The organism is Vibrio sp. OY15, assembly GCF_000742455.1.
Taxonomy (GTDB): Bacteria; Pseudomonadota; Gammaproteobacteria; order Enterobacterales; family Vibrionaceae; genus Vibrio; species Vibrio alginolyticus.
In genome coordinates this window covers 1-57484 of sequence record NZ_JPIL01000010.1, presented here as the reverse complement: position 1 = coordinate 57484, position 57484 = coordinate 1, and the positions used below count along the sequence as shown (strand labels likewise).

Here is a 57484-nt window from a genome sequence, read left to right as displayed (position 1 = left end):
GACGACCAGTAAAGTTCGCATTCGCGATAACACGGTTCAGTGCACCTTCTAGCTCACGAACGTTCGAACGCAGACGCTTGGCAATGAAGAATGCCACTTCATCAGCAAGGTGGATTTGGTGATCTTCGGCTTTTTTCATCAAGATCGCCACACGCGTTTCAAGCTCAGGTGGCTCGATCGCAACAGTAAGCCCCCAACCAAAGCGAGATTTAAGACGATCTTCAACGCCATTAATTTCTTTAGGATAACGGTCAGACGTTAGAATGATCTGCTGATTACCTTCTAATAGTGCGTTGAAGGTATGGAAGAATTCTTCTTGTGAACGTTCTTTATTAGCAAAGAATTGGATGTCATCGATAAGGAGCGCATCCACGCTGCGGTAGTAGCGTTTGAATTCTTCAATCGCATTGTTTTGCAACGCTTTTACCATGTCTTGCACAAAACGTTCTGAGTGCATGTAGACCACTTTTGCGTTCGGGTTGTTATCCACAATCGCGTTGCCCACCGCATGCAACAAGTGCGTTTTACCCAAGCCCGTGCCGCCGTATAGGAACAGCGGGTTGTAAGCAGCTCCAGGATTATCCGATACCTGACGCGCCGCAGCCAAACCCAGTTGGTTCGACTTACCTTCAACAAAGTTATCGAACTTGTGTTTTGGGTTCATGTTTGAGCGGTGATTGATAGCCGCAATCGCTTGAGCGTCGTCATCCCAGGTTTTGTGTACTGGCTTACGCGCTTGTAATTGTGCAGGTGCAGATGACTCGGCAGCCACATCTGCAGGCGTACGTGTCGGCGCTGGTTTTGGAGCAGAGACAGGTCGGCTCCCCACTTCAAAGCGTAAGTTAGGAATATCGCCACCGCAGTATTCCTGCAGTAAGCGAGTAATATTGTTCAGATACTTATCACGCACCCAGTCCAACACAAAGCGGTTTGGCGCGAATAGAGTGAGAGTATTGTCATTGAGCTCCGCTTGTAGCGGACGAACCCACATGCTGAATTCTGTAGCTGGTAGCTCTTCTTGAAGCTGCTGCAAACATTGCAGCCAAAGCGAAGATGACACGGTGCCCCCACTGAGTAATTGAATTATCGGAAAAGACTGGCAATTTTACCTGTTGATAACCAAGATCGCCAGCGATTGATCGACGATCCAGTGAATAAGATCCAAGTTATTCACAATTATTTCTGCAAACTTGATGAGATCAACACACCTTGCCCCAAATTTGCCCACACAACGATCCACAATTGGGCAAAATTAACAAGATCGAGCGATTGGTGATAAGTCTGTGTATTATTTTATTCCCAATGCTGATTTTGTCGATCATTTCGCTAGGTTCAGTTCGCATTTTCGTCACATTTAACATTCTTCTTCTATTATCTAATAACTCACAGGTCTAGGTTATTGCTCTTGGTTATTTATTTAATTGAGCTAACTAACAGTAGTATTTCCAACCATAAAATTATGGAGATGTATTATGAAAAACTGGATTAAGGTTGCCGTTGCAGCCATTGCACTGTCGGCAGCAACCGTACAAGCCGCTACTGAAGTCAAAGTTGGTATGTCAGGTCGCTACTTCCCGTTTACTTTTGTAAAGCAAGACAAGCTACAAGGCTTTGAAGTCGACATGTGGGATGAAATCGGTAAACGTAACGATTACAAAATCGAATACGTAACAGCCAACTTCTCTGGTTTATTTGGTCTTTTAGAAACTGGTCGTATCGATACGATCTCCAACCAAATCACCATGACTGACGAGCGTAAAGCTAAATACCTATTTGCTGACCCTTACGTTGTAGATGGCGCACAAATTACCGTGCGTAAAGGCAACGACAGCATCAAAGGTGTTGACGATCTTGCGGGCAAAACCGTTGCGGTGAACCTAGGCTCTAACTTTGAGCAACTGCTGCGTCAATACGACAAAGACGGCAAGATCAACATTAAAACGTACGACACAGGTATCGAACATGACGTGGCGCTCGGTCGTGCAGACGCGTTTATAATGGATCGTCTTTCTGCGTTAGAGCTGATTAAGAAAACTGGCCTTCCTCTGGAATTGGCAGGCGAACCGTTTGAGACCATTCAAAACGCATGGCCTTTCGTTGACAACAAGAAAGGTCGTAAGCTGCAAGAAGAAGTAAACAAAGCGCTAGCTGAGATGCGCGCAGATGGTACAGTAGAGAAAATTTCCGTGAAGTGGTTTGGCGCTGACATCACGAAATAAGAACTCTTTGTACTTTAGGCCGCAAAGTGGTATCACTCTCGGACTAAAATAAACTTACGTAAAGGTGGAACTTGTTTTCCACCTTTTCTTTTCTCTAGCCTTTAGGTAAGCCGTATGGGATTTGACTTTAATTACATGTTGGAACTGTTGCCGATATTGCTGAAATATCTTGGCACAACCATGGAAATGGCGACATGGGGATTGGTGTTTTCGCTGATTTTATCCGTCATTTTAGCCAATATTCGCGTATTTAAACTGCCAGTTCTGGATCAATTAAGCCAACTGTACATCAGCTTCTTCCGTGGCACCCCACTGTTGGTTCAGCTTTTCCTGCTTTATTACGGCTTACCGCAAATTTTTCCATTGATGGTCGGTATCGACGCCTTTTCAGCAGCGGTTATCGGTTTAACGCTGCACTTTGCCGCTTATATGGCGGAAAGTATTCGTGCCGCCATTATTGGCATTGATCGCAGCCAAATGGAAGCGAGCTTATCGGTCGGTATGACGACATCCCAAGCAATGCGCCGAGTGATTTTACCTCAAGCAACGCGTGTCGCACTGCCTTCATTGATGAACTACTTCATCGATATGATCAAGTCAACGTCTCTCGCTTTCACGCTTGGTGTGGCCGAAATCATGGCGAAAGCACAGATGGAAGCCTCATCAAGTTTCCGTTTCTTTGAAGCTTTCCTTGCGGTTGCTCTTATTTACTGGGGCGTGGTGGTGATTCTGACTCGCGTACAAATCTGGGCAGAAGCAAAACTGAATAAGGCGTACGTACGATGATTAAGTTAGAAAATATTCACAAACGTTTTGGTGAGACTGAAGTGCTGAAAGGCATCGACCTCGATATTAAGCAAGGTGAGATCATCGTGATTATCGGCTCAAGTGGTACGGGTAAATCAACCTTGCTGCGTACGGTGAACTTTCTAGAACAAGCAGATGAAGGTCGTATCACGATAGATGACATCTCCGTTGATACTCAAAAACACACTAAAGCCGAAGTATTAGCGCTGCGTCGTCGAACTGGCTTTGTGTTCCAAAACTATGCCTTGTTTGCCCACATGAATGCGCGCCAGAACATTGCCGAAGGTCTAGTGACCGTTCGAGGTTGGAAAAAAGCCGATGCTCTCAAACGAGCGCAACAAATTCTGGATGACATCGGCCTTGGGGATAAAGGCGATAGTTATCCAGCGGCATTATCTGGCGGCCAACAACAACGTGTGGGTATCGGCCGAGCGATGGCGCTGCAACCAGAACTGCTGTTGTTTGACGAACCAACTTCTGCGCTGGATCCTGAATGGGTCGGTGAAGTTCTCTCATTAATGAAGAAGTTAGCTAATCAGCATCAAACCATGCTGGTGGTGACGCACGAGATGCAATTCGCGAAAGAAGTAGCTGATAGAGTGATCTTCATGGCGGAAGGCAATATCGTTGAGCAAGGTTCTCCACAGGATATCTTCGATAATCCACAAGATCCTCGTTTGAAAAAATTCCTTAACCAAGTAGGAATAGAGTAACGATCAAGCATCAGGATCGATTGATCCTTGAGATTTTACTCACACTACGTATAATCGCCCGGCCGGAATTTCGTACTCATTGAGTCATTGACACATTATGTGAGTGTGATTACAATTCCGCCTCTTTGTTGAGAGGCGTCGGTTGTCCTTCTCTATATAAAGAGCTTCTTTATATAAGAAAGCAAATACCCACGCCGGGTTTAACAAGAACCTAAAACTACTGATCAGTAAAGGTAATTATCATGAAACGCACTTTTCAACCTACAGTTCTAAAGCGCAAGCGTACTCACGGCTTCCGTGCTCGCATGGCAACTAAGAACGGTCGTAAAGTTATCAACGCACGTCGTGCAAAAGGCCGTGCGCGCCTATCAAAATAATCGCTAGTTTATTTTGAACACGTACGCGTTTAATCGGGAGTTACGTTTGTTAACTCCCGAGCATTATCAAAACGTCTTCCAGCAAGCTCATCGAGCTGGCTCGCCTCATTTCACCATCATTGCTCGCAATAACAAACTTTCTCACCCACGATTAGGTTTAGCGGTTCCCAAAAAGCAAATCAAAACGGCTGTCGGTCGTAACCGATTTAAGCGTTTGGCTCGTGAAAGCTTTCGTAACAATCAACATCAGCTTCCAAACAAAGATTTTGTTGTGATTGCGAAGAAAAGCGCGCAAGATTTAAGCAATGAGGAAATTTTTAAGTTGTTTGATAAGCTATGGCAACGCCTGTCTCGCCCTTCACGTGGATAGCCATTGGGCTCGTTTATCTGTATCGCTGGTTTATCAGCCCTTTGATTGGTCCTCGTTGCCGGTTCACACCAACCTGTTCCACTTACGCGCTAGAAGCTTTGAGAGCTCACGGTTTTGTAAAAGGATGTTGGTTATCAGGCAAACGTCTATTAAAATGCCACCCTTTGAATGAAGGGGGGTATGACCCCGTTCCACCAGTCCAAAAACAAGACAGAGATAACTAACGATGGATTCTCAACGTAATATCCTGCTCATCGGTTTGGCCCTGGTTTCTTTTTTGCTGTTTCAACAATGGCAAGTTGCAAAGAATCCAGAACCTCAAGCAGTTGAACAGGCTCAATCAAGCAGCACTCTACCTGCACCATCTTTTGCTGATGAACTTGACCCAGTTCCTGGTCAACAGCAAGCTTCTGCAAAAACTATCACAGTAACGACTGATGTTTTAACTCTGTCGATCGACACCGTTGGTGGCGATGTGGTACATGCCAACCTTAACGAATACTCTGCTGAGTTAGATTCATCAGATTCCTTTGTTCTGCTTAAAGACGCTCAAGGTCACCAATTTATCGCTCAAAGCGGTCTAGTGGGTCCTCAAGGTATCGACTTGAGCAGCACAAATCGCCCTCACTACAACGTAAGTGCAGACAGCTTCACAATGGCTGACGGTCAAGATGAACTTCGCGTTCCGATGACATTCACTGCAAACGGCATCGAATACACCAAAACTTACATCTTTAAACGCGGCAGCTACGCGCTTAATGTTGAATACGATGTAGTGAACAACTCAGGCAACAACGCAACATTTGGTATGTACGCTCACCTACGTCAAAACCTAATGGACGATGGTGGTAGCATCACAATGCCTACTTACCGTGGTGGCGCATACTCAACAGAAGATACGCGTTACAAGAAGTACAGCTTTGATGATATGCAGGATCGCAACCTGTCTCTTAACCTAGCCGATGGCCAAGGTTGGGCAGCAATGATTCAGCACTACTTTGCCGCAGCTTGGATCCCACGTAACGAACCAGGTACTAACCTATACACTCGTGTAATTGGCAACCTAGGCGACATCGGCGTTCGTATGCCGAACAAAACTATCGCAACAGGCGATCAGGCTAAGTTTGAAGCAACACTTTGGGTTGGTCCAAAACTGCAAGATGAAATGGCAGAAGTGGCACCTAACCTAGACCTAGTAGTGGACTACGGCTGGTTATGGTTCATTGCGAAGCCTCTTCATATGTTGCTTTCATTCATCCAGAGCTTTGTTGGTAACTGGGGTGTGGCAATCATCTGTCTGACCTTCATCGTTCGTGGTGCAATGTACCCACTAACAAAAGCGCAATACACGTCTATGGCGAAAATGCGCATGCTACAGCCTAAGCTGCAAGCAATGCGTGAGCGTATCGGTGATGACCGTCAGCGCATGAGCCAAGAAATGATGGAACTGTACAAGAAAGAGAAAGTGAACCCACTAGGTGGCTGTTTACCTCTTATCCTACAGATGCCTATTTTCATCGCGCTTTACTGGGCACTAATGGAATCGGTAGAGCTACGTCACTCTCCATTCTTCGGTTGGATTCATGACCTTTCAGCACAGGACCCTTACTACATCCTGCCGCTATTGATGGGTGCGTCTATGTTCCTAATCCAGAAGATGAGCCCGACAACGGTAACGGATCCAATGCAGCAGAAGATCATGACCTTTATGCCGGTTATGTTTACCTTCTTCTTCTTGTTCTTCCCATCAGGTCTCGTTCTGTACTGGTTGGTGTCGAACATCGTAACGCTTATCCAGCAAACTCTGATCTACAAAGGATTAGAGAAAAAAGGCTTACACAGCAAGTAACCTTTTAGGAAATGATTGAGAAAGGCGGCCAAAAGGTCGCCTTTTTGTTTTTGGCTGATTACAATTCAGCTAATTAATTGTGATGGCTCCCTAGGTATCTTCCCTATAGCCCAGCTCAAAAGGCAAAATTATGACTACAGATACGATTGTCGCTCAAGCGACCGCGCCTGGTCGTGGCGGTGTCGGTATTATTCGAGTTTCTGGCCCTAAAGCCAACCAAGTGGCGTTAGAAGTCACTGGCAAAACACTAAAGCCCCGCTACGCAGAGTACCTGCCGTTTAAGTCAGAAGATGGCACTGTGCTTGATCAGGGCATCGCACTGTACTTCCCTAACCCACACTCATTTACAGGTGAAGACGTACTTGAGCTGCAAGGCCATGGCGGCCCTGTCGTGATGGATATGCTGATAAAACGCATTCTAGGTATAGATGGTATTCGAGCTGCTCGCCCTGGTGAGTTCTCTGAACGCGCATTTCTGAACGATAAACTCGACTTAGCTCAAGCCGAAGCGATTGCAGACCTCATTGATGCCAGTTCTGAAGAAGCAGCAAAATCGGCGCTGCAATCCTTACAGGGCGCATTTTCAGGCCGCATTAATACCTTAGTTGAGTCGCTGATTCATTTGCGTATCTATGTTGAAGCAGCCATCGACTTCCCTGAAGAAGAGATCGACTTTTTGGCCGACGGTAAAGTGGCTGGTGACCTACAAGCCATCATCGACAACCTAGATGCGGTGCGCAAAGAAGCTAACCAAGGCGCTATTATGCGTGAAGGGATGAAAGTCGTGATTGCGGGTCGTCCAAATGCGGGCAAATCAAGCCTGCTGAACGCGCTATCGGGTAAAGAGTCTGCAATCGTAACCGACATCGCAGGAACTACGCGTGATGTACTGCGTGAGCATATCCATATTGATGGCATGCCTCTGCACATCATCGATACTGCAGGTTTGCGTGATGCTTCCGATGAAGTAGAGAAAATCGGTATCGAACGCGCGTGGGATGAAATAGCCCAAGCAGACCGCGTGTTGTTCATGGTGGATGGCACGACAACCGATGCCACCGATCCGAAAGATATCTGGCCAGATTTTGTGGATCGCCTACCAGACAACATTGGCATAACTGTGATCCGTAATAAAGCGGATCAAACGGGTGAAGATATGGGGATCTGCCACGTCAATAACCCTACTCTTATCCGTTTGTCAGCGAAGACTGGTGCAGGGGTTGAAGCTCTGCGCGATCATCTCAAGGAGTGTATGGGCTTCTCTGGCAACAGTGAAGGTGGGTTTATGGCTCGTCGTCGTCATCTCGATGCATTAGAACGTGCCGCACAGCACCTTCAAATAGGCCAGGAGCAGCTTGAAGGCTATATGGCAGGTGAAATATTGGCTGAAGAGCTACGCATCACCCAACAACATCTCAATGAGATTACCGGTGAGTTCAGTTCTGACGACTTACTGGGACGAATCTTCTCTTCATTCTGTATCGGGAAGTAAATAATCGAACGCGCGGTGCTGAGCTTAACTCACACCGCGTTTCTTTTTGTACGGCAAGCCATCCATGAGCTTTAGCCGTCGCATTCAATAAGGAAGAAGTATGATCCACATTATTACAGGCAGCACGTTAGGTGGCGCAGAATACGTAGGGGATCACCTGAGTGATCTACTCAACGAGAATGGATTTGAAACAACGATCCACAACCAGCCTTCCCTCAGTGATATCGAAAATCAAGGTACGTGGTTGGTGATCACCTCTACACATGGAGCTGGTGAGTATCCTGATAATATCCAACCTTTTATCGCAGCATTACAAAATACACCGCCAAAAATGACTGATGTAAAATTTGCGGTGATTGCGATTGGTGACTCTAGCTACGATACGTTCTGTGCCGCTGGTCAACACGCTTATGATTTATTAGAGGATATTGGTGCAACCCCTCTCGCAGATTGCTTTAAAATCGATGTACTGAGCCATGATGTACCAGAAGACGCCGCAGAGATGTGGTTAAAAGAGAATATCGAACGTTTTTAAACTCACGACTTTCCCTTCAACAGAGTCGAAATTCGGCTCTGTTTTCTCCCATTTGAATAACTCCCACCAAATTATTTTGTTTAACCGCTCAAAAACCAACCAAACAGACTGTGGATAACTACAATAAGATCCAGTGATTTTCCTTTAGTTATCCCAATAACAACTTTGATCAATTTTACCCCCTGTGTATAACCACCACTTTTGATCCCAGGTAATCCTCGATCTGATCCAATCATGATCACAAGATATGATCCAAAGAAGATCCATGATCTTGTTGATCATTTTTAGGTTATCCACAGAAACGGTCGATCCTAATAGTAGATCTAATAAAAGATCATATATATAGATCTTATATATATTTATCTTGAAGCTTAAAACGGATAAAACGAGAAAACGTTTTTCTCTCTGGCATAAAGCAGGTAAAATACGGCTCCTTTATCTGTCCATTAAATCCCTTTGAATACCTGAGGTCAGTTCATGCTTTATCACGAAAACTTTGACGTCATTGTTGTCGGTGGCGGACACGCAGGAACGGAAGCCGCGCTCGCATCTGCACGCACAGGACAAAAAACGCTTCTCCTTACCCATAACATCGATACATTAGGCCAGATGTCTTGTAATCCGGCGATCGGTGGTATTGGTAAAGGTCACTTAGTAAAAGAAGTAGATGCTATGGGCGGTTTGATGGCTGAAGCCATCGACCATGCAGGTATTCAGTTTCGTACACTAAATGCCTCCAAAGGTCCTGCAGTACGAGCAACTCGAGCTCAAGCCGATCGCGCTCTGTACAAAGCGTACGTTCGTAATGCATTAGAAAATGCGCCTAACTTAACGTTGTTCCAGCAATCAGTTGATGATCTGATTGTTGAACAAGATCGCGCAGTTGGTGTGGTAACTCAAATGGGACTTCGCTTCCATGCGAAAGCCGTTGTGCTAACCGTGGGTACCTTCCTTGGTGGTAAGATCCACATAGGTATGGAAAGCTCGTCTGGTGGTCGTGCCGGGGATCCACCATCGATCGCATTAGCGGATCGACTGCGTGAACTGCCGTTCCGTGTGGATCGTTTAAAAACAGGTACTCCACCGCGCATTGATGCTCGTACTGTTGATTTTTCAGTGCTAGAAGCTCAGCACGGTGATAACCCAACGCCTGTATTCTCGTTCATGGGCAAACGTGAACAGCATCCGCGTCAGATTCCATGTTTCATCACCCACACCAATGAACAAACTCACGATGTGATCCGTAGTAACTTGGATCGCAGTCCAATGTACGCAGGTGTGATTGAAGGTATTGGTCCGCGTTACTGTCCGTCTATTGAAGACAAAGTGATGCGTTTCGCTGACAAAAACAGCCACCAAATCTTCATTGAGCCAGAAGGCCTAACCACGCACGAGTTATACCCTAATGGTATCTCGACCAGCTTGCCATTTGATGTGCAAGTACAAATCGTGCGCTCAATGAAAGGGTTTGAAAATGCACACATCGTTCGCCCAGGTTATGCGATTGAATATGATTTCTTCGATCCACGTGATTTGAAGCAAACGTACGAGACGAAGTTCATCCATGGTTTGTTCTTTGCTGGCCAGATTAATGGCACGACTGGCTACGAAGAAGCCGCAGCGCAAGGCTTGATGGCCGGTCTAAATGCAAGCTTGTTTAGCCAAGACAAAGAAGGCTGGAGCCCACGTCGTGACCAAGCTTACATGGGCGTGTTGATTGATGACTTATCGACCATGGGTACCAAAGAGCCGTACCGCATGTTCACTTCTCGTGCGGAATACCGCCTGCTACTTCGTGAAGATAACGCCGATTTACGTTTAACGGAAAAAGCGCGCGAGCTAGGCTTGATTGATGATGTTCGTTGGGCTCGCTTTAACGAGAAAATCAACAATATGGAAACGGAGCGTCAGCGTTTGAAAGCAACGTGGATGAATCCGAAGTCAGAGGGTGTTGATGAGCTGAACAAGCTGCTGAAAACCCCAATGGCCCGTGAAGCGAGTGGTGAGGATCTTCTGCGTCGTCCAGAGATCACTTATTCGCAACTGACGCAACTTGAAGCGTTTGCTCCTGCACTTGAAGATCAGCAAGCGGCTGAGCAAGTTGAAATTCAAGTGAAATACGATGGTTACATCAAGCGTCAGCAGGAAGAGATCGAAAAATCACTGCGTCACGAAAATACCAAGTTACCTGCTGATTTGGATTACCGCGATGTAAAAGGTTTATCAAACGAAGTCGTTGCTAAACTGAGCGAGGCCAAACCAGAGAGCATCGGTATTGCATCACGCATTTCTGGTATTACGCCTGCTGCAATTTCTATTCTACTTGTTCACTTGAAAAAGCATGGTTTGCTGAAGAAAGGTGAGGAAGAATAATGAGCGCATTGCGAACAAAGCTGGATTCACTGATCGCGAAAACCGATTTGGAAGTGTCAGAACAGCAACGAGAGCAGTTAGTTGGTTATGTCGAACTGCTCGACAAATGGAACAAAGCGTACAATTTAACATCGGTACGTGATCCGCTTGATATGTTAGTGAAACATATTCTTGATAGTATCGTTGTAAGCGCACACCTGCCCGGTGAGCGCTTCATTGATGTTGGTACTGGTCCGGGGTTACCGGGCATCCCTTTGGCAATAATGAACCCTGAGAAAACCTTCTTTTTGCTCGACAGTCTTGGCAAACGCATTCGTTTTATCAAGCAAGTCGTGCACACATTAGGGCTGAAAAACGTGACACCAATTCAAAGTCGCGTCGAAGAATTCCAACCTGAAGAAAAATTTGATGGCGTTTTGAGTCGAGCTTTTGCTTCAATGACAGACATGGTGGAATGGTGCCACCATTTGCCGAAACAAGAGCACGGGGTGTTTCTAGCGCTGAAAGGACAGCACCCTAAAGATGAAATGGATCAGCTTCCTGAATGGTGCAGTGTGACAGAGATCATATCTTTGGCTGTTCCTGAGTTGGAAGGTGATCGTCATCTAGTAATCTTATCGCGCAAGGAAAATTAGCGAGGTAATCGTGGGTAAAATTGTAGCAATCGCCAACCAGAAAGGTGGGGTCGGCAAAACAACAACGTGCATTAACTTAGCGGCTTCGATGGCGGCAACAAAGCGCAAGGTTTTGGTGATCGATCTCGACCCGCAAGGCAATGCTACGATGGCCAGTGGCGTGGATAAGTATATGGTCGATGCCACCGCATACGATCTTTTGGTCGAAGATACACCGTTCGATCAAGTCGTTTGTACCCAAACAACAGGGAAGTATGATTTGATCGCGGCGAACGGAGACGTAACCGCGGCAGAAATCAAATTGATGGAAGTTTTCGCTCGTGAAGTGCGTCTAAAAAATGCATTGTCGTCAGTTCGCGATAACTATGATTTCATCTTTATTGATTGTCCTCCTTCTCTAAACCTTCTTACAATCAATGCGATGGCGGCAGCTGACTCTGTGCTGGTGCCGATGCAATGTGAATACTTTGCGTTAGAAGGTTTAACTGCTCTTATGGATACAATCAGCAAGTTAGCGGCTGTTGTGAATGAAAACCTAAAAATCGAAGGTTTATTGCGTACCATGTACGACCCACGCAACCGCTTATCGAATGAAGTATCCGATCAACTTAAAAAACACTTTGGGAATAAAGTTTACCGTACTGTCATTCCGCGTAATGTTCGTTTGGCTGAAGCGCCAAGTCACGGTAAGCCAGCAATGTACTACGATAAGTACTCCGCAGGTGCCAAAGCGTATCTTGCTCTAGCGGGCGAAATGCTCCGCCGCGAAGAAATCCCAGTTTAACTCTAACCTAAGGAATTCAATCCCATGTCTAAGCGTGGTCTCGGAAAAGGACTGGATGCGTTATTGTCGACCAGTTCGTTTGCTCGTGAAAAACAGCATATTGCATCGCATAGCCAAGAATTATCGGCAGACGGTGAGTTAACCGATTTAGCGATTGGTCAATTGCAGCCGGGCGTATACCAACCGCGTAAAGATATGGCGCCTGAAGCGCTAGAAGAACTAGCGGCTTCGATTCAATCACAAGGCATTATTCAACCAATCGTGGTTCGCCAGGTCGAAAATGGTCAGTTTGAGATCATCGCAGGTGAGCGCCGCTGGCGTGCTGCAAGGCAGGCGGGTTTAAAACGCGTGCCGTGTTTGGTGAAAAAAGTTGAAGATCGTGCCGCCATCGCCATGGCGTTGATTGAAAACATTCAACGTGAAGACTTGAATGTGATTGAGGAAGCCCAAGCGCTTGAACGTCTACAAGATGAATTCACGCTGACACATCAGCAAGTGGCCGATGTGATTGGTAAATCAAGAACGACGGTCAGTAACCTATTACGTCTGAATCAGTTGGAAGTTGATGTAAAAGGTCTGGTTGCAGATAAAAAATTGGAAATGGGTCATGCTCGAGCTCTGTTAGCGTTAGAAGGCGAACAGCAAGTCGAAGTAGCTCAACAAGTGGCTAAGAAGCAAATGACTGTTCGCCAAACCGAACAGTTAGTAAAAAAGTGCTTAGCCCCACAAAATGAGCAAAAAGGGCAACAAGAGGATACCGAAGCCGAGCAAATGTCGCATAAATTGAGTCAGCTGCTTGATGCAAAAGTTTCTCTTACCCGTTCTGCAAACGGAAAAGCGAAATTGACGATAAGTCTTGATGAGCCTCACAAATTGGACCAACTAATTGCCAAGCTTGAGGCCTAGATGAGATAATTGATTTAGGTCAATTAATCTAATTAATCGAATTTTGTGCGAAAGTTGTCGTTTTGTAAACAAAACTGTAAGTTTTTGATGCAATCGAATTGCTTTACGTTGAACTGAACGTATAATTTTCGCCAATTTCCCAGCACAGAGAGTTAAGTGCGAAGTGGATATTACTAGAGGTACGAATACATGGTAGCTGCGTTAGCTAGACCAGGACGAGAGCTCGCAAGGCAATTGTTAATGATCCAGTCTGGCGCGGTTATTTTTGTGGCAGCAGGAATGGCGGTAGCCATAAATCCTGACTGGGGATTTTCAGCGCTGATTGGCGGAGGCATTTTTGTTGTTGCCAATGCAGTATTCGCGCTGTGTGCTTTCATGTTTAGTGGAGCTCGCGCTGCCAAGCGCATCGCTGCTTCCTTCTATACGGGTGAAGTACTGAAAATTCTCATCACGGTTGCACTGTTCTATGTTGCCTACATGTATATGCAGGTGGAACTTGTTCCCCTCAAACTAACCTATTTGCTGGTACTAGGTATTAATATCTGTGCACCAGTGCTATTCATTAACAACAAAAAATAGGATGAGTTATGGCTGCGCCAGGTGAAGCGCTAACATCGTCCGGTTACATTGCCCACCACCTTTCTAACCTATCGCTATACAAGTTGGGTTTAGTAGGGTCGGAGACAAGTTTCTGGAACGTACATATCGATAGCCTGTTTTTTTCTTGGTTTACTGGTTTAATTTTCCTCGGAATTTTTTACAAAGTAGCAAAGAGAACAACAGCGGGTGTACCGGGTAAGCTTCAGTGTGCTGTAGAAATGATCGTTGAATTTGTCGCCGATAACGTCAAAGACACGTTCCATGGACGCAACCCACTGATCGCGCCTTTAGCACTGACTATCTTTTGTTGGGTATTTTTGATGAACGTGATGGACTTAGTTCCTATCGACTTCTTACCATACCCAGCAGAGCATTGGCTAGGTATTCCTTACCTTAAGGTTGTACCGTCTGCTGATGTGAATATCACCATGGCTATGGCTCTAGGCGTTTTTGCATTGATGATTTACTACAGCATCAAAGTAAAAGGTCTAGGTGGATTCGCAAAAGAACTTGCACTACATCCATTCAATCACCCACTGATGATTCCGTTTAACCTACTAATTGAAGTGGTATCGCTATTAGCGAAACCTCTATCACTTGGTATGCGTCTATTCGGTAACATGTTCGCGGGTGAGGTTGTATTCATTCTTTGTGCGGCAATGCTACCATGGTACTTACAATGGATGGGTTCACTACCGTGGGCAATCTTCCATATCTTGGTTATTACGATTCAAGCCTTCGTATTCATGATGTTGACAATTGTTTACCTGTCAATGGCACACGAAGATCCTGATCATTAATTTTTTTAAAGCTTTTTATTTGGGCACTAAGCCAACAACTATAAATTGGAGATAGTAATGGAAACTTTACTGAGCTTTTCTGCAATCGCCGTAGGTATTATCGTCGGTCTTGCTTCTCTTGGTACAGCGATTGGTTTCGCACTGCTAGGTGGTAAATTCCTAGAAGGTGCTGCACGTCAACCAGAAATGGCTCCTATGCTACAAGTTAAGATGTTCATCATCGCGGGTCTACTTGATGCGGTTCCAATGATCGGTATCGTAATCGCGCTACTATTCACTTTCGCAAACCCATTCGTTGGTCAACTAGGTTAATCACCTTTAACTCGGGACGGGCGATTATCGCTTGTCACTGATTAACACTAAGTCCAAATAGAGGGGTAGCTGTTGTGAACATAAACGCAACTCTGCTAGGTCAAGCAATCTCGTTCGCACTATTTGTGTGGTTCTGCATGAAGTATGTATGGCCACCATTGATGCAAGCGATCGAAGAGCGTCAGAAGAAAATTGCTGATGGTCTTCAAGCAGCAGAACGTGCTGCGAAAGACTTGGATCTAGCACAAGCCAACGCTTCTGATCAATTGAAAGAAGCGAAGCGCACAGCAACTGAGATCATCGAACAAGCGAACAAACGTAAGTCTCAAATTCTTGATGAAGCTCGCGAGGAAGCTCAGGCAGAACGCCAGAAAATCCTAGCGCAAGCAGAAGCAGAACTTGAAGCTGAACGCAATCGTGCACGCGATGAGCTGCGCAAACAAGTTGCTACTCTGGCTGTAGCTGGTGCTGAGAAAATCCTTGAGCGTTCTATCGATAAAGATGCGCAAAAAGATATTCTCGACAACATTACTGCAAAACTTTAAGTCTGGGGGCGCATATGTCTGATTTGACTACTATCGCACGCCCCTATGCTAAAGCAGCCTTCGACTTTGCTTTAGAGAAAGACCAGTTGGACCAATGGGGCCAAATGTTATCTTTTGCTGCTGAAGTGGCCAAAAACGAACAAATGAACGAACTACTAACGGGTTCGGTTTCTGCTGACAAAATGGCAGAAATTTTTGTTGCAGTTTGCGGCGAACAAGTTGATGCGCACGGTCAAAACCTTTTGAAGGTAATGGCTGAGAATGGTCGTTTAGCGGCCCTTCCTGATGTTTGCACGGAGTTTTTTACTCTGAAAAAAGAACATGAGAAAGAAATTGATGTTGAAGTAATTTCAGCAACAGAGCTTTCTGATGAACAACTTGCAAACATTGGCAGCAAACTTGAAAAGCGTCTTGAACGCAAAGTGAAGCTGAATTGCAGTGTAGATGAGACCCTACTTGGTGGGGTTATTATTCGAGCCGGAGACCTAGTCATCGATGACTCAGCGCGTGGTCGTTTGAACCGCCTGAGCGATGCATTGCAGTCTTAATGGGGATTGGAGCATGCAACTTAATTCCACGGAAATTAGCGATCTGATCAAACAACGTATCGAATCTTTCGAAGTTGTTAGTGAAGCTCGCAACGAGGGTACTATCGTATCGGTAAGCGATGGTATCATCCGCATCCACGGCCTAGCGGACGTGATGCAAGGTGAAATGATTGAATTACCGGGTGGCCGTTATGCACTGGCACTTAACCTTGAGCGTGACTCGGTTGGTGCGGTTGTAATGGGCCCATATGCTGACCTTAAGGAAGGCATGAAAGTTACAGGTACTGGCCGCATTCTTGAAGTGCCAGTTGGTCCAGAACTACTAGGCCGCGTAGTAAATACGCTGGGTGAGCCTATCGATGGTAAAGGTCCAATCGAAGCGAAAATGACTTCGCCTGTAGAAGTGATCGCACCAGGTGTAATCGACCGTAAATCGGTAGACCAACCTGTGCAAACTGGTTATAAGTCAGTTGACTCAATGATCCCAATCGGTCGTGGTCAGCGTGAGCTTATCATCGGTGACCGTCAGATTGGTAAAACAGCACTGGCGATCGACGCGATCATCAACCAGAAAGACTCTGGTATTTTCTCTATCTACGTAGCAATCGGTCAGAAAGCATCGACTATCGCTAACGTTGTTCGCAAACTAGAAGAGCACGGCGCACTACAAAATACTATCGTTGTAGTTGCATCAGCTTCTGAATCTGCAGCGCTTCAATACCTAGCGCCTTACGCAGGTTGTGCGATGGGTGAATACTTCCGCGATCGCGGTGAAGACGCACTGATTGTTTACGATGATCTATCTAAGCAAGCGGTAGCTTACCGTCAGATCTCTCTACTACTTAAACGTCCACCAGGCCGTGAGGCATTCCCAGGTGACGTATTCTACTTACACTCGCGTCTACTAGAGCGTGCAGCTCGTGTAAACGAAGAGTACGTAGAGCGTTTCACTAACGGTGAAGTGAAAGGTAAGACTGGTTCTTTGACTGCTCTTCCTATCATCGAAACTCAAGCAGGTGACGTTTCAGCATTCGTACCGACTAACGTAATCTCGATTACCGATGGTCAGATCTTCCTACAAACTGAGCTATTCAACGCTGGTGTTCGTCCTGCTGTTGACCCTGGTATCTCAGTATCTCGTGTAGGTGGTTCAGCTCAGACGAAAATCATCAAGAAACTATCAGGTGGTATCCGTACAGCACTAGCTGCATACCGTGAACTAGCGGCATTTGCTCAGTTCTCTTCTGACCTTGATGACGCAACGAAGAAACAGCTAGACCATGGTCAAAAAGTTACAGAACTAATGAAGCAGAAGCAGTACGCTCCAATGTCTGTATTTGACCAAGCCCTAACTATCTTCGCGGCAGAGCGCGGTTACCTTGATGATGTAGAACTTAACAAAGTTCTAGATTTCGAGGCGGCTCTACTATCGTACGCTCGCGGTCAATACGCTGAACTAGCAGCTGAGATCGACAAGTCTGGCGCTTACAACGATGAAATCGAAGCTCAGTTGAAGAAACTGACTGACGACTTCAAAGCAACCCAAACTTGGTAATTAGGTCGGTGGCAGTTTCTGCCACCAACTAACGGAGAGTAACGATGGCCGGCGCAAAAGAGATACGTAATAAAATCGGTAGTGTTAAAAGCACTCAGAAAATTACGAAAGCGATGGAAATGGTAGCAGCTTCAAAAATGCGTCGTTCTCAAGATGCAATGGAAGCTTCTCGTCCATACGCTGAAACAATGCGTAAAGTGATCGGTCATGTGGCTAACGCAAACCTAGAGTACCGTCATCCGTACCTAGAAGAGCGTGAAGCTAAACGTGTTGGTTACATCATCGTTTCGACAGACCGTGGTCTGTGTGGTGGTTTGAACATTAACGTGTTCAAAAAAGCCGTTACAGACATGCAAGCATGGAGAGAGAAAGGTGCTGAGATTGAGCTAGCCGTTGTTGGCTCAAAAGCAACAGCTTTCTTTAAACATGGTGGCGCAAAAGTTGCGGCACAGGTTTCTGGTCTTGGAGATAATCCAAGCCTACAAGACCTAATCGGCTCTGTTGGCGTAATGCTGAAGAAATACGATGAAGGTGAACTGGACCGTCTATATGTAGTATTCAACAAGTTTGTAAATACTATGGTTCAGCAACCAACGATCGATCAATTGCTACCTTTGCCTAAATCGGACAGCGAAGAGATGCAGCGTGAGCATTCATGGGACTACATCTATGAGCCTGAACCAAAACCTCTACTGGATACGCTATTAGTGCGTTACGTAGAGTCTCAGGTATACCAAGGTGTGGTTGAGAACCTTGCTTGTGAGCAAGCGGCTCGAATGATTGCGATGAAGGCTGCAACGGATAACGCAACCAGTTTGATTGACGATTTGGAACTTGTGTACAACAAAGCCCGTCAGGCTGCGATTACACAAGAACTATCAGAAATCGTTGGTGGTGCAGCTGCGGTTTAAGCTTAGGTAAAACGAAATAGTTTAGAGGATTAACGATGGCTACAGGTAAGATCGTACAGATCATCGGTGCGGTAGTCGACGTAGAGTTCCCACAGAGCAATGTACCTAGTGTATATGACGCTCTAAACGTAACGGACTCAAAAGAGCGTCTAGTTCTTGAAGTTCAACAACAGCTAGGCGGTGGCGTAGTTCGTTGTATCGTAATGGGTAGCTCTGATGGTTTACGTCGTGGAGTAGAAGTGGTTAACACTGGCGCTCCAATTTCAGTACCAGTAGGTACTAAAACTCTAGGTCGTATCATGAACGTCCTAGGTGACGCGATTGACGAGCGTGGTGAAGTGGGTGCGGAAGAGGTTTACTCTATCCACCGTAGTGCACCAAGCTACGAAGAGCAATCAAACGAAATTGCACTTCTAGAAACGGGCGTTAAAGTAATCGACCTAATTTGTCCATTCGCTAAGGGTGGTAAAATCGGTCTATTCGGTGGTGCTGGTGTAGGTAAGACCGTTAACATGATGGAACTTATCAACAACATCGCACTACAGCACTCAGGTCTATCAGTATTTGCTGGTGTTGGTGAGCGTACTCGTGAAGGTAACGATTTCTACTACGAGATGCAGGAAGCGGGCGTTGTAAACGTTGAGAAGCCTGAAGAATCAAAAGTAGCGATGGTTTACGGTCAGATGAACGAGCCACCAGGTAACCGTCTACGTGTTGCACTGACTGGTCTAACAATGGCAGAGCGTTTCCGTGACGAAGGTCGTGACGTACTACTGTTCATTGATAACATCTACCGTTACACACTTGCAGGTACAGAGGTATCAGCACTACTAGGTCGTATGCCTTCTGCGGTAGGTTACCAGCCAACTCTTGCAGAAGAGATGGGTGTACTTCAGGAGCGTATCACGTCAACGAAATCAGGTTCTATCACGTCTGTACAGGCGGTATACGTACCAGCGGATGACTTGACTGACCCGTCTCCAGCAACAACGTTCGCGCACTTGGATGCAACGGTTGTACTTAACCGTAACATCGCTGCAATGGGTCTATACCCTGCGATCGACCCGCTAGATTCAACATCTCGTATGCTTGATCCACTAGTCGTTGGTCAAGATCACTACGAAGTTGCTCGTGGTGTTCAGCAGACTCTTCAGCGCTACAAAGAGCTGAAAGATATCATTGCTATCCTAGGTATGGACGAGCTATCTGAAGAAGATAAGCAAGTTGTATCTCGTGCACGTAAGATTGAGCGTTTCCTAACTCAGCCTTACCACGTAGCAGAAGTATTTACAGGTGACCCTGGTATTTACGTACCTCTAAAAGAGACTCTACGTGGCTTTAAAGGTCTACTAGCTGGTGAATACGACGACATTCCTGAGCAGGCATTTATGTACTGCGGTAGCATCGACGATGCTATTGAGAATGCGAAGAAGCTATAAGGCTAACTAGGAGGCGATATGGCAGCAATAACCTTTCACCTAGACGTAGTAAGCGCTGAGAAGAAAATCTTCTCTGGTCGTGTTGAAACGTTTCAGGTGACCGGTAGCGAAGGTGAACTTGGTATTTTCCATGGTCACACACCGCTGCTGACCGCTATCAAGCCTGGTATGGTGCGTATTGTGAAACAGCACGGCCACGAAGAAATTATTTATGTTTCTGGTGGTATGGTAGAGATTCAGCCTGGTACAGCGACTGTACTAGCTGATACAGCTATCCGTGGTGAAGAGCTAGACGCAGCGAAGGCAGAAGAAGCCAAACGCCGCGCTGAGGAGCAAATCCAGAATCAGCATGGTGACATGGACTTCGCACAAGCGGCCAGTGAACTGGCTAAAGCCATTGCTCAGCTACGAGTTATCGAGCTGACAAAAAAGCGTCGCTAAGCTCAATTAGCAACGTTGCATGAAAAAAGGCGGCCAATTGGTCGCCTTTTTGATTAATTTTAGTTGGAAATTTACCTTACTCCATTAACTATTTTAAAAGAGCTGTTTAAAATAACGGCCAATTAACATAAAACGTCAATAGGTTATCAATGAAATTCAGTGCTGTGATTCTTGCAGCGGGTAAAGGTACCCGTATGCATTCGAACATGCCTAAGGTGCTACACACTTTGGCAGGTAAGCCAATGGCAAAACATGTGATTGATACATGTACAGGTCTAGGTGCACAAAATATCCACTTGGTCTTTGGCCACGGTGGTGATCAAATGCAAACCACTCTTGCAGAAGAGCCTGTAAATTGGGTGCTTCAAGCGGAGCAGTTAGGGACAGGTCATGCGGTTGATCAAGCGTCTCCGAAGTTTGAAGACGATGAAAAAGTACTGGTGCTTTACGGTGATGTTCCACTGATTTCAGCTGAAACGATTGAAAACCTATTAGATGCACAGCCAACAGGCGGTATTGCACTACTAACAGTGATTCTAGATAACCCGACAGGCTACGGTCGTATTATCCGTAAGAATGGTCCTGTTGTGGCGATCGTTGAGCAAAAAGATGCAACAGAAGAACAAAAACAAATTAAAGAGATCAACACTGGCGTGATGGTTGCGACTGGTGGGGATCTTAAGCGTTGGTTGTCTGGCTTAAACAACAACAACGCACAAGGCGAATACTACCTAACTGACGTTATTGCAGCTGCACACGATGAAGGTCGTGCCGTTGAGGCAGTACACCCAGTCAATGCCATTGAGGTGGAAGGGGTCAATGACCGCGCACAGCTTGCTCGTCTAGAGCGTGCTTTCCAGTCAATGCAAGCTCAGAAGCTACTAGAGCAAGGTGTCATGCTACGCGATCCAGCACGCTTTGATTTGCGTGGTGAGTTACAGTGCGGTATGGACTGTGAAATCGACGTGAATGTTATCGTCGAAGGTAAAGTTTCACTGGGTGATAACGTGGTTATCGGTGCGGGTTGTGTACTGAAAGATTGTGAAATCGACGACAACACCATCGTTCGCCCTTACAGTGTGATTGAAGGTGCAACGGTTGGTGAAGAATGTACGGTTGGTCCATTTACTCGCCTTCGTCCTGGTGCTGAAATGCGTAACGATTCCCATGTGGGTAACTTCGTTGAAGTGAAAAATGCGCGCATCGGAGAAGGTTCAAAAGCGAACCACCTAACTTACTTAGGTGATGCAGAGATCGGTCAACGTACTAACATCGGTGCAGGTACTATCACTTGTAACTACGATGGTGCGAACAAGTTTAAAACCATCATCGGTAATGATGTTTTTGTTGGTTCTGATAGCCAGCTAGTGGCGCCTGTCACTATCGCTGATGGCGCAACCATCGGTGCAGGCACGACACTAACAAAAGATGTTGAAGAAGGTGAGTTAGTAATTACTCGCGTCAAAGAGAGCAAAATTACTGGCTGGCAGCGTCCTGTAAAACAAAAATAAGCATTACCTACACTCTGTCTCTATATTGTCAAAGCCGCTCAACAAGAGCGGCTTTGTTGTTTCTAGCTAAGGCTTCATCGCTAGTAGCTAGGAATGGCAATACGTTTTTCGAGCCAACGAACGGCTTGAGATACAAATAGGATGAGCAACAAGTACTCCAAAACGAGGAAGGTATAAATTTCTAGGGGTAAGTACTCATTCACCACCAGCTCATTAGCACGGCGAGTGAGATCGCTTAAACCAATCACACTGACTAAAGAACTCATCTTGAGGATGTAGACGAATTGATTGCCCAGTGGTGGGAGGATTTGTCGAAATGCTTGGGGAAGAATTACCAAGCGCATCTTTTGCCAATAGCTTAAGCCCAAAGATTCAGCCGCTTCATGTTGGCCACGGCTGATAGCTTGTATCCCACCGCGAAACACTTCCGCCATAAACGCACTCTCAGCGATAGTCAGTGCAATAACACCCGCCCAAAAGTGATTGAGTGAGACATCCAATAGTGTAGGCATGCCGTAATACACCCAAAGTAGTAAGACTAAAACTGGCACTGAACGGATCACCTCGACATAAATACGGTTTATCCACTTCAGAGAGGCTGAGTCCGACAGAGCGGGTAACGCAACGATCAGACCCAAGCTCATCGCAAATAACATACTGAGGAGTGATACCTGAATGGTGTCGTTAAACCCAGCGATTAAAAACTTTAGATTGGTGAGCCCTTGATCCGTCGAAGGGTCAAGTACATACCAGCCCCATTGATAATCTGAACAACCAGTGAGTAATAGCAGTGAAAACAGCCATAGAGTTCGAAACGTCACATTTACTCCCTGAATTAACTAAAAAACTTCCTTTGTTGCTGCTATGTTATCAGTAGAGCTCTAATAAAGGTTAATTATTAAACCGTATAAGGTCATTATTTTTAAGGGAATAAAAATGAGAAAGATTTTACTAGTGCTAGGAATGTGTTTGCTTGCTGCGACTCAAGTCGCTCACGCTGAAAGCCGTCTTCAATCCATTTTAGACAATGGCGTACTCCGAGTTGGAACGACGGGAGATTGGAATCCGATGACGATGAAAGACCCTGCGACAAACAGTTATCGTGGCTTCGATATTGATGTAACAACAGAGCTTGCTAAAGATCTTGGTGTAAAAGTGGAGTATGTGCCCACGGATTGGAAGACGCTAGTTAATGGCATTACCGCCAACAAATACGATATTACTGGCAGCGCATCTCTGAACATGTCGCGCGCGAAAGTAGCTGGATACAGCCAGCCGTATTTCTACCTTGCCTTTGTACCTGTGGTGCAAAAGAAAGATCTCGCCAAATTCTCTGATTGGGCGGATTTTAATAAACCAGAAGTAAAAGTCGCGGCGACGTTAGGTACGGTACAAGAAAAAATGGTGAAAGAATTCTTCCCGTCTGCTCAACATATTGTTATTGAAGCGCCAGCGCGCGACTTCCAAGAACTACTAGCTCGCAGGGCCGATGTATCGGTGACGTCCAATGTGGAAGCAGCGACGTTAGTGGACAAGTTTAAACAGTTGGCGATAGTGCCAGTGACCGCACCGCGTAAACCAACCCCAATTGCTATGTTGTTGCCGCAAGACGATCAAGTATGGATTAATTACATCAATCACTGGGTAGAGTTGAAAAAGACTCAAGGCTTTTTTAAGCAGACTGCCAAGAAGTGGGGGTTGAAAAGCTTATAAACAGAAAGAGCCGCATTGCGCGGCTCTTTTTATTATCTGAACGATTAAAGTTCGTCTTCACTCACGACTCGGGCGTTGTCAGGAGTCGTAAAGTGCTTGGATAATTCGCGATTCGACAGAATGTATCCCATCCACAGCCCACCCATACAGATGATGATTGCGATGCCAGTAACCATCTGAGCTTGGCTTGCCATTGCGGCTACCAATGCACTTGAGAAGCTACTTACACAGATTTGCAGGCTGTTTTGCAGACCTGCTGCTGTTGCAGGGCTCTGTTGTGCGCTGGCCAGAGCACGGTTTACCACGATTGGGTACAGCGCGCCGTTAGCAACGGCAATCAAACAGAATGGCGCAAGAATAGGCCAAATCGATGACAGCTCCCACTGTGAAGCAATGAAAATCATTAATGCCGCGACACTAAATAGGCCAATCAGTTGGCGCAGAACCTTTTCATCACCAAATTTTCGAACGCCGACTTTACCTAAGTAGCCACCAGCCATAAACGCGATAGTTTGTGGGATAAAGCTCAAACCAATATCTTTTGCTTCGTAGCCCAGTTGCGCCATGATTTCTGGCATCCCAGTTAGGTAAGCAAAGAACGCAGCTGAAGCCGTCGCAAACATAAACACGTTGCCAAGGTATTTTTTAGAACTCAGTAGCGCTTTGATGTCGGAAGACATACTGGTTTGTTTGATTTCTGCTTTCTCGTCTTTTTGTGCCATGGTCGCAAAGACCAAAAAGACACCAACCAGTGTTAGCGTAATAAAGATACTGTGCCAGCCGAAGTTATCTGCCAACACAACCCCTAATTGAGGTGCTAGTGCTGGTGATAGCGCGACGAGTGGCATGATTGTCGCAAAAATTTGTTGGCTACTGCTTGAGTAGCGTTTAATGACCATAGCCTGCCAGATCACGGCTGGTGCACACACACCGATAGCTTGGATAAAGCGCAGTGTGAGTAGTTGCCATACTTGATCACAGAAAGCCAAACCGAATGACGCGATAGTAAATAGCACCAACCCGGCTGCGAGTGTATTACGATGGCCAAATTTATCGGATGCCAATCCCCACATTAGCTGGCCAATCGCCATACCAACGAGGAATACCGTTAAAGAGAGCGCAATTTGCTCAGGGCCTGTTGCAAAGTCGATTTCCATCGCTTTGAATGCTGGCAGATACATATCGGTAGCAACGAAGCCAAGCATCGATAATGCTGCCAGATAAATGAGCTGTAGTTTTGAGATTTTCATGATTCAACCAGTCAAATTATTTAATCATTTTTTAATCAACATCAGTTGGCGCCAACCCTGATTTATTTACCTTATTATTCTATTTTTCGATTTTGAGAAAATAAAACGCTAAAATTGTTGGTTATCAATCAAATTTTTTGAAAGGTTAAATCATGTTCTCTAAAGCGTCTTTGGAAATGCTGGATACGGTTGCCCGTTTAGGCAGTTTCACCGCTGCGGCTGAGGTATTGCATAAAGTCCCCTCAGCCATCAGCTATGGAGTAAGGCAGGTCGAGCAAGATTTAGATGTGGTGCTGTTTCGACGTTTACCAAGGAAAGTCGAGCTAACTCCAGCGGGTGAACTTTTTATGGCCGAGGCGCGCTCTTTGCTGCGTCAAATGGAAGAGGTGAAAGCACAAACGCGGCGAGCGGCTCAAGGATGGAAAAGCACGTTAAAGCTGACCTTAGATAACGTGGTGAAGTTAGAAAAACTCAAACCTTTGGTGGAAGATTTTTATCGCGAGTTTGAATTTGCTGAATTGCAGATAAATATGGAGGTCTTCAATGGTTCTTGGGAAGCCATAGCACAAGGTCGAGCCGACATTGTCGTTGGCGCGACATCTGCGGTTCCCGTTGGGGGAGATTTTGAAGTCAAAGATATGGGCGTATTAGATTGGGCATTTGTAATGTCACCCGCTCATCCTTGCGTTCGACAACAAGTGCTGACTGAAGAGTTTGTGAGTCAATTTCCGGCGATCTGTCTTGATGATACTTCGAACGTGCTGCCAAAACGCCATACTGGCCATTATCCGCAGCAGCGCCGATTATTATTGCCCAATTGGTATAGTGCGATTGAATGTTTAAAAAATGGGGTGGGCGTGGGTTACATGCCACGTCATATTGCAACACCCTTAATCAATGATGGTGTGCTGGTGGAGAAGGTCATGCCGGATGATAAACCGCGCAGTCACTGCTGCTTAGTATGGCGCAAAGATGATAATCATAAATTGATCCAGTGGATGGTGGACTATCTTGGGTCGCCTAATCAGCTACATAAAGATTGGTTACAGTCATAAAAAACACCTCGCATTAGCGAGGTGTTTTCATTGATATGTTTAAAATGTGGCGTTTTATGACAAGAAAAACTTATACGATGGGTTGTCTGTCTCGTCTTTGCATTGATAGCCAAGTTCACGTAAATGTGCAGAAAACTGAGCTAAATCGCTTTCATCTAACTCGAAACCACATAAAACACGTCCGTAGTCAGCGCCGTGGTTACGGTAGTTGAACAAACTGATATTCCAGTGTGTGCCGAGTGTGCTTAAGAACTTAAGTAGCGCCCCAGGGTACTCTGGGAATTCAAAGCTGTAGAGGCGCTCTTTAAGCGGCTTAGACGGCTTACCACCAATCATGTAGCGCACGTGCAGCTTCGCCATTTCATCATCAGACAGGTCAACCACTGGGTAGCCACCATCACGTAAGTCGTGAATGATATGTTCTAGCTCTTCCTGACCGCCTTGCAAACGCACACCGACAAAGATATTTGCTAATGCGTCATCGTTGTAGCGGTAGTTAAACTCTGTCACGGCACGGCCGCCAATGAGGTTACAGAACTCAAAGAAAGCACCTTGACGCTCAGGGATGGTGACGGCAAGCAGACCTTCACGTTTTTCACCAAGCTCGCAGCGTTCAGAAACATAACGCAGACCGTGGAAGTTGGTGTTTGCGCCAGACAATACCGTACCTAGGCTTTTGTCTTTCAGCTTGTTCTGTTCAGCAAACTTCTTCAGCCCCGCCAGAGCAAGCGCCCCCGAAGGCTCAGCAATGGCGCGAGTGTCTTCAAAGATGTCTTTTACTGCTGCGCAGATTTCATCGCTAGAGACTGCAATATGGCCATCAATGTACTTTTGGCATAGACGAAACGTCTCTTCACCAATGCGTTTTACTGCAACGCCATCGGCAAACATGCTGACCTGGTCTAATACTACTGGTTCACCTGCATCCAATGCCGCTTTGAGGCATGAAGAATCTTCTGGCTCGACCGCAATCACTTTGATTTCTGGCATGAGCTGCTTCACGAGTACCGCAACACCGGCAGCCAAACCGCCACCACCGACAGGGACGAAGATGTAATCAAGGTGACCATTTTGCTGCAGCATTTCCATGCCGATGGTGCCTTGACCTGCAATCACCAGTGGGTGATCGAAAGGAGGGACAAATGTGTACCCATGCAGATCAGAAAGGCGTTCCGCTTCCGCTTTTGCCTCATCAAAGTTGCTGCCGTGCAGCACTACATTGCCACCGAAGCCACGTACCGCATCGACTTTGATGTCTGGTGTGGTTTTAGGCATCACGATGGTGGTTTTGATGCCTAGCTTAGTACCAGAGAGCGCCATGCCTTGAGCGTGGTTACCTGCCGATGCTGCAATGACACCAGCGGCTTTCTGCGCTTCAGATAAACTCGCCACCATGTTGTATGCACCGCGCAATTTGAACGAGTGTACGGGTTGGCGATCTTCACGCTTGATCTGCACGTTATTCCCGATACGTGCAGATAAACGAGGCATTTCTTGCAGTGGCGTCACTGTTGCTACTTCATAAACAGGTGCGCGAAGGATTTGGCGCAGATAATCTGCGCCAGTTTGGTTCACTTGTTTTTCGGGTTGAGCTTCCATCATTGCTAGCCCTCTAGCTTCGACTTGTCTCGTACTGCACCCTTGTCAGCACTGGTTGCCATACTCGCGTACGCTTTGAGTGCAAATGAAACTTCACGTTGGCGGTCAACTGGTTTCCAGCCTAGTTCGTCTTGTTTTGCACGGCGCTCAGCAAGTTCTTGTTCAGACACTTGGAGTGAAATTGAACGGTTTGGAATATCAATTGCGATCATATCACCTTCTTTTACCAGACCAATTGCACCGCCGTTTGCTGCTTCAGGAGAGGCGTGGCCGATAGAAAGACCTGATGTGCCGCCAGAGAAACGGCCGTCAGTCAGAAGTGCACACTCTTTGCCAAGGCCCATCGATTTTAGATAAGTGGTTGGGTAAAGCATTTCTTGCATGCCCGGACCACCTTTAGGGCCTTCGTAACGGATAACAACCACGTCGCCTGCTTTTACTTTGCCGCCTAAGATGCCTTCTACGGCGTCTTCTTGGCTTTCGAAAACTACGGCTGGGCCAGTGAATTTATGAATGCTCTCATCCACACCAGCAGTCTTAACGATACAACCATCTAATGCGATGTTGCCTGATAGAACGGCTAGGCCACCTTCTTGGCTAAAGGCATGATCGATAGTACGAATACAACCTTCCGCACGGTCGTCATCAAGGCGATCCCAGCGGCAATCTTGTGAGAACGCTTGAGTAGTACGAATACCCGCGGGACCTGCGCGGTAGAACTTAAGTACTTCTTCGTCTTCAGTTTGGATGATGTCGTATTTCGCCAGCTGCTCTTTCATCGAAAGGCCAAGCACGGTGCGCGCATCATTGTGTAGAAGACCTGCACGATCTAACTCACCAAGAATTGCCATGACGCCACCAGCGCGGTGTACGTCTTCCATGTGATATTTCTGGGTAGATGGTGCCACTTTACATAGGTGTGGTACTTGGCGTGATAGGCGATCGATATCTTCCATATCGAAATCCACTTCACCTTCTTGCGCTGCAGCCAACAGGTGCAAAATGGTGTTGGTTGAGCCACCCATTGCAATATCCAGTGCCATCGCATTTTCGAACGCATCAAACGTAGCGATGTTGCGTGGCAGTGCTGATTCGTCATCTTGCTCGTAGTAACGACGAGTCAGTTCAACGATGCGACGACCTGCATTAAGGAACAGCTGTTCACGGTCTGCGTGCGTTGCCAGCATAGAACCGTTACCTGGTTGAGAAAGACCCAGTGCTTCAGTTAGACAGTTCATTGAGTTTGCAGTGAACATGCCTGAACACGATCCACACGTTGGACATGCGCTGCGTTCGATCTGCTCGCTTTGCTCATCAGACACTTTTGGATCTGCGCCTTGGATCATCGCATCTACAAGGTCTAGTTTGATGATCTGATCAGAAAGCTTGGTTTTACCCGCTTCCATTGGACCACCAGAAACAAAGATAACCGGGATGTTAAGACGCATAGATGCCATCAACATTCCTGGAGTGATTTTGTCACAGTTAGAGATACATACCATGGCATCGGCACAGTGCGCGTTGACCATGTATTCTACTGAGTCTGCGATCAGTTCGCGTGAAGGCAGTGAGTACAGCATGCCGCCGTGACCCATTGCGATGCCATCATCAACCGCGATGGTGTTGAATTCTTTCGCAATACCGCCAGCTTTTTCGATTTCGCGTGCTACAAGCTGACCCATGTCTTTCAGGTGTACGTGACCCGGAACAAATTGAGTAAACGAGTTTACAACGGCGATGATTGGTTTACCGAAGTCTTCTTCTTTCACACCCGTTGCACGCCACAGTGCTCGTGCACCCGCCATGTTACGACCATGTGTGGTGGTAGCTGATCTATATTTTGGCATTTCCTAATCCTTCTTACTTCTGTTCTGGGTACACATAGTCTAACCAGCCCCACTTATCTTCCGTGGTGCCGTCAAATAGGCCAAAGTAGGCTGCTTGTAGTTCTTTAGTGATAGGGCCGCGCTTACCAGTGCCCACTTCAATCTTGTCGATGGTTGCCACTGGTACAATCTCAGCCGCAGTACCTGTCATGAAGACTTCATCGGCAAGGTAAAGGGCTTCACGAGCAATGTTCGCTTCACGTACTTCGTAGCCTTTATCGCGTGCAATTGTCATGATCGAGTCACGAGTGATGCCCGGTAGAATCGCGCTAGTTGCTGGTGGTGTGGTGATTACGCCATCTTTGATAACGAAGATGTTTTCACCAGCCCCTTCCGATAGGTAACCATCTACGCTTAGCGCAATACCTTCGTCGTAACCGTGACGACGGGCTTCACCACCAACCAGTAGTGAAGATAGGTAGTTACCGCCTGCTTTAGCCGCAGTTGGGATGGTGTTTGGCGCAGCGCGGTTCCAGCTTGAAATCATCGCGTCGACACCTTTTTCTAGCGCTTCTTCGCCTAAGTAAGAGCCCCAAGGAAATGCTGCAATGATTAGATCCATCTCAGTGCCAACTGGTGGACATACGCCTAAGCCAACATTACCGACAAAACCCAATGGACGAATGTAAGCGCTGTCGAGTTTGTTTTGGCGCAGTGTTTCGCGGGTCGCTTCCATGATTTCTTCTACTGTGTATGGAATCGGAAAGCGGTAAATCTTGGCAGAATCTTTTAGACGTTGTGCATGCTCACGGTGACGGAAGACAATTGGGCCTTTTGGTGTGTTGTAACAGCGCACGCCTTCAAACACGGATGTGCCATAGTGCATTGCGTGAGTCAGAACGTGAACGTTCGCCTCTGCCCATGGAACCATCTCACCATTAAACCAAATGAAATCTGCAGTTTTCGTTGCCATTTGTTGCCTTCCTTATGCACTTACGTGTTGTTGTAAGTTGTGATTTGGCAGTTCATCGTTGCGGATTTTTAGCACCTCAACCTTACGAACGTCCCACAACTTCTCTATTTGATTGATCAAAAACGAGATTGGTCGATCGCTGTCGACGATGATCTCGACGCTGGCTACTTTGCTTTCGTGGTTTTGCGTAGCAGCGACTTGTTTGATCACGAAGCCTCGGTGACGAATCACACGTAGAACGCGCTCCAACAGTACCGGTTTGTCATCGGCTTTGATGTCGAGTAAATATCTGTCCATGCGATTGTCTCCTATGTATTTTCCAACATATCACTGTTTGATGCGCCAGGTGGCACCAATGGCCACACGTTTTCTTCTTCATCAATCAAAACGTGAAGCATGTAAGAAGTTTCACTCGCTAGCATCTCTTTGAGAGCAGGTTCGACTTCTTCTTTCTTGGTGATGGTTTTGCCCGGGATATCGAACGCTTTTGCTAACATCACGAAATCTGGGTTGTCATCAAGAATGGTTTCACTGTGGCGACCGTCAAAGAACAATGACTGCCATTGGCGAACCATGCCAAGACGTTGGTTATTAAGAAGGACAATCTTCACTGGAATCTGCCGACGCTTCAGCGTGCCCAATTCCTGAACGTTCATCATAAATGAACCGTCACCTGTAATAAGGATAGACTGATCATCAGGACGTGCGACTGCAGCGCCCATCGCTGCTGGCAAGCCAAAGCCCATGGTGCCAAGGCCAGCAGAAGTGATAAAATTTTGTGGTTCGCGTGGCTGGATATGTTGCGCTGCCCACATCTGATGCTGACCGACGTCAGTCGAGACAATTGAGCTATCTGGCATCATGTCAGACAGTTGTTTAAGCAATAGCGGTGCGTAGATTAACTCGCCTGGGTGGTCGTAACGCCACTTAAAGCCGCTGCGCAGACTTTCACTGTGATGAACCCACGGTGAGATATCTTGAGTCAGCTCTAGCTGAGGAAGAATGGTGTTGATGTCGCCACGTAATGGTGCGTTGGCGTGGCGCAGTTTATGAATCTCCGCAGCATCAATGTCGATGTGAATCACTTTCGCATTTGGTGCAAACGTATCGAGCTTACCCGTCACACGGTCATCAAAACGCGCGCCAACCACGATCAATAGATCGGCTTCTTGAACCACTAGGTTGGCGGCTTTGGTGCCATGCATACCCAACATACCAAGATAGTGAGGATCATGGCGTTCAATGGTACCGAGGCCTTTTAATGTGCTAACTGCAGGCATTGGGTTTAAGCGAAGAAATTCGCGTACTGCATCGGTTGCTTTCGCAAGTTGCACGCCACCACCAACATACAACACTGGGCGAGTAGATGCTGCCAGCACATCTTGCGCACGTTTGATATCTTCAGCGCTGACATCTTCGATTGCTGGCGCTATGTATGGAGGAAGAAGGTCTGTAGGTGCTTGAGCGAGTTGAACGTCTTTGGCGATATCGACAATGACAGGACCCGGACGACCGGTTTTTGCGACCTCAAAGGCTTCGGCAAGTGTCGGAGCTAGATCTTCAATTTCGGTCACGAGATAGCTGTGCTTAGTACAGGCTAGGGACATTCCGATCACATCCATTTCTTGGAATGCATCGGTACCGATATGAGAGCTAGCTACCTGGCCTGTGATGGCAACTAGAGGTACGGAGTCAAGGAAAGCGTCGGCAAGGCCGGTAACAAGGTTAGTGGCTCCTGGGCCGGAAGTTGCCATGCACACAGCAACGTCTTGAGTGGAACGAGCCATCCCGATAGCAGCCATAGCGGCCCCTTGCTCGTGACGGCATAGGATGTGTTCCACCCCACCGTCATACAAAGCATCATAGATTGGCATGATGGCCCCGCCGGGGTAGCCAAAAACGGTTTCGATGCCTTGCTGTCTTAAAGCGGCTACGACAAGTTGTGCACCAGTCATCGTAAACCTCCTTTGCTACGTTGTGGCTCGTAGCGATTGCCATATTTATTGCACTTCATGTGCACTCCCATTCTTCCCGTTAAACTGTCCGAGGGTTAGACAGATGACAACTTGTAGTTGTAAAAAAACCCCCGGACTTTTCAGTGCGGGGGTTTTTTGTAATTTGTGGTTACCTTTCGCCCACAATACCCCGCGCGGTGCCAATAATGACCACGATAATCAGGGCTAGCAGTGCGTTGATATGAGCGAAAAGGTTCATCTGTCTGTCGTTCTTTTTTCGTTAAAAAATGTTGTGTAATGTTCTACGAAATTGTTTGCGTCATTAGTGGTATCACACAATTCCGCTGCATGACAAGCAAAAAGTCATTCTTTTTTCACATTAACTCTCAATTGGGACGCGGTATATAACATAACCAACTAGATAAAACATTTGTTTACAGAGTGTTCAAAAAAATTGAGGAACGTATGGGGCTGGCAATCATTCATAGTCGAGCAAGCGTCGGGGTGCAAGCGCCATCGGTTAGTGTAGAAGTTCATATCAGCAACGGCATGCCAGGGTTTACCTTAGTAGGCTTGCCAGAGACAACGGTAAAAGAGTCCAAAGATCGCGTACGCAGTGCGATCATTAATTCTAACTTTCAATTTCCTGCTAAGCGGATCACCGTGAACTTGGCTCCGGCAGATCTACCCAAGGAGGGAGGGCGTTTTGATCTTCCTATTGCATTGGGGATTTTGGCCGCTTCGGAGCAAATCGCGACAGATAAGCTCAAAAACTACGAATTTGTTGGTGAGTTAGCACTATCTGGTGGTCTGAGACCTGTAAAAGGTGTGCTGCCTGCTGCGCTGGAAGCCAGTAAGATTCAACGTCATTTGGTCGTCCCACATGTGAATGGCGATCAGGCGGCGCTAGTGGGGAAGGAACAACATAAATCGGCCCAATCATTACTGGAAGTATGTGCCGAGCTTTGTGGTCAACATCGACTGAATCTTTTTCAAACGCCTAAGCGAAAAACGATCGAAAAACATGGTCGAGACTTACAAGATATTATTGGCCAACAACAAGGTAAGCGAGCACTGGAGATTGCTGCCGCTGGAAACCACAACTTACTTTTCCTTGGCCCGCCAGGTACTGGAAAAACGATGTTGGCTTCGCGTTTGTGTGACTTATTACCGGAAATGAGTGACGAAGAAGCAATGGAAACCGCTTCGGTGGCATCGTTGACTCAGAGTGAAATTAATGAGCATAACTGGAAGTCGCGTCCGTTTCGTTCTCCGCATCATTCAAGTTCAATGGCGGCATTAGTCGGCGGTGGTTCGGTACCCAGACCAGGGGAGATCTCTTTAGCCCACAACGGGTTATTGTTTCTCGATGAAATGCCCGAATTTGATCGTAAAGTTCTGGACTCGTTACGCGAACCGCTCGAATCTGGCGAGATCATTATCTCTCGAGCGCAAGGTAAAACACGCTTTCCGGCTCGTTTCCAATTAGTTGGAGCATTGAACCCAAGCCCGACAGGATATTACGAAGGCAATCAAGCGCGCACCAATCCACAAGCTATTTTGCGCTACCTTGGTCGATTATCTGGACCACTGTTAGATCGCTTTGATATGTCTTTAGAAATCCCAGCTTTGCCCAAAGGGACATTAGCAGAAGGAGGTGATCGCGGTGAGCCGACTGCTATCGTAAAAGCGCGTGTGAGCCATGCGCGTAACAATATGCTAAACCGCAGTGGTAAGGTCAATGCACTGCTAGGTAGTCGAGAAATTGAGGCGTTTTGTCCCTTGCATAAGAGTGATGCTGAGTTTCTTGAGACCGCTTTGCATCGTTTAGGACTCTCGATTCGTGCGTATCATCGTATTATCAAAGTGGCGCGAACAATCGCCGATCTGGATGGGGCGGAGCAAATTGAACGAACGCACTTGGCTGAAGCACTTGGGTATCGAGCGATGGACCGTTTGCTGAAACAGCTTACGGCGCAAGCGGTATAGAGACATGCAAAATGTCATCGCAACAAGTGTTGTGAGCGCCTTGTTGCGATGAAGGACGTTAGAAGGTGTAGTTGAGACCAAGCGACAATAGGTACTCTTTCTCCTCATAAAACGTGATATTCGAGTCAGTTTGGCTATAGCCGGCTAAAGAAATGAACGACCAGTCTTGCCAGTCAAATACGTTTTGATATTCGTAGGCCGCAAATAGGCTAATGGTGTCGTCATTTCGTGTTTTAGCAAAAGTTTGGCTAGCGGCTTGATAGTCTCTCCATGCATAACCCGCGGTAAGGGCCAATCGATGGCGGTTGATAAATTTAAACCAGCTAATGTCCAATCCGTACGAATCAAATGACTCCGCTTTACCGTCGGCATCTTGATTGATGTAGGTGAAAGCGGGTTGCAACATAGACGTTTGGTTGAGTGGAATGCGATAGTCGCCTTTGACATAGTAAAGGTTAGCATCGCGAGCAAGTGAGTGGTCTGTCACTTCCTCCTGCTCGATGTCTTTATCAGCATAAGCAAGATCAAGGTTGAAGTTCTTATCAATTAACCCTTTGATCTGAAAGCGATACGCATTGCCGTCAACATCCGTCTCTTTACGTGCGGTTCCTACTTGATAAGGGTTGCGCCAAGTTTCGCCTTTGAGTACCGTCGGCAGATAGGAAACATCGATCACGGTGCCAGATTGTAGCTCGTGTTGATAGCCCAACTGAAAAGCGAGTGTACCTACGGCGACATCTGAGCGTGTGGTACCGGCGTAAACTTGGTGGTTGAGTCGGCTACCAAAGGTGTATGTCACACTCCCTAGCGGTGCAGCGATAACGGAACTGTCACTATCGGCACGCTTATCGAGAGAATCGATGGTGTTACTATTTTCTGTATTGAAATTGGATTCTGATGATATGAATCCGGCATTCAGCGAAATTTCACCGCCAAAACCCGCGGTTTCAGCGAGTTGAGCCTGAGCAGAACTGACGACAAAGGCCAAAGGCAAGAGAAGTAGCCTTGGTTTCATTCGTTATCTCCTTGTTGTCGAATGAATGGTGCACATATTGGTTGCGGTAACAAATCTGACCATTTCCACGCATGTTCCAATGTGGCAAAGGCGCAGTATAATTACACGCTGTTTTATTCTTCACACATTATCACTGTTGTTTGACTATCATGTTGGCATATTTGTTATTTTTTTTTAACGCTTCTTTTGTGATTCTCAATTCTGCGGTTTGTTCACTCGCAATTTGTGTTATCGCTGTATTTAAAATATTGCTTCCTGGCGTAAAGCTAAAAGCACTAGCGACCGTTTGTGCCAATAAGGTGATGTGGTTATGGGCTACCGTTAATGCGTGCATTCTGGCGGTATCTAACCGTGTTGAGTGGGATGTTCAGGGCGGTGAAGCGCTTAAAAAAGACGGGTGGTATCTGCTGATCAGTAACCATCTCAGTTGGACAGATATTGTTGTGCTTTGCTGCGTGTTTAAAGACCGTATTCCCATGCCGAAGTTTTTCCTCAAGCAACAACTGCTGTATGTGCCTTTCATCGGGATGGCGTGTTGGGCGCTCGATATGCCATTTATGCGTCGCTATTCGCGAGAGTATCTGATCCGCAACCCTCATAAGCGAGGTAAAGATTTAGAGACGACACGTCGCTCGTGCGCTAAATTCAAACACACTCCAACCACAGTGGTTAACTATGTCGAAGGAACCCGATTTACCGAAGAAAAGCAGCGTAAGAGTAAAGCAAACTATCAATATTTGCTGCAACCAAAGTCGGGCGGGATTGCGTACACGTTAGCGGCGATGGGGGAGCAGTTCGAGAGCATTATCGACGTTACGTTGGCGTACCCAGAAAATACGCATAAACCGTTCAAGGATTTATTGATGGGCCGCATGAGCAAGGTGGTTGTGCGTGTAAATGTGTTACCCGTTGATGAAAGAGTGCTTGGTGATTACTTCAACGATAAGCCCTATAAGCGACAATTTCAGCAATGGTTGGGGGATGTGTGGCAAGAAAAAGATCGGTTGCTACAAGAGATTTACAAATAAACAAAAGGGGAGCGACGTGTTCCCCTTTTGATTGATATCGATGTGCTTATTTTAGTGTCAGCAAGTAGTTCACCAGAGAGAAGTACTCATCCATCGTTTTGATGCTTTGTGCTTGAACTAGGTATTTGTTGTTAACGATAACCGCAGGAACGCCGGTTAGACCGCTGTTTTCAAATTGCTTGTCCATACGGCGAACCATTGAATCAACCGCGAAGCCTTTGAATGCAGAATCGAATTTTTTCGCATCTACACCTTCATCAAGGAAGATTTGACGAAGTTCTTCATCATTACGTGGTGCTTTCTTTAGATTGTGGATGCGGTTAAACATCACTGGCACCATTTTGTCTTCCACTTTTAGTGCAACCATGGTCGCGTAGGCTTTGCTCATTGATGGGCCCATGTTGCCACCCATGAAAGAAACGTGGTTTTTTAATAGCTTAGTACCTTCTGGCAACTGCTTTTTCAGTTGCTGGATAACTGGTTCAAAGCTATTACAGTGCGGGCAGTAGAAAGAGAAAAACTCCGTCACAAGAGGTTTTTTTGATGCCTCAAGATCCAATACTTTGTAATGTTCACCTTCTTTGAATTGCGCTGCATGTGCCGACAGGCTTAATATCAGCATAGAAAACAGTGCGAACAGTTTTTTCATCGAAATATCTCCATTTTTGAATTTTTGGCCTGACTTACCATTGAGGCATTAAAGACAGCGGTGCTTCTTCTAAAGCGGCGATCTGCTCTTTAAATGCAAGGACCTGACCTTCCCAGTATTTTGGCTCATTAAACCATGGAAAAGCGAGAGGAAATGCAGGGTCATGCCAACGTTTTGCTAGCCATGCCATATAGTGCACCATTCGTAGACCGCGAAGTGGCTCGATTAGTTTCAATTCTGCAGGATTAAAGTCGCAAAACTCTTGGTAAGCCTCTAAAACAATATCCAACTGCATCAGTTTGTCTTGGCGTTCACCGTTCAATAGCATCCATAAGTCTTGTACTGCAGGGCCGTTACGAGCGTCATCCAAATCAACAAACATAGGGCCATCTCGCCACAAAATATTGCCTGGGTGGCAATCGCCATGCAAACGAATGATATTGAAGCCTTCTTGCCAGTGGCTTTCAATTGATTTGATCAGCATATCCAAGTCATTGAAGAAGCTGTTCTCCAAGTGCATTGGAATCATATTGGCGTTTTGCAGAATCTCTCTTGGTTGATACAGGTATTCTTGTAAGCCGATCGTAGGGCGATCTTGGAAGGCTTGGCGGCTGCCGACTTTATGGATTCGGCCAAGGAAACGCCCTACACCTTCGAGCTGATCTAAATTGTCAACCTCGTATTGGCGACCACCCACGCTATCAAACAGCGCAAAAGCATAGCCTTGATAGTGATGCAGGGTTTCACCGTTGATGCGCACAGGTGGTGCGATGGGGATCTCATTGCCAATCAGCTCTAAAGTAAAGTTGTGCTCCTCTTGGATCTGTTCATTGCTCCAACGTTCAGGACGGTAAAACTTGACGACATAACGACGACGCTCTTCGTCAGTAAATTGATAAACACGGTTTTCGTAGCTATTGAGGGGAAGAAAGCCTGATTCTGCGCGAACGCCGATGCTTTCTAACGCGTACCACATAAAGTCTGGGGTAAGGGCGTCAAAGTTAAACATACTTTGGGACATATAAACAAAAAGGCTCATTACTGAGCCTTTTTCCATTAGTCATCGAAGTTATAGCTTCTTGATAAATCGGCTTTCCACTTCAATGGTGAATTCGTTGCTCTTATCGGTGAGTATAAACTGAATTGTCGTAATCGCAGAGTTTAGCTTGTCAGGATCGGCACCAAGACTCATTGGCAGGTTCAATACCTCACCTGGCTGGACCTGAATTGTCTGCTTACCATACCAGCTTACATCGGATAGCCCTTCAACATCCAACGAGTACTCTTGCACTTGCTGAGTTTTGTTGATCACCTTGAGGGTGTAGGTGTTTTCTACTTCGCCCGAGCTATTAACGCGGAACAGTTGGTTACGGTCGCGAATAACACTCATACCGGCTGGGTCTACCGCTGCAATTTGGGCAAAGAAAAGACCGACCATGACCAGTAGCACAGCTCCATAGCCCAGCAGCTTCGGACGCATGACTTTGGTACTCTTACCCGATAAGCGGTGCTCGGTGGTGTAACTAATTAGGCCCTTCTCGTAGCCCATGCGATCCATGGTGTTGTCACACGCATCAATACAGGCGCCACAGTTGATACATTCATACTGCAAGCCGTCACGAATATCGATACCTGTTGGGCACACCTGCACACACAAGTCACAATCAATACAATCACCCAAACCAAGTTGCTTTGGATCGGCTTTGCGCGGACGTGGGCCACGTTTTTCCCCACGTTTTGCATCGTAGCCAACGATGAAGGTGTCTTTATCAAACATGGCAGACTGGAAGCGCGCGTAAGGACACATGTGAATACACATGATGGAACGCATCCAACCAGCATTACCATAAGTACAAATGGCAAAGAACATTACCCAAAAGACGGGCCAGAAGTTGGCGTTAAAGGTGAAAAAGTCGATAACCAATTGCTTCATTGGTACGAAGTAGCCAACAAAAGTAAAACCAGTGGCGAGTGCAATGGCAAACCAAGCTATATGTTTGACGGTTTTACGCATCGCTAAATTCGCCGTCAGCTTATTGGAGTCTTGTTTACGGCGTTTATTGGCACTACCTTCGAGCTTCTCTTCAAACCAGATATACATGAAGGTCCAGACGGTTTGTGGGCAGAGATAGCCACACCAAACCCGACCTAAGAAGGTGGTAATAAAGAACAACCCAAACGCCGCGATCACAAACAGCAAGGCGAGTAGGGTAAGATCTTGTGGGTACAGGGTGGTACCGAAAAAGTTGAACTGCTGGTTGCCAATATCGAGCAAGATCGCTTGACGTTCACCGTAAGGAATCCACGGTATCAAAGCGAAGAGAAGTAGTAAGAACCAACCACCGTAACGACGTAGTTTCTGGTAAGTTCCTTTACTTTCGCGTACATAGATGCGATTACTTGGGTTAAACCGATCCCCGTTTCCTTTGTGGGTTTTGGGATTATAGGTTTTAGGAGTCACATCTTTGATATCGATCTTGTCCTGACTCATGCACTCATCCTTCTTAGGCTTTTATAATGTACGGCGTCATTTCTATTGATGTCGCTCGATGACATTGCTGCTCGTTCCGTCATAAAGATGACCGAACATAATTATTTTAGTAAATACTGATGAACGGCGATTATACAATCAATAACAATTCCGTTTCTTTAACGCAGTCAATGTTTAACAACAAAAATCAGTACAGTTAATCTGATAATTGGCTGAACAGTTATAACCAATTGTGGGACTAAAAACTTTGGTTATAAAAAAGCGACTCACAGAGAGAGTCGCTTAAAGAATACTGGCTGTTGAGCTGGTTATTTGATGATGCCACGAGCGCGTAGGATCGCCGTTTTAAAATCGTCCTCTTGGTCTTTTTTGAGTCCAGGGATCATTTCATCTTTGCTGCTATTACGCATTTTAAGGTGGTAGATCAGTACATCGTCGGTCAGATCTTCTAGCTTTCCTTCATAGCCTGCTTCTTTTGCCAGCTTAACGATGAACTGCAATAGGTTCAGCTCTTGCTCTTTATGCCATTCAGGCTCTAGTAGCTCAAGCAGCTCTTCAATGCGATGACACTTCATTTCTTTCTCCACAGAATTTATAGGTGTAATTAGCAGTAAAGGTACCAAATTGCTTTGCGAAGACCAAATAGGAAAAACTATCTCTTTCACTGTAGTTTGTTCTAAGTCTTTGAAGCTTTATGAGTCGCGTGCAAAGAAAAAAGCGCAGCTGGCGCCGCGCTTTTGATTAAGCTGCTTTGATAACTTTGGCCGGAACACTCGACATCATTGCTGTCTTCTCAACCAATGTCATTGCTGGCGCAACTTGCTTTGCCTTTGGTGCAGTAGTAAAGCCACTGCGGCGGCGCATTGCACTAGTATTAGTGTGTGCGAACCTGACTGTTGTTGGGCGCATTAATTTACCTAACTGTCAGGCATATCCATTGCCGATGTAATGGCCTGAATCATTATGAGCTAGGCTCCAACAAGATTGAAGAATCACTCTTCTGGCTCTCGCCAATCCAGTTAATGAGTCAGGAATACCGATATGCATGCATATCAAGTGTAAGATTAGCATCCTTGTAATAATTGGTCGATAGTTGAGCAATTGAATTGTTTAGATTTTGTCATTTTGTCGCGATGTTCGAGGCAATTTTTGTTTGATCCCACGATCAGCAGTAGTAGTATGAGATCTCGATGAAGGAGGTGCCTATGTCACTTTTGAAGAAGACACTTGCCAGTTTTGGGATTGGGAGCGCGAAGGTCGACTCAATCTTAAACCAAGACGTGCTATACCCAGGTCAAAGTGTGGATGTGTCGATCCATGTATATGGTGGTGCGACTGAACAAGCGATCGACAACATTGATTTAAAACTCTGTTGCCGCTACATCGCAGAAGCCCCTGATGACCGTGGTGCGCGAGAAGGACACAGCATGCGCCGAGTACCTCAAACTCATGTGCTTGCTAAGTGGAGTCTCCCTTACGCATTTACCATCCATTCCGGCGAAGAGCGTACCTTCGATGTTAAGCTCGATGTGCCTTGGAACACGCCTGTCACCATTGGTGATGCCAAAGTATGGTTAGAAACCGGCTTAGACGTTGCTGCTGCTTTGGATCCGACTGATAAAGACATCCTCACCGTTCGACCTGATCCACTGATGGATGCGGTACTATCTGCATTTGAAGCGCAAGGTTTACGAATTCGCCAGGTGGAATGCGAGGAAGTGAAAGGATTCGATCTACCATTTGTGCAAGAGTTTGAGCTGGTGCCAACCGACGGACCTTACCACGGCGTGTGGCGCGAATTAGAATTTGTTGCCCACCGCAGTGAGCAAGAGCTCAAGTTATGGTTTGAAGTTGACCGCACACGCAAGGGGCAAGGTGGCATGCTCGCGAGCTTACTGGGTAGTGGCAAACTCAAGCGAGAGCTGACCATTCCTGCCACGACTAAGCCAGATCAAGTTGGCGAACTGGTACTCAATTATCTCGATCAAACTACTGCCGTTCATGAGTCTTAATTTAAGCTTACACGTGTAAGCCTAATGTGCCATACTAGAGCAAATTTCAAACTCTAGTATAGGCGCATTGATGTCCGAGCTGCAGAAACCTCAATACAGTCAACGTGAAGAACTGGCCAATACCATCACCCACGGTATAGGGATGATTTTTGGTATTGTTGGCTTGATACTGCTGTTAGTTAAAGCCATAGACCATCAAGCTGACACTTTAACGCTTACCAGTATGGCGATTTATGGTGCGAGTATTATCGTGCTATTTTTGGCCTCGACGCTCTATCATGCGATCCCTCATCCCAAAGCGAAACGTTGGCTAAAAACCTTCGACCACTGTGCTATTTATCTTTTGATAGCAGGCAGCTATACCCCTTTCTTGTTAGTCAGCTTAAGAACACCTCTAGCATTTGGGTTGATGATCGTTATTTGGAGCATTGCGTTGATCGGCATCATCATGAAAGTTGCGTTCGTCTATCGATTTAAAAAGCTTTCTTTGATGACGTATTTGGTGATGGGATGGTTATCGTTGATTGTGATTTATCAGTTGGCGATCAACTTGGATGTCGGCGGACTTACACTGCTTGCTGCTGGTGGAGTTGTGTATTCACTGGGCGTGATTTTCTACGTTGCGAAGCGCATTCCCTTTAACCATGCGATTTGGCACGGCTTTGTTTTGGCTGGCTGCGTGTGCCATTTCTTTGCTATTTATTACTTTGTTGAGCCTATCTAGCCGATAGGCTCAACAAAGAATATTAAACACGTATTAGCGAGTTTTTACCTCTAGCACTTTGGCAGAAAACTGGTATTGCTGTGATTGCGGTACAGCCAATTTAATGCTCTTACCTTGTTCCGCTTGCTGTGGTCGCAGGTAGGTATCCGCCATGCGCTTGATGGATTGCCAAACCGTCACGTTTTCTTTTGCCAGTTGCTGACCAGACATATCAAACACTTGCACCTCAACTTCCACTTGAATGACAGATTGAGAGCTTTGGTTAGTGATTGATGTAGGCAAAATAAGCTCACCGCTTTGATAGCTTGCTGAACCAATCAATACATCCACACCTGAATCTGATAGCTGCATGGTTGGCTTTTTGGCGTTTACCACCACGGTCGTGCCAACGGTTTTCGTTACCACAGGAATTGTCGCAATCGCAGGAGCTGCGATTGTTTCAACTACGCTTGCTGTTGTTTGTGTCTCCGTCGCTTGCTGCGCCGGTTTTTTCATGACGTACTCCCAGGTAAAGTCATCGTTCAACTTCACTTCTCGACCATCGGCTAAAGTGATGACCTCGGCGGCGTATGTGGATGAGGCGGTAAGTAGGGTCGCCAGAGTAATCCATGTTTTCATTGTTATACCTTTTAATTAGAGTCTGCTTAGCGGCGCCAAAACGCAGGAAAGAACAGTACAAGAATAGTCAGAATTTCCAAGCGGCCCATTAACATCCCAAAGCTTAAGAGCCATTTGGCAGTATCGGGCAGAGGCGCGAAGTTGCCTGTCGGGCCAATCACACTGCCCATACCAGGGCCAACATTGGCAACGGCGGTGATTGAGCCAGAAATACTGGTCACAGGGTCGAGGCCAAGAGCACTTAAACAACCTGCGATAAAGATAATGGTGATAAAAAACATCAAGCCAAATGCCACCACTGAGCGAACAATATCATCATTCACCGGTCGCTGGTTATAACGCTGTACAAACACCCCTGAAGGGTGAATCAACTTCATCATTTGTTTGTTTAGCAGCGTCATCGCAATTTGGAAGCGGAAGATTTTGATCCCGCCAGACGTTGATCCTGAGCATGCTCCCGCCATCATTAAGAATGCGAAAAGAGTGGTGGGTAATGCGCCCCATGCGGTGAAGTCTTCTAAGCCAAAGCCAGTTGTGGTGACGACAGAGACAATATTAAACATCGACACTCGCAGGGCATCCAAAATGGTGTACCCATCTCGAATCACTAGCCAAGCTGAAATCACTAAGCTTGAGAATACGAACAGGTACGCAAATCCTCTAACTTGAGCGTCGTTAACCAACACATCAATACGGCGTTTACGTAATGCGGCGATAAAGAGCAAAAACGGCAAACCACCTAAGAACATAAAGGTAGTGGCCACCCAATGTGCGCCATTAGAGAAGTGGTTCATTGACCCATCAGATGTAGAGTATCCACCCGTCGATAGCGTAGTAAAGGCATGGTTGATTGCTTCGAACAGGTTCATGCCGGTGATCAAGTAGCCCAAAATACATAGGCCTGTTAGCATTAAATATACCGCTACGATGTTTTTGGCGACCGTTTTCGCTCTTGGACTACTTTTATCCGACCAATCTGATGATTCGGTTTGGAATAGCTTCATACCACCGACATTCAGCATAGGTAGCACTGCTACCGCCATCACGATAAAACCAATGCCACCAAGCCACTGTAAAATAGAGCGCCACAACAATATGCTCGGCGCCATGTTGTCTAGGCCACTGAGCACCGTTGAGCCCGTCGTGGTGATACCCGACATCGTTTCGAAGTAGGCGTCGGTGAAGCTGATGTGGTTGATAAACACAAATGGCAAAGCGGCAAACGCACTCGCGATGGTCCAAACCAAACTGGTGATGAGGAACATATCGCGTACGCTGAGTTTGAACTTGGCGGTTCGACCTATCGTTAGGCAGATGAAGGCGGCAAGGTGCGTGATCACAACGGCTTGGGCGAAATCGAGGAATCCCCCCGTACCGGTAAAGAAAGCGACCAAAGTCGGCACGTACATAAACAGGGCCAGTTTGGATAAAACCAGCCCGATAACAAACAGTACGGGACGTAAGTTGACCATAGGAAAATCCTAGAGGAAGAATGGACTCGGCTGGAATAGCGCTTCGACGTCTGATACGTATTTTTTGTTGACCAGGAACATCACCACATGGTCATCCTGCTCGATGACCGTACGGTCGTGGGCAATAAGAACTTCTTCGCCACGAACGATAGCACCAATGGTGGTCCCAGGTGGAAGCTTTATATCTCCAATCGCACGTCCAACCACTTTAGATGTACTTTCATCACCGTGAGCGACGGCTTCAATCGCTTCCGCAGCGCCGCGGCGAAGTGAGGATACGTTTACGATATCAGCGCGACGAACGTGCGTTAGCAAGGCTGAAATAGTGGCTTGCTGAGGTGAGATTGCTACATCAATTACGCCGCCTTGTACCAGGTCTACATAAGCGCCACGTTGGATCAGCACCATCACTTTTTTAGCGCCCATGCGTTTTGCCAACATTGCAGACATGATGTTGGTTTCATCTTCGTTGGTCAGCGCGATGAAAACGTCGACTTGGTCGATGTTCTCTTCCGAGAGAAGCTCTTGGTCTGCCGCATCACCGCAGAACACGATGGTGTTTTCTAGTTGCTCAGAGAGCTTTTCTGCACGCTGGTAGTTACGCTCAATCAGCTTCACGCTGTAAGTTTGCTCTAGGCGTTTAGCCAAGCTTGCGCCGATGTTACCCCCGCCAACAATCATGATGCGGCGGTACGGTTTTTCTAGGCGCTGAAGCTCACTCATCACTGAGCGAATATGATTACTTGCTGCAACGAAGAACACTTCATCGTCGGCTTCAATAATCGTGGTGCCTTGTGGGCGAATCGGGCGACCCTGGCGGAAAATAGCCGCCACACGGGTATCGATGTGCGGCATGTGCTCACGCAAAGCAGACAGCGCATTACCCACCAGCGGGCCACCATAGTAGGCTTTCACCGCCACTAGGCTGACTTTCTGTTCAGCAAAGCTCACCACTTGCAGCGCGCCTGGGTATTGGATCAGACGTTCGATGTAGCTCGTGACGAGTTCTTCTGGTGCGATAAGGTGATCAACAGGAATAGCGCCAGATTTAAACAGGGCTTCTTTTTCTGCCAAGTATTCTGGAGAGCGAATACGTGCAACGCGGTTTGGGGTATTGAATAGAGTGAACGCGACCTGACAGGCAGCCATGTTGGTTTCATCAGTGTTGGTTACTGCGACGAGCATATCGGCGTCTTGCGCGCCAGCTTCATGCAGCACGTCTGGGTGGCTCGCATGGCCATTGACCACACGCAGGTCGTATTTGTCCTGCAATTCACGCAGTCGGTCGGCATTATTGTCGACGATGGTGATGTCGTTGTTTTCACCCACTAGGTTTTCTGCCAGTGTGCCGCCAACCTGACCTGCACCAAGAATAATGATCTTCATACTCTTTTCTCGTATCTGAAAAAGGCGATTGAAATCACTTCAATCGCCCTATTTAGCATGCTGTTACGCGTGTGTTTTAGTTAGCACTGCGTAGTAGAAACCATCCATATCTTCTTCGCCTGGTAGAATTTGACGACCAGGCTGGTCGGGATCAGAATCCAGCAGTTGCGCATCCGCGGTACGTGCTAAAAACGCTTTTACTTGCTCCACGTTTTCTTGCGGTGTGATTGAACAAGTCGCGTAAACCATGGTGCCGCCGGGCTTCAGTTGCGTCCACATGGCATCAAAAATTTCACTTTGCAGCTCTGCTAATGCGGCGATGTCGTCTGCACGACGTAGCCATTTGATGTCTGGGTGACGACGAATCACGCCAGTCGCAGAACATGGGGCATCCAGCAAAATGCGATCAAATTGCTCGCCTTGCCACCATTCTTGTGGATTACGCGCATCACCGCAAACCACTTTTGCCTGAAGGTTGAGACGCTTCAGGTTTTCATGCACACGTTTCAAGCGTGTGTCGTCGCAGTCAATCGCGACCACTTCACTGCCCGACGTGCGCTCTAGAATGTGCGCAGTCTTGCCACCTGGCGCAGCACAGCAATCTAAAATCAGTTCGCCGTCTTGTGGTTTTAGGTAGTTGATCGAAAGCTGCGCCGCCGCATCTTGTACCGAAACCCAACCTTTATCAAAACCAGGTAGCTTCATCACGTCACATGGTGCGGCCAATTTTATGGCGTCCATTGCTTCTGTGTGTGGCGTGCTATCAATGTTTTCATTTTTGAGCAGCGCAAGGTATTCATTTCGAGTGTGGTGTTGGTGATTTACACGGAGCCACATTGGTGCTTTTTGGTTGTTCGCTTCAACTATGCTTTCCCATTGCTGTGGGTAGGCCTCTTGCAGCAGTTTTAGTAACCAGCTTGGGTGACCGTACTTGCCAGCGTTGTTGCTGACGGCCATTTGGTCGAGTTCTTCTTGGTTGCGCTGGTAGTTACGCAATACAGCGTTAATCAAACCACGCAGACGAGGACCTTTCAGCTCTTTAGTGCCTTCAACCGTTTCACCGACAGCTGCGTGCGCAGGAATGCGCATGAAGCTCAGTTGGTAAATACCAACCAGAATTAGGTGATGGAATACACGTTGTTTGCCTTTTAGCGGCTTATCCATCAATTGGTTTGCGATCATTTCTAGGCGAGGTAGGTAACGTAGCGCACCGTAACAGATCTCTTGTAACAGAGCGTGGTCACGAGGTCGTACCGTTTGTTGAGCCGCTGGAAGAGCGCTTGAAAGTGAGTGGCCCTTGTCGACGACAAGATACAGGACGTTAGCAGCCGCAGCGCGAACATTCATGATGAGTACCTTAAAGTAAAGGAGGGCATCTCTGCCCTCTAAAAGTTCGTATAATTGGGGATAATAACCCCTAGTATGGCTTAAACCAGCAGAGTGCCAACTTCAAACCAAGCCGCACGCGAATTCAGAATATCCTGAACTGACATGGCTTTTTTGCCAGGAACTTGCAGTTGCTCTAGCACCAGTACGCCGTTGCCTGTCGCAACATAAATACCGGTTTTATCTGCTTGCACGATGGTGCCGGCTGGCTTGTCACTGGTTTGCTCTGCCACACGGCTTTGCCATACTTTGATGCTGTTTTCTGCCGCCTCAAAGTGGCTCATTGGCCATGGGTTAAATGCACGAACGCAGCGCTCAATGTGCGCCGCATCGTCGTTCCAGTTGATGCGTGCTTCTTCTTTGCTGAGTTTTTTCGCATAGTTCGCTAGCTCATCGTCTTGCTTCACTGGCACTGCTTTACCCGCAGCAATGTCTGCTAGGCAGTCAATCAGGGCTTCTGGACCAAGCTCAGCCAATTTTTCGTACATTGAAGCGCTGGTATCTGTCGCTTCGATTGGCAGAGTTGCAATCTTCAGCATATCACCAGTGTCGAGACCGATGTCCATCTGCATGATGGTTACGCCAGTTTCTGCATCGCCCGCCCAAATAGAGCGTTGGATTGGAGCCGCACCACGCCAACGAGGTAGGATAGAACCATGTACGTTGATACAACCCAGTTTAGGGGTATCAAGAACCGCTTGTGGCAGCAGCATACCGTACGCCACGACAACCATGAGGTCGGCGTTCAGATCGGCAAGTTCTTGTTTCGCTTCGTCGGACTTAAAGCTTTCAGGTTGGTAAACCGGGATATTGTGTTCTAGCGCCAGTTGTTTTACCGGTGGCGCAGCCAATTTTTTGCCACGACCCGCTGGACGATCTGGGTTTGTGTAAACCGCGATGACTTCATGCTCCGAAGACAACAACGCCGCCAAGTGACGGGCGGCGAAATCCGGAGTACCTGCAAAGACAATTCGTAAAGACTGACTCAAGGTAGACTTCCTTCTAATTGGTATGGTTCGAGATTAAGCGTTTTGCTGCTTCTCGTTAAAGCGTTTGATTTTCGCTAGCTTGTCCTGAATGCGTTTGCGTTTCAGTGGCGATAGGTAATCCACGAACAGCTTACCTTGTAGGTGATCAAGCTCGTGTTGAACACAAATCGCTAGCAGGTCGTCGGCTTCAAAGGTGAACTCTTTGCCATCACGATCCAGTGCTTTAACGGTAACTTCTGCAGCGCGAGGCACAAGTGCGCGCGCACCTGGTACCGACAGACAGCCTTCTTCGATGCCATCTTCGCCACGCTTTTCCAGAATCTCAGGGTTGATTAGCACCATCGGCTCATCGCGAGTTTCTGAAATATCAATCACTACGATACGTTTGTGGATATCAACCTGCGTTGCAGCAAGGCCAATACCTTCTTCGTCGTACATGGTTTCAATCATGTCATCGACGATTTTTTGAATCTCAGGGGTCACCGCTTCAACAGGCTTTGCGACTGTGCGCAGGCGATCATCCGGGAATGTTAATACTTGTAATACAGACATATTCACTCGAAATATTGAACTGTGCCGAAACAGCACAAACCTTGTTGGCTCAATTCTAGACATTTTATAGCCTAAATGACAGCATCCTTGCACCAATTTCCATTCTGGTTCCTGCTTAATAGACCAAGGACGAGGGTCATGAATCGAATTTTCCGCAACGTTGCCAGTGTTACGTTGCCGCTACTTTTCTCTTTCAACGCTGTAGCAAATGTGGATGCGAACCCACTGACTGTTAAAGATGATGCGCCACAAACGTATGTAGTCGTGAAGGGCGATACGCTATGGGATATTTCGGCCATGTACTTAGATAGCCCGTGGTTGTGGCCTCGTTTATGGCAAGTAAACCCGGAAATCGATAACCCTCATTTAATTTATCCCGGAGACAAGCTGTCTTTGGTGTGGATTAACGGTCAGCCCGTGTTGAGCCTAAAACCGGTTAAGAAGCTGAGCCCGAAAGCTCGCATCACAGAAAAGAAAGCCGTACCAACCGTTGCGGAAGGTTTGGTGATGCCTTACCTTCAATCGGATCGGTTGCTAGATAAAGATTCGTTGAACAGAGCAGCAAAAGTGATGGGTAGCAGCAAAGGCAGTAAGTATCTGACTGCAGAAGATGTGCTGTATATCAATGGCAATCAGACCGCGACAGGTTGGGCTATTTACCGACCAGTAGCTACCTTTTCGCGTGACGATGTGTCCGAAGAGATTACCGCGCTGCGTTTGATTGCCAAAGGCGAGCTCGTTGAAGCTTCGAGTGATTATTCAGGTTTGAAGCTTACATCGCAAATGCAAGAAATCCTACGTAACGATATCGCGTTGCCAAATCAATCGGTTGAGAATACTGACTTCACGACTACGTTCTATCCGCTGCCGTCGCCACAAGGCAGTTCTGCAAAGTTGCTAGGTAATATCGAAGGCATTCGCTTTAGTTCAACTAACCAAGTCGTGGTGATTGATAAAGGCACGTCAGACAATCTGAAGCAAGGCAGTGTGTTTGATTTAAAAGAAGACGCGCACCCAGTTTACAAAGACGGCGATGAGTTCAAGAAAGAGTTTGGCGTGCTTGATAAGAAAATTACTTTGCCTCAAAGCAAAGTTGGTGAGTTGCTGGTCATTCGTCCTTATGAGTACTTTAGCTTGGCACTGATCACTAACAGTACGAAACCCATTAACCAAGATATTTCGGTGGTGTCACCGTTGGCGGACGAATTAACCATCGATGAATCGACGAAATAACGATGATCTCGCTGCCTGGTTAAAACTGAGTTGTTTACCAGGCATTGGCGGCGTCAAAATGAATAAGCTACTGGCAAGAGACACGCCACGTAACATCGTAAACTTCTCTCCTGAACAGCTACAACAACTTGGGTTAACAACTAAGCAAATTCAAGCTTGGGCTTCAACAGATAAAGAAGTCGATGCTTGTTTAAGCTGGCTTGAGGCTTCTACAAATCATCATATCCTGACACTGACTGACCCGCGTTATCCACCTCAACTCAAACAAATCGTTGCACCGCCACCTCTACTTTTTGTTCAAGGAAACCCTACTTGTCTCTCTCAGCCACAAATCGCGATGGTTGGCAGTCGAAATGCGAGTATTGATGGATTACAGCATGCACGTCAGTTTGCTGCAGAGTTTGTTCAGCACGATTTTATTGTCACCAGTGGTCTCGCTTTAGGCATTGATGGTCATGCGCATGATGGTGCGTTGCAAGCCGGTGGTAAGACGATTGCGGTGCTAGGATCTGGTTTAGCAAATATTTATCCAGCACGTCATCGTAGTTTAGCGCAACGTGTTATTGAACACGGGGCTTTGGTGTCTGAGTTTCGGCCTAATGCCAAGCCGCGCCCAGAAAACTTCCCGCGTCGTAATCGTATTATTAGTGGATTATCGCTTGGTGTACTGGTCGTCGAGGCGGCGAAAAAGAGCGGCTCGTTAATTACAGCTCGTTACGCGCTTGAGCAAGGTCGAGAAGTATTTGCGCTGCCAGCGTCAATCAATGCCCCCAATGCCTGCGGTGGAAACCAGTTGATACGTCATGGCGCTTGCCTCGTAGAAAAGACGAAAGATGTCTTAGATGAAATACAGTCCTTGCTTGATTGGTCTATTAATCAGAGTACCGATTTATTTTCTACGTTAAATGATGAAGAAGAATTGCCATTTCCTCAGCTGTTAGCTAACGTAGGAAGTGAAGCTACACCGGTTGATATTCTTGCAAACAGGACCAATATACCTGTCCAAGAAGTCATGATGCAGCTCTTAGAGTTAGAACTCTCTGGGCATGTCGTTGCGGTTTCAGGTGGCTATATTCGAAAGGGGAGGGGCTAGCTATGATGATGGATATACTGATGTATCTATTCGAAACCTACATCCATAGCGATGCAGAGTTACAGGTCGAACAAGACGAGTTGGAAGAAGAGTTGCTTCGTGCAGGCTTCCAACAAAAAGATATCTACAAAGCCCTTGTCTGGTTAGAAGAGCTTGCCGCATTGCAGCAAAGTGACACCTCTTCTGCAATCTCGACTTGCATGGCTTCGTCATCAACTCGTATCTACACAGCGAAAGAGACGCAGCGTTTAGATTTGGAATGCCGAGGATTTCTATTGTTTCTCGAGCAAATCAATGTGTTAACCACAGAAACTCGCGAAATGGTGATTGACCGAGTGATGGGATTAGAAACGAGTGAGTTTGAGCTTGAAGACCTCAAATGGATCATTCTGATGGTGCTGTTTAATGTGCCTGGCAACGAAAACGCTTACACGCTAATGGAAGAGCTGTTGTACACCAAGGAACAAGGGATTCTTCACTAACCATCTGGGCAAGTTCGAGTTTAGCTAGAATAAACGCGAGTTTGTCTTTTTGTGTGTTTTTCACGAAACGGTAAGTATGAGTAGTAAAATCGACAACACCCTTTTCTCTGCCCATGAACACGCTTTGGAACACGAGCCGTGTCCAAAATGTGGTGGTGAGCTGACTCTCAAGCACGGAAAACATGGCCCATTTCTCGGCTGTAACCATTACCCAAGCTGTGATTACATTAAACCGCTACACAGCAATGATGGGCACATCGTGAAAGAGTTGGGTGTGCCTTGTCCTGAGTGTGGCAATGAGTTGGTTCTCCGCCAAGGGCGCTACGGTATGTTCGTTGGTTGTAGCCATTACCCGGCTTGTCATCATATTGAGTCGATTAATCAACCTGAGCCAGAAAAGCAGTCGCAAGAGCACCACGCGTGTCCTGAATGCGGTAAAGGTCATTTAGTTGAACGTAAGACGCGTTTTGGTAAAACTTTCTACGCATGTGATAACTACCCTAAATGCAAATTTGCAGTGAATCTCCCTCCGGTAAAGGGGAGGTGCGAAGAATGTGGTTTTACGTTGTTGGTGGAGAAGAAACTCGCCAGTGGTGTGAAATTGCAATGTGCCAACCGTAAGTGCCAGCACACTCAACAAGGGTAAATACATCAAAGGAATTAAAAAGGGTCGCATCGTGCGACCCTTTGTGGTTTTTGGGGCTAGATTTTAGCGTTGTGCTTGTTTCGCAAACTCGTGCACGGCTGGGAATGTCATTGGATCTAAGACCTTCGCGAGAGCGCACAACCTACGGTGCAATTCTCCTGGGTAGTCACCGCATACGTTGATGTGACCCATTTTGCGCCCTTCGCGCTTCTCTTTGCCGTACCAATGGATGTGACAACCATCCATGGCGAGCAGCGTTTCTGGCAACGTATCTTCACCAAGAATATTCACCATTGAGGTTTCACGAACCAATTTCGTACTACCTAATGGTAAGCCGCATACTGCGCGCAGATGGTTTTCAAACTGACACGTTTCTGCACCTTGCTGTGTCCAGTGACCAGAGTTGTGCACGCGTGGAGCAATCTCATTCACTAAAAGTGCCCCATCGACATCAAAGAACTCAAGCGCTAATACGCCAACGTAATCTAGGCTATCTGCGACAGCCGTGAACATTTGCTTTGCTTGTTCCTGTAACTCTGGCGCATCAATCGCAGTAGAAAGACTCAATACACCGTTGGTGTGAACATTCTCTGCCAGAGGGTACACTTCCACATTTCCATCTTTGCTTCGAGCACCAACTAGTGATACTTCGCGGTTAAAAGGAACAAACTCTTCAGCAACAATCGCTTGAGTTGGTGTTGCCGCGATGCACTCTGCCATCTCAGTCCAAATGTCGTCGACTTGAGAAGCTTCTTTTAAGCGCCATTGGCCTTTACCATCGTAGCCACCCAATGCACTTTTCAGAACCATTGGCATACCAACGTGTTCAATTGCGCGCTCAAAGTCTTCACGAGTTTCAATGACGTAGTATTTCGCGTTGCGCACGCCAGCATCATCAAGCAGTGCTTTTTCAATACGGCGATCACCACCTGCTTTGATGGCTTGCGTACTTGGTAGGAACTTGCCGCTCGCTTCGCAAACCTTTAGCACGTCATGTGGAATATGCTCGAACTCGGCAGTAATCACATCAACTTGCGTAATCGCATTTTCCAAGCCATGGCCAAGTACCTGTTGAGTTAAAGGGTGAACGACATCACCGCTGCTGACATCGTAAGCTGAAATTTGAATATTCAGTGGCGCACCAGCCAGAGACATCATACGAGCCAACTGACCCGCACCAAGAACCAGTACATGCATCTGATTAATCCTCTGCAGGGTTTGGATTTGCGAGAACTGTTTCCGTTTGCTCATTACGGAATGCTTCTACCTTCGCCATGATGTTTTCATCATGAGTGCCTAGGATTTGCGCTGCTAGGATACCGGCGTTTGCTGCGCCCGCTTCGCCAATCGCCAATGTACCAACCGCAACTCCCTTTGGCATCTGTACAATAGAGAGCAGTGAATCCATACCTTTCAGTGCACGAGACTGAACGGGAACCCCAAGCACTGGCAAACTAGTAAACGCCGCCGCCATACCTGGTAGGTGGGCTGCACCACCTGCGCCTGCGATGATAACTTTGATGCCGCGTTCTTTTGCGCCACTAGCGTAGTCAGCCAGTAATTGAGGAGTTCGGTGTGCTGACACGACTTTTGTTTCGTAAGGCACGCCAAATTGATCTAGCATGTCCGCTGCTAGTTTCATGGTTGGCCAATCGGATTTAGAACCCATGATGATACCGACTTTCATCTCAAACTCCTTTAAGCTGCAAAAATTAGGTGAGCTATAAATTTGTGCGCATTATACGGGGATTTTTATCTCAAGCAAACGTTTGCGTCTTGTTGTTGGCGCTATTGATACATTTTATAAAAAAATTGCTTTAGTGTCTGAGAGTGAATATTTGTACACTTAGTGAAAACAACACAGTCAAACAAATAGGAAGTAATCGGTGGATAACTTTGAACAAGTGCTCAACGCACTCAAGCAAGGCGAAGTGATTGCCTATCCAACAGAAGGGGTTTTTGGTGTCGGATGTGATCCAGATAACCCAGAAGCAATTCAAAAGCTATTAGAGCTCAAGCAGCGTCCGGTAGAAAAAGGGCTGATTCTAATCGCGGCAAGTTATGATCAGCTTTTGCCTTATATTGATGAATCTCAGTTGACTGAAGAACAATTACAGACTGTTCATGCCACTTGGCCAGGCCCATACACTTGGATCATGCCAGCGAGCGATAAAGTATCCAACTGGGTTTCAGGGCAGTTTGATTCAATTGCGGTTCGTGTGACTGATCATCCTTTGGTGCAAAAAATGTGTAATGCATTCGGAAAGCCGTTAACCTCTACCAGCGCGAATCTCTCCAGCTTACCACCGTGTATGACCACGGAAGAAGTCGAAGAGCAGTTGGGTGATAAGCTGGTCGCCATTCTTCGTGGCGAGACCAGCGGTCGTGATAAACCCAGCGAGATTCGTGACGCCAAAACTTCACAAATATTAAGACAGGGTTAACCCTGCTAGCCAGCCATCATTAGGTTTCACGTAATAGGTAATAACGTATGTCAGCGATCGATAAGCACGCCGTAAAGCAGTTCTTGATGTCACTTCAGGACTCCATTTGTCAGCAGTTAGAACAAGAAGATGGAAAGGCCGTCTTTGTCGAAGATGCATGGCAACGTGAAAAAGGAGAGCGTCTGGGTGGCGGTGGTCGCTCACGTGTTTTGCGTGATGGCCTTGTTTTCGAGCAGGGAGGCGTGAACTTCTCGCATGTGGAAGGGAAAGAAATGCCAGCATCTGCGACAGCGCATCGCCCAGAGCTAGCGGGTCGTCGTTTTGAAGCGATGGGTGTTTCTTTGGTTATTCACCCTAAAAACCCTTATGTACCGACTTCACACGCCAATGTCCGCTTCTTTATTGCAGAAAAAGATGGCGAAGACCCAATTTGGTGGTTTGGTGGTGGTTTTGACCTAACGCCGTTCTATCCATTTGAAGAAGATTGCCAATCATGGCACGACACTGCAAAACTGCTTTGTGCGCCATTTGGTGACGATGTTTACCAAGAGCATAAAGCATGGTGTGACAAATACTTCTTCCTACCACATCGTAATGAAACTCGCGGTGTTGGCGGTTTGTTCTTTGATGATCTAAACCAGTGGGAATTTGATAAGTGTTTTGCTTACATCAAAGCAGTGGGTGAAGGCTATTGCCAGGCTTACTTGCCGATCGTTTCTCGTCGTAAAGAGTTCAAGTATGGTGAGCGTGAGCGTGAATTCCAACTATATCGTCGCGGCCGTTACGTAGAGTTCAACTTAGTGTATGACCGTGGCACCTTATTTGGTTTACAAAGTGGTGGGCGTACTGAGTCGATTCTGATGTCAATGCCGCCGCTCGCTCGCTGGGAGTACTGCTACGAGCCAGAAGCGGGATCGCCAGAAGCTGAACTTTACGAGCGATACCTAACGCCCCGAGAGTGGTAAGCACGGAATCTCCTTTTCTATATAGATAGATAGTGATAGGGTCATCTGTAATCAGGTGGCCCTGTTTTCTCTATATCTAAGTAAGGAACAAAGGTAAGGAAATGACCCAGCAAATCGATCGCTATGCCGTGTTTGGTAATCCTATCGGACACAGTAAGTCGCCATTCATTCACACCTTGTTTGCTCGTCAAACTAATCAATCTTTGGTGTATACCGCAGAAAGTGCACCTGTTGATGGTTTTATTGACGCGGCGAAGGTGTTTTTTGCTGAAGGTGGCAAGGGGTGCAACATCACTATGCCATTTAAAGAAGATGCTTATCAATTTGCTAGTCGATTGACAGAACGGGCTCAGTTAGCAGGCGCGGTAAATACCCTCAAGAAGTTAGACGATGGTGAAATCATCGGTGACAACACTGATGGTGCAGGTTTAGTGCAAGATCTGCTTCAGCATCAGGTTGTATTGGAAGGTGCGCGAATCCTAATTATTGGTGCTGGTGGTGCAGCTCGTGGTGTTATTAAGCCACTACTCGATCAAAAGCCGACCTCTTTAACCATTACCAACCGTACCTTTAGTAAAGCACAAGAGCTCGCAGAGCTGTTTGTCTCTCACGGTCCTATCCTCGCCAAAGAGATGGCAAGTATTGATGAAGAGTATGATGTCATCATTAACTCCACATCCGCTTCTCTTAGTGGTGAACTGCCGACTATTTCATCCTCCATCTTTGCCGCTAACAGTACAAGCTATGACATGATTTATGGCAAAGGGGTGACGAGCTTTAACTTATGGGCAAAAGATAATGGCGCCGCTCATGCGTATGATGGTCTTGGAATGTTAGTTGGGCAGGCTGCGGAAAGCTTTATGCTCTGGCGTGGCTTACGTCCTGGTGCCAAACAAATTCTCAGAGAACTAAGAAAGAACCTTGAAGGTCAATAAGCGATGAATCAATCCATCTTATTCCCAGATATTCAATCATGGGATGAAGTATCACAATCGGTAAACTTTTCGGCGCAACAATCAGGCGCACTAATAGAGTGCTTTGTGACGAAACAAAAGTTAGAAAAGCTCAGTGGTTCACTGATTGAAACTGAGCAAGCGGCAATTAAAGTGTTTACTGATTACCGATTCGACCTAGAAGAAATGGCTGAAGAGCTAATAGAAGATGAAGCCTTCAACGAAGAAGGCCATATCATCATCGGTTAACAGGGCTTTAGTTCAAGTCTTTTACTTCATTTAAGTAGTCGTTTTTGTTTTGCACATAGTTGTTGGCAGACTTTTGCAAGAAAGCTCGTTCTTTTTCTGATAGAGGGCGAGCTTGTTTTACTGGGCTTCCAACATATAAGTAGCCACTTTCTAATACTTTCCCAGGTGGCACTAAACTGCCTGCTCCGATCATCACCTCTGACTCAATTACAACAGCATCTAAAACAATAGCTCCCATACCAACCAAAACACGATCGTGGATCTGACAACCGTGCAGCATCACTTTGTGGCCAATCGTAACGTCATTACCAATAATCAATGGGTAGCCGTTTGGGTTTTCAGCGTTCTTATGGGTGACATGCAAAACACTGCCATCTTGAATATTCGTTCGATCACCAATGTGAATGTGGTTTACATCGCCTCGCGCTGCTACCAATGGCCAAATGCTAGAATCATCGCCAATTCGGATATCACCGACTAAAACAGAGGTTGGGTCAACGTAAACACGCTCACCAAGTTCAGGCTTTATACCTTTGTAGCTTCTCATTGAGCTCATCTTTTTTCCTTATTCAGGGCGATTACAGGGTGTATGGAGGTAGAATAGTAGTGAAAACTCGCCTTTTAGAATAAAAAACACCCAAACGATAAAAAAATCAAAAAAAACGAGAAAAAGGGCTTGCCAATGTGATCGCAATCTCTATAATGCCACCTCGCTGACACGGCAACGCTTCGAAGCTTAAGTTTCGAAAGTAAGAGCCAAGTTAGCAAGCCAAATTAGCCAAGCGGAAACGCTTGAAGAAAGTTTGAAAAAAGTGATTGACACTAAACTTTAACTCGCTAAAATGGCCGTCCTGTTTTGAGCGAAGCTCAACAGGAAAGCTCTTTAACAATATAGACCTATCAATCTGTGTGGGCACTCGTTGATGATAATCCAAATAGTTTCTTCGGAAACAATTTAGGTTTCAATGATACGAAGTGACCATTGAATCGAAAGATTCAGCACAGTCAATTCAAA

Annotated in this window: 60 protein-coding genes (1 of these 60 cut by a window edge); 37 read left to right on the top strand and 23 right to left on the bottom strand. The window is 46.6% G+C overall.

Translation table 11 applies throughout. From position 1 onward, the window contains the following. A protein-coding gene (gene dnaA / locus IJ23_RS14000) for a chromosomal replication initiator protein DnaA (RefSeq protein ID WP_005378835.1) crosses the window boundary here: on the bottom strand, window positions 1-1060 show its 5' portion. 347 nt of this gene lie to the left of the window's left edge; 1060 of the gene's 1407 nt are visible here — the first part of the coding sequence; its start codon is at window positions 1058-1060; the stop codon falls past the left edge of the window. Between the two features lie 412 nt (window positions 1061-1472). On the opposite strand from dnaA, the gene IJ23_RS13995 reads away from it, so the two are divergent. The 23 genes from IJ23_RS13995 (at window position 1473) to glmU (ending at window position 21722) form a co-directional block, all read left to right on the top strand. Next, the gene (locus IJ23_RS13995) at window positions 1473-2219 is read left to right on the top strand and encodes an amino acid ABC transporter substrate-binding protein (protein ID WP_033906591.1); all 747 of its coding nucleotides are present in this window, start codon (window positions 1473-1475) and stop codon (window positions 2217-2219) included. A 114-nt stretch (window positions 2220-2333) separates the two neighbouring features. Next, on the top strand, window positions 2334-3005 hold the full coding sequence (locus IJ23_RS13990; protein WP_005378829.1) for an amino acid ABC transporter permease: 672 nt from the start codon (window positions 2334-2336) through the stop codon (window positions 3003-3005). Beyond that, window positions 3002-3739 carry an amino acid ABC transporter ATP-binding protein gene (locus tag IJ23_RS13985; RefSeq protein ID WP_005378827.1) on the top strand — a complete coding sequence of 246 codons (738 nt, stop codon included), beginning with the start codon at window positions 3002-3004 and terminating at the stop codon, window positions 3737-3739. Before IJ23_RS13990 ends, IJ23_RS13985 begins: the two co-directional genes overlap by 4 nt. 242 nt (window positions 3740-3981) lie before the next feature. After that, window positions 3982-4116: a 50S ribosomal protein L34 gene (gene rpmH, locus IJ23_RS13980; RefSeq protein WP_005378825.1), complete on the top strand. Its 135-nt coding sequence runs from the start codon at window positions 3982-3984 to the stop codon at window positions 4114-4116. 46 nt (window positions 4117-4162) lie between these two features. Then, complete coding sequence (gene rnpA, locus IJ23_RS13975; RefSeq protein ID WP_005394102.1) at window positions 4163-4486, top strand: ribonuclease P protein component; 324 nt, start codon at window positions 4163-4165, stop codon at window positions 4484-4486. After that, the gene (yidD, locus tag IJ23_RS24205) at window positions 4453-4710 is read left to right on the top strand and encodes a membrane protein insertion efficiency factor YidD (protein ID WP_005378822.1); all 258 of its coding nucleotides are present in this window, start codon (window positions 4453-4455) and stop codon (window positions 4708-4710) included. The genes rnpA and yidD overlap by 34 nt, the downstream gene beginning before the upstream one ends. A gap of 2 nt (window positions 4711-4712) precedes the next feature. Next, window positions 4713-6335: a membrane protein insertase YidC gene (gene yidC / locus IJ23_RS13970; protein ID WP_005383834.1), complete on the top strand. Its 1623-nt coding sequence runs from the start codon at window positions 4713-4715 to the stop codon at window positions 6333-6335. Window positions 6336-6465: 130 nt separating this feature from the next. Further along, window positions 6466-7827, top strand: coding sequence for a tRNA uridine-5-carboxymethylaminomethyl(34) synthesis GTPase MnmE (mnmE, locus tag IJ23_RS13965; protein ID WP_005383836.1), 1362 nt, complete (start codon window positions 6466-6468; stop codon window positions 7825-7827). Window positions 7828-7927: 100 nt separating this feature from the next. After that, window positions 7928-8362 carry an FMN-binding protein MioC gene (gene mioC, locus IJ23_RS13960; protein WP_005378900.1) on the top strand — a complete coding sequence of 145 codons (435 nt, stop codon included), beginning with the start codon at window positions 7928-7930 and terminating at the stop codon, window positions 8360-8362. Between the two features lie 477 nt (window positions 8363-8839). Then, a complete protein-coding gene (mnmG, locus tag IJ23_RS13955) occupies window positions 8840-10735 on the top strand; it encodes a tRNA uridine-5-carboxymethylaminomethyl(34) synthesis enzyme MnmG (RefSeq protein ID WP_005378901.1) in 1896 nt (631 codons plus the stop codon). Next, on the top strand, window positions 10735-11370 hold the full coding sequence (gene rsmG / locus IJ23_RS13950) for a 16S rRNA (guanine(527)-N(7))-methyltransferase RsmG (protein WP_005378902.1): 636 nt from the start codon (window positions 10735-10737) through the stop codon (window positions 11368-11370). The genes mnmG and rsmG overlap by 1 nt, the downstream gene beginning before the upstream one ends. Window positions 11371-11380: 10 nt before the next feature. Then, window positions 11381-12154 carry a ParA family protein gene (locus IJ23_RS13945; RefSeq protein WP_005383838.1) on the top strand — a complete coding sequence of 258 codons (774 nt, stop codon included), beginning with the start codon at window positions 11381-11383 and terminating at the stop codon, window positions 12152-12154. 24 nt (window positions 12155-12178) lie between these two features. Beyond that, the gene (locus IJ23_RS13940; protein WP_005383840.1) at window positions 12179-13060 is read left to right on the top strand and encodes a ParB/RepB/Spo0J family partition protein; all 882 of its coding nucleotides are present in this window, start codon (window positions 12179-12181) and stop codon (window positions 13058-13060) included. 189 nt (window positions 13061-13249) lie between these two features. Next, window positions 13250-13639, top strand: coding sequence for a F0F1 ATP synthase subunit I (locus tag IJ23_RS13935; RefSeq protein WP_005378921.1), 390 nt, complete (start codon window positions 13250-13252; stop codon window positions 13637-13639). Window positions 13640-13647: 8 nt separating this feature from the next. After that, window positions 13648-14460: a F0F1 ATP synthase subunit A gene (atpB, locus tag IJ23_RS13930; protein WP_005378922.1), complete on the top strand. Its 813-nt coding sequence runs from the start codon at window positions 13648-13650 to the stop codon at window positions 14458-14460. Between the two features lie 57 nt (window positions 14461-14517). Further along, window positions 14518-14772 carry a F0F1 ATP synthase subunit C gene (gene atpE / locus IJ23_RS13925; protein WP_002540812.1) on the top strand — a complete coding sequence of 85 codons (255 nt, stop codon included), beginning with the start codon at window positions 14518-14520 and terminating at the stop codon, window positions 14770-14772. 74 nt (window positions 14773-14846) lie between these two features. Next, a complete protein-coding gene (gene atpF, locus IJ23_RS13920) occupies window positions 14847-15317 on the top strand; it encodes a F0F1 ATP synthase subunit B (protein WP_005378929.1) in 471 nt (156 codons plus the stop codon). 14 nt (window positions 15318-15331) lie between these two features. After that, window positions 15332-15865 (top strand): F0F1 ATP synthase subunit delta, encoded by a 534-nt coding sequence (atpH, locus tag IJ23_RS13915; protein ID WP_017635596.1) that lies wholly within the window; start codon window positions 15332-15334, stop codon window positions 15863-15865. A 13-nt stretch (window positions 15866-15878) separates the two neighbouring features. Next, window positions 15879-17420 carry a F0F1 ATP synthase subunit alpha gene (gene atpA, locus IJ23_RS13910; RefSeq protein ID WP_005378931.1) on the top strand — a complete coding sequence of 514 codons (1542 nt, stop codon included), beginning with the start codon at window positions 15879-15881 and terminating at the stop codon, window positions 17418-17420. A 44-nt stretch (window positions 17421-17464) separates the two neighbouring features. Then, the gene (atpG, locus tag IJ23_RS13905; protein WP_005378932.1) at window positions 17465-18331 is read left to right on the top strand and encodes a F0F1 ATP synthase subunit gamma; all 867 of its coding nucleotides are present in this window, start codon (window positions 17465-17467) and stop codon (window positions 18329-18331) included. A 35-nt stretch (window positions 18332-18366) separates the two neighbouring features. Beyond that, window positions 18367-19770 carry a F0F1 ATP synthase subunit beta gene (atpD, locus tag IJ23_RS13900; RefSeq protein WP_005383849.1) on the top strand — a complete coding sequence of 468 codons (1404 nt, stop codon included), beginning with the start codon at window positions 18367-18369 and terminating at the stop codon, window positions 19768-19770. An 18-nt stretch (window positions 19771-19788) separates the two neighbouring features. Beyond that, a complete protein-coding gene (locus tag IJ23_RS13895) occupies window positions 19789-20211 on the top strand; it encodes a F0F1 ATP synthase subunit epsilon (RefSeq protein WP_005378937.1) in 423 nt (140 codons plus the stop codon). Between the two features lie 149 nt (window positions 20212-20360). Then, window positions 20361-21722, top strand: a complete 1362-nt coding sequence (gene glmU / locus IJ23_RS13890) for a bifunctional UDP-N-acetylglucosamine diphosphorylase/glucosamine-1-phosphate N-acetyltransferase GlmU (protein ID WP_033906590.1) — start codon at window positions 20361-20363, stop codon at window positions 21720-21722. Window positions 21723-21802: 80 nt separating this feature from the next. On the opposite strand, the gene IJ23_RS13885 is transcribed toward glmU, so the two are convergent. Further along, window positions 21803-22543, bottom strand: coding sequence for an amino acid ABC transporter permease (locus IJ23_RS13885; RefSeq protein ID WP_005383852.1), 741 nt, complete (start codon window positions 22541-22543; stop codon window positions 21803-21805). A 115-nt stretch (window positions 22544-22658) separates the two neighbouring features. Between IJ23_RS13885 and IJ23_RS13880 the strand changes: the two genes are divergently transcribed. Then, window positions 22659-23435 (top strand): transporter substrate-binding domain-containing protein, encoded by a 777-nt coding sequence (locus IJ23_RS13880; RefSeq protein ID WP_005378944.1) that lies wholly within the window; start codon window positions 22659-22661, stop codon window positions 23433-23435. Window positions 23436-23479: 44 nt separating this feature from the next. On the opposite strand, the gene punC is transcribed toward IJ23_RS13880, so the two are convergent. Beyond that, window positions 23480-24685 carry a purine nucleoside transporter PunC gene (punC, locus tag IJ23_RS13875; protein WP_033906588.1) on the bottom strand — a complete coding sequence of 402 codons (1206 nt, stop codon included), beginning with the start codon at window positions 24683-24685 and terminating at the stop codon, window positions 23480-23482. A 152-nt stretch (window positions 24686-24837) separates the two neighbouring features. Here punC and punR point away from each other — a divergent pair, with 152 nt between their 5' ends. Next, a complete protein-coding gene (gene punR / locus IJ23_RS13870; protein ID WP_033906587.1) occupies window positions 24838-25740 on the top strand; it encodes a DNA-binding transcriptional activator PunR in 903 nt (300 codons plus the stop codon). A gap of 54 nt (window positions 25741-25794) precedes the next feature. Here punR and ilvA read toward each other — a convergent pair whose 3' ends face one another. Genes ilvA through ilvG form a run of 5 tightly spaced genes read right to left on the bottom strand, consistent with a single transcriptional unit; the run spans window position 25795 to window position 32093 of the window. Next, entirely contained in the window at window positions 25795-27342 is a 1548-nt protein-coding gene (gene ilvA / locus IJ23_RS13865) for a threonine ammonia-lyase, biosynthetic (protein WP_033906586.1), read from the bottom strand. Between the two features lie 2 nt (window positions 27343-27344). Beyond that, window positions 27345-29186 carry a dihydroxy-acid dehydratase gene (gene ilvD / locus IJ23_RS13860; protein ID WP_005383859.1) on the bottom strand — a complete coding sequence of 614 codons (1842 nt, stop codon included), beginning with the start codon at window positions 29184-29186 and terminating at the stop codon, window positions 27345-27347. 13 nt (window positions 29187-29199) lie between these two features. Continuing rightward, window positions 29200-30138 (bottom strand): branched-chain-amino-acid transaminase, encoded by a 939-nt coding sequence (gene ilvE, locus IJ23_RS13855; RefSeq protein ID WP_033906585.1) that lies wholly within the window; start codon window positions 30136-30138, stop codon window positions 29200-29202. Window positions 30139-30150: 12 nt separating this feature from the next. Beyond that, window positions 30151-30435 carry an acetolactate synthase 2 small subunit gene (ilvM, locus tag IJ23_RS13850; RefSeq protein ID WP_005378958.1) on the bottom strand — a complete coding sequence of 95 codons (285 nt, stop codon included), beginning with the start codon at window positions 30433-30435 and terminating at the stop codon, window positions 30151-30153. 11 nt (window positions 30436-30446) lie between these two features. Further along, window positions 30447-32093 carry an acetolactate synthase 2 catalytic subunit gene (gene ilvG / locus IJ23_RS13845; protein ID WP_005378960.1) on the bottom strand — a complete coding sequence of 549 codons (1647 nt, stop codon included), beginning with the start codon at window positions 32091-32093 and terminating at the stop codon, window positions 30447-30449. 465 nt (window positions 32094-32558) lie between these two features. On the opposite strand from ilvG, the gene IJ23_RS13840 reads away from it, so the two are divergent. Continuing rightward, complete coding sequence (locus IJ23_RS13840; protein WP_005383862.1) at window positions 32559-34082, top strand: YifB family Mg chelatase-like AAA ATPase; 1524 nt, start codon at window positions 32559-32561, stop codon at window positions 34080-34082. Window positions 34083-34140: 58 nt separating this feature from the next. On the opposite strand, the gene IJ23_RS13835 is transcribed toward IJ23_RS13840, so the two are convergent. Beyond that, window positions 34141-35097, bottom strand: a complete 957-nt coding sequence (locus IJ23_RS13835) for a DUF2860 domain-containing protein (RefSeq protein ID WP_033906584.1) — start codon at window positions 35095-35097, stop codon at window positions 34141-34143. Window positions 35098-35246: 149 nt separating this feature from the next. Between IJ23_RS13835 and IJ23_RS13830 the strand changes: the two genes are divergently transcribed. Further along, window positions 35247-36125: an acyltransferase gene (locus tag IJ23_RS13830; RefSeq protein ID WP_033906583.1), complete on the top strand. Its 879-nt coding sequence runs from the start codon at window positions 35247-35249 to the stop codon at window positions 36123-36125. Between the two features lie 46 nt (window positions 36126-36171). Here the strand turns inward: IJ23_RS13830 and IJ23_RS13825 are convergent, their stop codons facing one another. The 5 genes from IJ23_RS13825 to IJ23_RS25430 all read right to left on the bottom strand — a co-directional run bounded on the left by IJ23_RS13825 (window position 36172) and on the right by IJ23_RS25430 (window position 40174). Next, window positions 36172-36774 carry a thiol:disulfide interchange protein DsbA/DsbL gene (locus tag IJ23_RS13825; RefSeq protein ID WP_033906582.1) on the bottom strand — a complete coding sequence of 201 codons (603 nt, stop codon included), beginning with the start codon at window positions 36772-36774 and terminating at the stop codon, window positions 36172-36174. Between the two features lie 34 nt (window positions 36775-36808). Beyond that, window positions 36809-37795 carry a serine/threonine protein kinase gene (locus tag IJ23_RS13820; protein ID WP_033906597.1) on the bottom strand — a complete coding sequence of 329 codons (987 nt, stop codon included), beginning with the start codon at window positions 37793-37795 and terminating at the stop codon, window positions 36809-36811. Between the two features lie 48 nt (window positions 37796-37843). Beyond that, window positions 37844-39265 (bottom strand): cytochrome c oxidase accessory protein CcoG, encoded by a 1422-nt coding sequence (gene ccoG / locus IJ23_RS13815; RefSeq protein WP_033906581.1) that lies wholly within the window; start codon window positions 39263-39265, stop codon window positions 37844-37846. 308 nt (window positions 39266-39573) lie between these two features. Beyond that, a complete protein-coding gene (locus IJ23_RS13810) occupies window positions 39574-39840 on the bottom strand; it encodes a YihD family protein (RefSeq protein ID WP_033906580.1) in 267 nt (88 codons plus the stop codon). A 166-nt stretch (window positions 39841-40006) separates the two neighbouring features. Next, entirely contained in the window at window positions 40007-40174 is a 168-nt protein-coding gene (locus IJ23_RS25430) for a hypothetical protein (protein ID WP_005379043.1), read from the bottom strand. A gap of 296 nt (window positions 40175-40470) precedes the next feature. Between IJ23_RS25430 and IJ23_RS13805 the strand changes: the two genes are divergently transcribed. Both IJ23_RS13805 and trhA read left to right on the top strand, forming a co-directional pair. After that, on the top strand, window positions 40471-41277 hold the full coding sequence (locus IJ23_RS13805) for a sporulation protein (RefSeq protein ID WP_033906579.1): 807 nt from the start codon (window positions 40471-40473) through the stop codon (window positions 41275-41277). Between the two features lie 70 nt (window positions 41278-41347). Further along, window positions 41348-42001, top strand: coding sequence for a PAQR family membrane homeostasis protein TrhA (trhA, locus tag IJ23_RS13800; protein ID WP_025768918.1), 654 nt, complete (start codon window positions 41348-41350; stop codon window positions 41999-42001). A gap of 33 nt (window positions 42002-42034) precedes the next feature. On the opposite strand, the gene IJ23_RS13795 is transcribed toward trhA, so the two are convergent. The 6 genes from IJ23_RS13795 to def form a co-directional block, all read right to left on the bottom strand. Continuing rightward, on the bottom strand, window positions 42035-42619 hold the full coding sequence (locus IJ23_RS13795) for a DUF3157 family protein (RefSeq protein ID WP_033906578.1): 585 nt from the start codon (window positions 42617-42619) through the stop codon (window positions 42035-42037). Window positions 42620-42645: 26 nt separating this feature from the next. Continuing rightward, the gene (locus IJ23_RS13790) at window positions 42646-44091 is read right to left on the bottom strand and encodes a TrkH family potassium uptake protein (RefSeq protein WP_017821575.1); all 1446 of its coding nucleotides are present in this window, start codon (window positions 44089-44091) and stop codon (window positions 42646-42648) included. 9 nt (window positions 44092-44100) lie between these two features. After that, the gene (gene trkA / locus IJ23_RS13785) at window positions 44101-45477 is read right to left on the bottom strand and encodes a Trk system potassium transporter TrkA (RefSeq protein ID WP_005379062.1); all 1377 of its coding nucleotides are present in this window, start codon (window positions 45475-45477) and stop codon (window positions 44101-44103) included. A gap of 63 nt (window positions 45478-45540) precedes the next feature. After that, window positions 45541-46824: a 16S rRNA (cytosine(967)-C(5))-methyltransferase RsmB gene (rsmB, locus tag IJ23_RS13780; RefSeq protein WP_033906577.1), complete on the bottom strand. Its 1284-nt coding sequence runs from the start codon at window positions 46822-46824 to the stop codon at window positions 45541-45543. Window positions 46825-46904: 80 nt separating this feature from the next. After that, entirely contained in the window at window positions 46905-47852 is a 948-nt protein-coding gene (gene fmt / locus IJ23_RS13775; protein WP_005461453.1) for a methionyl-tRNA formyltransferase, read from the bottom strand. 33 nt (window positions 47853-47885) lie between these two features. Further along, window positions 47886-48404, bottom strand: coding sequence for a peptide deformylase (gene def / locus IJ23_RS13770; RefSeq protein WP_005379068.1), 519 nt, complete (start codon window positions 48402-48404; stop codon window positions 47886-47888). A gap of 138 nt (window positions 48405-48542) precedes the next feature. On the opposite strand from def, the gene IJ23_RS13765 reads away from it, so the two are divergent. From IJ23_RS13765 to IJ23_RS13750, 4 genes are all read left to right on the top strand, one after another. Next, window positions 48543-49637 carry a LysM peptidoglycan-binding domain-containing protein gene (locus IJ23_RS13765; protein ID WP_033906576.1) on the top strand — a complete coding sequence of 365 codons (1095 nt, stop codon included), beginning with the start codon at window positions 48543-48545 and terminating at the stop codon, window positions 49635-49637. Further along, window positions 49621-50730 carry a DNA-processing protein DprA gene (dprA, locus tag IJ23_RS13760; protein WP_017821579.1) on the top strand — a complete coding sequence of 370 codons (1110 nt, stop codon included), beginning with the start codon at window positions 49621-49623 and terminating at the stop codon, window positions 50728-50730. The genes IJ23_RS13765 and dprA overlap by 17 nt, the downstream gene beginning before the upstream one ends. A 2-nt stretch (window positions 50731-50732) precedes the next feature. Then, on the top strand, window positions 50733-51212 hold the full coding sequence (locus tag IJ23_RS13755) for a DUF494 family protein (RefSeq protein WP_033906575.1): 480 nt from the start codon (window positions 50733-50735) through the stop codon (window positions 51210-51212). Window positions 51213-51288: 76 nt separating this feature from the next. After that, window positions 51289-51858 carry a DNA topoisomerase family protein gene (locus tag IJ23_RS13750; RefSeq protein ID WP_033906574.1) on the top strand — a complete coding sequence of 190 codons (570 nt, stop codon included), beginning with the start codon at window positions 51289-51291 and terminating at the stop codon, window positions 51856-51858. Between the two features lie 63 nt (window positions 51859-51921). Here IJ23_RS13750 and IJ23_RS13745 read toward each other — a convergent pair whose 3' ends face one another. Continuing rightward, on the bottom strand, window positions 51922-53055 hold the full coding sequence (locus tag IJ23_RS13745) for a 5-(carboxyamino)imidazole ribonucleotide synthase (RefSeq protein ID WP_033906573.1): 1134 nt from the start codon (window positions 53053-53055) through the stop codon (window positions 51922-51924). Window positions 53056-53059: 4 nt separating this feature from the next. Further along, window positions 53060-53545: a 5-(carboxyamino)imidazole ribonucleotide mutase gene (purE, locus tag IJ23_RS13740; protein ID WP_033906572.1), complete on the bottom strand. Its 486-nt coding sequence runs from the start codon at window positions 53543-53545 to the stop codon at window positions 53060-53062. Window positions 53546-53744: 199 nt separating this feature from the next. Between purE and IJ23_RS13735 the strand changes: the two genes are divergently transcribed. From IJ23_RS13735 to IJ23_RS13720, 4 genes are all read left to right on the top strand, one after another. Further along, window positions 53745-54302: an L-threonylcarbamoyladenylate synthase gene (locus tag IJ23_RS13735; RefSeq protein WP_033906571.1), complete on the top strand. Its 558-nt coding sequence runs from the start codon at window positions 53745-53747 to the stop codon at window positions 54300-54302. 47 nt (window positions 54303-54349) lie between these two features. Continuing rightward, complete coding sequence (hemF, locus tag IJ23_RS13730) at window positions 54350-55267, top strand: oxygen-dependent coproporphyrinogen oxidase (RefSeq protein WP_033906570.1); 918 nt, start codon at window positions 54350-54352, stop codon at window positions 55265-55267. Window positions 55268-55368: 101 nt separating this feature from the next. Further along, window positions 55369-56202 carry a shikimate dehydrogenase gene (gene aroE / locus IJ23_RS13725; RefSeq protein ID WP_033906569.1) on the top strand — a complete coding sequence of 278 codons (834 nt, stop codon included), beginning with the start codon at window positions 55369-55371 and terminating at the stop codon, window positions 56200-56202. A 3-nt stretch (window positions 56203-56205) separates the two neighbouring features. Next, window positions 56206-56469 carry a DUF1488 domain-containing protein gene (locus IJ23_RS13720; RefSeq protein WP_005379090.1) on the top strand — a complete coding sequence of 88 codons (264 nt, stop codon included), beginning with the start codon at window positions 56206-56208 and terminating at the stop codon, window positions 56467-56469. A 7-nt stretch (window positions 56470-56476) separates the two neighbouring features. On the opposite strand, the gene IJ23_RS13715 is transcribed toward IJ23_RS13720, so the two are convergent. Continuing rightward, on the bottom strand, window positions 56477-57025 hold the full coding sequence (locus IJ23_RS13715) for a gamma carbonic anhydrase family protein (RefSeq protein ID WP_033906568.1): 549 nt from the start codon (window positions 57023-57025) through the stop codon (window positions 56477-56479). Window positions 57026-57484 lie beyond the last annotated feature (459 nt).

Coding starts and splice junctions, on each gene's coding strand:
- IJ23_RS13995 (WP_033906591.1), top strand. CDS start 1,473: ATGAAAAACTGGATTAAGGTTGCCGTTGCAGCCATTGCACTGTCGGCA.
- IJ23_RS13990 (WP_005378829.1), top strand. CDS start 2,334: ATGGGATTTGACTTTAATTACATGTTGGAACTGTTGCCGATATTGCTG.
- IJ23_RS13985 (WP_005378827.1), top strand. CDS start 3,002: ATGATTAAGTTAGAAAATATTCACAAACGTTTTGGTGAGACTGAAGTG.
- rpmH (WP_005378825.1), top strand. CDS start 3,982: ATGAAACGCACTTTTCAACCTACAGTTCTAAAGCGCAAGCGTACTCAC.
- yidD (WP_005378822.1), top strand. CDS start 4,453: ATGGCAACGCCTGTCTCGCCCTTCACGTGGATAGCCATTGGGCTCGTT.
- yidC (WP_005383834.1), top strand. CDS start 4,713: ATGGATTCTCAACGTAATATCCTGCTCATCGGTTTGGCCCTGGTTTCT.
- mnmE (WP_005383836.1), top strand. CDS start 6,466: ATGACTACAGATACGATTGTCGCTCAAGCGACCGCGCCTGGTCGTGGC.
- mioC (WP_005378900.1), top strand. CDS start 7,928: ATGATCCACATTATTACAGGCAGCACGTTAGGTGGCGCAGAATACGTA.
- mnmG (WP_005378901.1), top strand. CDS start 8,840: ATGCTTTATCACGAAAACTTTGACGTCATTGTTGTCGGTGGCGGACAC.
- rsmG (WP_005378902.1), top strand. CDS start 10,735: ATGAGCGCATTGCGAACAAAGCTGGATTCACTGATCGCGAAAACCGAT.
- IJ23_RS13940 (WP_005383840.1), top strand. CDS start 12,179: ATGTCTAAGCGTGGTCTCGGAAAAGGACTGGATGCGTTATTGTCGACC.
- IJ23_RS13935 (WP_005378921.1), top strand. CDS start 13,250: ATGGTAGCTGCGTTAGCTAGACCAGGACGAGAGCTCGCAAGGCAATTG.
- atpB (WP_005378922.1), top strand. CDS start 13,648: ATGGCTGCGCCAGGTGAAGCGCTAACATCGTCCGGTTACATTGCCCAC.
- atpE (WP_002540812.1), top strand. CDS start 14,518: ATGGAAACTTTACTGAGCTTTTCTGCAATCGCCGTAGGTATTATCGTC.
- atpH (WP_017635596.1), top strand. CDS start 15,332: ATGTCTGATTTGACTACTATCGCACGCCCCTATGCTAAAGCAGCCTTC.
- atpA (WP_005378931.1), top strand. CDS start 15,879: ATGCAACTTAATTCCACGGAAATTAGCGATCTGATCAAACAACGTATC.
- atpG (WP_005378932.1), top strand. CDS start 17,465: ATGGCCGGCGCAAAAGAGATACGTAATAAAATCGGTAGTGTTAAAAGC.
- atpD (WP_005383849.1), top strand. CDS start 18,367: ATGGCTACAGGTAAGATCGTACAGATCATCGGTGCGGTAGTCGACGTA.
- IJ23_RS13895 (WP_005378937.1), top strand. CDS start 19,789: ATGGCAGCAATAACCTTTCACCTAGACGTAGTAAGCGCTGAGAAGAAA.
- glmU (WP_033906590.1), top strand. CDS start 20,361: ATGAAATTCAGTGCTGTGATTCTTGCAGCGGGTAAAGGTACCCGTATG.
- IJ23_RS13880 (WP_005378944.1), top strand. CDS start 22,659: ATGAGAAAGATTTTACTAGTGCTAGGAATGTGTTTGCTTGCTGCGACT.
- punC (WP_033906588.1), bottom strand. CDS start 24,685: ATGAAAATCTCAAAACTACAGCTCATTTATCTGGCAGCATTATCGATG.
- punR (WP_033906587.1), top strand. CDS start 24,838: ATGTTCTCTAAAGCGTCTTTGGAAATGCTGGATACGGTTGCCCGTTTA.
- ilvA (WP_033906586.1), bottom strand. CDS start 27,342: ATGATGGAAGCTCAACCCGAAAAACAAGTGAACCAAACTGGCGCAGAT.
- ilvD (WP_005383859.1), bottom strand. CDS start 29,186: ATGCCAAAATATAGATCAGCTACCACCACACATGGTCGTAACATGGCG.
- ilvE (WP_033906585.1), bottom strand. CDS start 30,138: ATGGCAACGAAAACTGCAGATTTCATTTGGTTTAATGGTGAGATGGTT.
- ilvM (WP_005378958.1), bottom strand. CDS start 30,435: ATGGACAGATATTTACTCGACATCAAAGCCGATGACAAACCGGTACTG.
- ilvG (WP_005378960.1), bottom strand. CDS start 32,093: ATGACTGGTGCACAACTTGTCGTAGCCGCTTTAAGACAGCAAGGCATC.
- IJ23_RS13840 (WP_005383862.1), top strand. CDS start 32,559: ATGGGGCTGGCAATCATTCATAGTCGAGCAAGCGTCGGGGTGCAAGCG.
- IJ23_RS13835 (WP_033906584.1), bottom strand. CDS start 35,097: ATGAAACCAAGGCTACTTCTCTTGCCTTTGGCCTTTGTCGTCAGTTCT.
- IJ23_RS13830 (WP_033906583.1), top strand. CDS start 35,247: ATGTTGGCATATTTGTTATTTTTTTTTAACGCTTCTTTTGTGATTCTC.
- IJ23_RS13825 (WP_033906582.1), bottom strand. CDS start 36,774: ATGAAAAAACTGTTCGCACTGTTTTCTATGCTGATATTAAGCCTGTCG.
- IJ23_RS13820 (WP_033906597.1), bottom strand. CDS start 37,795: ATGTCCCAAAGTATGTTTAACTTTGACGCCCTTACCCCAGACTTTATG.
- ccoG (WP_033906581.1), bottom strand. CDS start 39,265: ATGAGTCAGGACAAGATCGATATCAAAGATGTGACTCCTAAAACCTAT.
- IJ23_RS13810 (WP_033906580.1), bottom strand. CDS start 39,840: ATGAAGTGTCATCGCATTGAAGAGCTGCTTGAGCTACTAGAGCCTGAA.
- IJ23_RS25430 (WP_005379043.1), bottom strand. CDS start 40,174: ATGCGCCCAACAACAGTCAGGTTCGCACACACTAATACTAGTGCAATG.
- IJ23_RS13805 (WP_033906579.1), top strand. CDS start 40,471: ATGTCACTTTTGAAGAAGACACTTGCCAGTTTTGGGATTGGGAGCGCG.
- trhA (WP_025768918.1), top strand. CDS start 41,348: ATGTCCGAGCTGCAGAAACCTCAATACAGTCAACGTGAAGAACTGGCC.
- IJ23_RS13795 (WP_033906578.1), bottom strand. CDS start 42,619: ATGAAAACATGGATTACTCTGGCGACCCTACTTACCGCCTCATCCACA.
- IJ23_RS13790 (WP_017821575.1), bottom strand. CDS start 44,091: ATGGTCAACTTACGTCCCGTACTGTTTGTTATCGGGCTGGTTTTATCC.
- trkA (WP_005379062.1), bottom strand. CDS start 45,477: ATGAAGATCATTATTCTTGGTGCAGGTCAGGTTGGCGGCACACTGGCA.
- rsmB (WP_033906577.1), bottom strand. CDS start 46,824: ATGAATGTTCGCGCTGCGGCTGCTAACGTCCTGTATCTTGTCGTCGAC.
- def (WP_005379068.1), bottom strand. CDS start 48,404: ATGTCTGTATTACAAGTATTAACATTCCCGGATGATCGCCTGCGCACA.
- IJ23_RS13765 (WP_033906576.1), top strand. CDS start 48,543: ATGAATCGAATTTTCCGCAACGTTGCCAGTGTTACGTTGCCGCTACTT.
- dprA (WP_017821579.1), top strand. CDS start 49,621: ATGAATCGACGAAATAACGATGATCTCGCTGCCTGGTTAAAACTGAGT.
- IJ23_RS13755 (WP_033906575.1), top strand. CDS start 50,733: ATGATGATGGATATACTGATGTATCTATTCGAAACCTACATCCATAGC.
- IJ23_RS13750 (WP_033906574.1), top strand. CDS start 51,289: ATGAGTAGTAAAATCGACAACACCCTTTTCTCTGCCCATGAACACGCT.
- IJ23_RS13745 (WP_033906573.1), bottom strand. CDS start 53,055: ATGCATGTACTGGTTCTTGGTGCGGGTCAGTTGGCTCGTATGATGTCT.
- purE (WP_033906572.1), bottom strand. CDS start 53,545: ATGAAAGTCGGTATCATCATGGGTTCTAAATCCGATTGGCCAACCATG.
- hemF (WP_033906570.1), top strand. CDS start 54,350: ATGTCAGCGATCGATAAGCACGCCGTAAAGCAGTTCTTGATGTCACTT.
- aroE (WP_033906569.1), top strand. CDS start 55,369: ATGACCCAGCAAATCGATCGCTATGCCGTGTTTGGTAATCCTATCGGA.
- IJ23_RS13720 (WP_005379090.1), top strand. CDS start 56,206: ATGAATCAATCCATCTTATTCCCAGATATTCAATCATGGGATGAAGTA.
- IJ23_RS13715 (WP_033906568.1), bottom strand. CDS start 57,025: ATGAGCTCAATGAGAAGCTACAAAGGTATAAAGCCTGAACTTGGTGAG.